Origin of the sequence: Staphylococcus sp. AS1337, assembly GCF_051408735.1 — a bacterium.
Classification (GTDB): Bacteria; Bacillota; Bacilli; order Staphylococcales; family Staphylococcaceae; genus Staphylococcus; species Staphylococcus xylosus_B.
Genome location: NZ_JBOIHZ010000001.1, coordinates 461,372 through 519,042, shown reverse-complemented (window position 1 = coordinate 519,042; position 57,671 = coordinate 461,372). Strand labels below are relative to the sequence as shown.

Below are 57,671 nucleotides of genomic sequence, written 5' to 3'. Positions count from 1 at the left end.
TACAAGACCTAATAAATTGCTGATAGCTAGTGCCATTGCATGACCACTTGCTTGCGGTGAACCTCCAAATACCTCTACTGCTGCCGCTGCTGCAATCGCAGATGCTGAACCAACTTCAGCCTGACCCCCCTATCGTACCTGCCACGCTAGCATTATTTGCAATTACCTTACTGCATAACGCCGCAGCAAATAGGAAATCAATCATTTGATCTGTAGTTAAATGATGTGATTTTTCTAACTTAAACAGAATTCCGGGTATAGTACCCGAGGAGCCAGCCGTAGGAGTCGCACAGATAATCCACATTGCCGCATTAACCTCATTAGTAGCAATCGCCCCTTTTAATGCTTCGACCATTTCGTAACCAGACAATGCATGTTCTTGCTCATTATAAGTTGCTAATTTAACAGCATCCTGCCCCGTATAACCTGTAACACTTTCCACTCCTTCACCAGTTGTACCTTTTTCTACTGCTTCTCTCATAACATCTATATTTTGTTTCATAAGTGCTCTAACTTCATCTCTTGAAATACCTTTTAATGACATTTCTTCACTAATCATAATTTCTGCAAAAGTTTTACCTTTTTCTACTGCATAATCAATGATTTCTTGCATCGAATTTAGCATACTGTCACTCCTCTAATGTATATATGAAAAGCGTAAAGCATCGTATCTTTTCCGTAATTCACCTATCGTCTCAATTGATAACTCTTTATTCAAATGCAACGCAATTAAACATTTCCCTTCATTATCTAGAAATCGATTTTTTCGAACTTTTTGTGAATGAATTCACAAATAAAGCAAATAAGTTTTGGCAATTTTGAACTTGCTTGATTATAAAGGTGTGTTGACTTAGGACCAACACAATTCTCTTTACAAATAAAAAAAGCTTTTCAATCCACCATATAACTATGATGAATTGAAAAGCTATTTTTAATTAATATACTGGTTTGAAGGGCCCCCATGTTATTCGGTGTTTACCGTCTAAAGGAATCGTATCAATTGATTTAGATACATCATCAAACCATTTTAAGAACGCGGGGTATTTATCTAACTTAGCCTCAGCGCTATCTAGTGATACATCATGTAAATACCACGCTTTACTTTCGAATTCGTATTGAACTTGCGCATAGGCAAGCCGCGTCATATTAACACTATCATACAAACAGTTTACTTGTTTCGCTATAATAGGCGCTTGTGATACTAAACTTTGAGAAATAACCTTTTTGTGATCTTCATTATCTAAGTCATTCCACATTCTCAACTGGCCATCCATTTGGAAAAACATATCAATTGTAGGTTCTTTTTCATCAAAGGAAACCAAGATGAAGATACGTTCAGCAGTGTAATCTACAGAATTAATTGCACCGACAACGAGTTTTTGTGCCACCTTTGCCCAGTATTCTTGAGCCTCTTGAGGGGTGAGCTGACTTTTCGATGAATAAACACGCTCATTCTTATCATCTTGAACTTCCGGATCCTTCGACTGTTTTTTAAAAATCTTATCGAACATGTTCAACTTCACTACCCCCTTCCAGAGAATGAATGGCACATTAAATACGCCTAGAATACTTAGGCTATTTCAAGGTGCGTTATTTTCTTATAAATCCTGATTTATTTAACTGTTCTAACATATCTAATCTTTGTTTCGAACTCATAAAGCTTGCAATTTGATTAGACCATGTTTCTGAACGTTCTCCGTTTGTGCGAGCACTATAGTAATCACTAACCGTTTGGTCATAAGCTTTTAATTGCGCTCTTTGAGATTCTACATCATTATTGTATTGGTTTTGATGGAAAACATGTTCAAATGGTAAACGAGGTTTAGGGCTGCCGTCCTCATCATCTTCTGGAATACCAAGTGCCATGCCAAATAGTGGGAATGTGTGTTCAGGCAAGTTTAATACTTCTCTTACACGTTCAATATCATTTCTTAAAGATCCTAAATAAACAATACCGTATCCCATATCTTCAGCTGTAGCAGCAATATTTTGAGCTACCAATGTGGCATCGATGGTGCCAACAAGCAATCCTTCTGCTGATTCAAATGACGTTCCCATATCATGTTTTGATTCTTGGTTAACGATGGAATGTCTATAGTAATCCATTACAAATACAAATAAATAGCCATTTTCAACCACATAAGGTTGGCCTGACACTTCTTTTAAATCTTCTTTTACTTCTGGATCGTTGATACCAATAATTGAGTATGCTTGTAAGTAACTAGAGGTTGAAGCACTTTGTCCAGCTTCTATAAGTTGTTTGATATGCGATTCTGAAATAGGTTCTTTCTTAAATTTTCTAACTGAATGATGTTTCTTCAGTAGGTTATACACGTGTTCAGACATCTTTCCACTCCTCATTTCTGTATATATATACCCATAGCATAACAAACACACATTTCCATTGCTTATATTCTGTTTACCCGATTTTCATGATAGTTAAAAGGTTTAAATGTAATTATCTTTAAATTTCTATAATATTTTACTGATTACTATAAAATTTTAAAACATCATCAATAAATATCTTCTTTAAATCGGCAATATAACATTTATATCAAGGTGTAATTTTGAAATGATAGTGTATATAGATAATTATAGATACATGTTTCTCTTTTGTTTTTAGTGGAAAACATACAGTGAAAGTTTTATTTAAGGAGGGTTTCATTTGGTTAATAAAAAACAAAAGCAATTAAATGAAGTAGAAAAAAGCAATGATGAGAAACCGATGACGACAAATAACGGTGTTAAAGTAAGTGAAGACGAAAATACTTTAACGGTTGGTGAACGCGGCCCCAGTTTATTAGAAGACTTTCATTTTAGAGAAAAAATCATGCACTTCGACCACGAACGCATACCAGAACGTATCGTGCATGCTAGAGGCTTCGGTGCACATGGTGAGTTCAAAGTATATGAAGATTTATCTAAATATACTTCAGCAGACTTTTTAACTAACCCCGATAAAACTACGCCTGTCTTTGTTAGATTTTCAACTGTACAAGGCTCTAAAGGTTCACCAGACACTGTCAGAGATGTAAGAGGCTTTGCTACTAAATTCTATACAGACGAAGGTATTTTCGACCTAGTAGGTAATGATATTCCTGTATTCTTTATTCAAGACGCTATCAAATTCCCTGACCTTATCCACGCAGTAAAACCAGAACCTCACAACGAAATACCACAAGGTGGTTCAGCCCATGATACATTTTATGATTTCTTCGCCCAAAATCCTGAATCAACACATACAACTGTATGGGCAATGAGCGACCGCGGTATCCCTAAGAATTTCAGACAAATTGAAGGATTTGGCATCCATACCTTCCGCCTAGTTAATAGCGAAGGAGAGTCATATTTTGTAAAATTTCATTGGAAACCACTACAAGGTTTAGAATCTTTAGTTTGGGATGAAGCTCAAATGTTACACGGTAAAGATGTAGACTTTCATCGTAAAGACTTATATGAATCTATTGAAAAAGGGGATTATCCAGAATGGGAATTGGGCTTACAAATTATTCGTCCCGAACAAGAATTCGAATTTGATTTTGATATTTTAGACCCAACTAAAATTTGGCCAGAAGATCAAGTGCCCGTTAAAATAGTGGGCAAAATGACATTAAATCAAAATGTAACTAATGTTTTTGACGAAACTGAACAAGCCGCCTTCCACCCTGGCCATATTGTACCCGGTATTGATTTCTCAAACGACCCATTATTACAAGGTCGTCTATTCTCATATACCGATACTCAAATCTCTAGATTAGGTGGTCCAAACTTTAATCAAATCCCAATCAACCGTCCAGTTAACGAGGTTCACAATAATCAAAGAGATGCCATGCACCAAATGAATATCAATAAAGGACAAGTGGCTTATCATAAAAATGCGCTTAATAACAACGATCCACATACAACACCTAAAGAAGAAGGTGGCTATGAACACTATCAAGAAAAAGTTGAAGGACGTAAAATCCAAAAACGTAGTGAAAGTTTCAAAGATTATTATAGTCAGGCTAAGCTATATTTAAATAGTTTAACGCAACCTGAATTTGACCATACTGTAGATGGCTTCTCTTTCGAAATAGGTATGTGTAATTCAATTATGGTAAAACAAAACGCAGTGAATCAACTGAATAAAGTTGACCGTACATTAGCAGAGCGTGTTGCTGAGAATGTTGGCGTTGAAGTGCCCGATGTAAATGAAGAAGTTAAATCAGACGCACAAGACAGTAAATTAACAATGGAAAAATTCGACATTCCATTAGCAGGTCACTCTGTAGCAGTAGTAGTAAATGGCGATATCAGTGCCGAAACATTGAAATCTTACGCCAAAACATTTACGGAGAACAAGCTTAATTATGCATTTGTCGGTCAACACCCTAAAGATATATCTGAAACGTTTGGTATTACAGAAACATTTGATACTGCCCATCCAACACTATTTGACAGCCTGATAGTACTATCAGATGATAGTGAGCTACTCCCAGCTGCTGAAGAATTTGCAGAACTTACGTATAAACACAACAAACCTATTGTTGTAAATCAGTCCGCAGCACAAGGATTAGCAAATGCTAAGTTGAATTTAGAAGCTCCTGGCGTCTTTGTTTCAGACGACCCTCAAACAATTGTGCAAGCATTCGACCGTAAAAGATATTGGAGTAGAAAATGATTAGAACATCGACTTTGCTATACCAATTGATATAGCAACGGATCAAGGTATTTTCGCATGCATCATTTGATAAGCACTCTATAATATGGGACGAGGAAGAAATCAGATTTTTACTAATTGATTTCTTCCTCGTCCTTTTCCATTATTTAATAGCTAGTTCAATATAATGCGAGCAGTCTTAAGGAGGTCTTATTTTACGAAAAGTTTATAATTACAAATTCCAAAAAAGATAAAACGTTCATAAATTTGTAATAATTCCATTTAACCCTATCAAATCAACACTAAATAAACATATAATCATTTAAAGTAGCCTTTCTTCTCATTTTCATTGTTTAGTTGAGAATAAAAAAGGCTATTTTTAATCTATAGGCAGTTTTCCAAAAAATAAATACACCTACTTCTCGGGTGTAAATTTGCACCAACAAACTCCGTCACACGCTCTATTACAAGGCAACTGTCTAATATTCATCTTAGTGAGCTTTCTTTGTTGACGAAAATAATGTGAAATGCAATAATAGTAAACGAAGATTAGAATTATTATAATTAAGAAATAATAATAATTTAACACCATAATTCTAATTAAAATTCAGTTCAAAAAATAGGAGGATGTTTTTATGTCTTTAATAAATAAAGAAGTTTTACCATTCACAGCTAACGCATATGATCCACAAAAGGATGAGTTTTTAGAAGTATCAGAAGAAATTTTAAAAGGTTCTTGGAGTGTAGTTTGTTTCTACCCAGCAGACTTCTCATTCGTTTGCCCAACTGAATTAGAAGATTTACAAGGTCAATATGACAAATTACAAGAATTAGGTGTCAATGTATATTCAGTATCAACAGATACACACTTTGTACACAAAGCTTGGCATGATCACTCAGAAGCAATTAACAAAATTCAATATACAATGATTGGTGATCCATCTCAAACAATCACTCGTAACTTTGATGTATTAGACGAAGATCTAGGTCTTGCTCAACGTGGTACTTTCATCGTTGACCCTGACGGCATCGTACAAGCAGCTGAAGTAAACGCTGACGGTATCGGCCGTGACGCAAGCACATTAGTACACAAAATCAAAGCAGCACAATATGTACGTCAACACCCAGGCGAAGTTTGCCCAGCAAAATGGGAAGAAGGTTCAGAAACATTACAACCTGGTCTTGACTTAGTAGGTAAAATCTAAGGAGGCATTGATTTAAATGCTAAATGATCAGCTTAAATCACAATTACAACAATTACTTCAATTAATGGAAGGCGATGTTGTATTAAAAGCAAGTCTTGGTGCTGATGACAAGTCTAACGAACTTAAAGAGTTATTAGACGAAGTCTCTGCAGCTTCTTCTCGCATTACTATAGAAGAAACTGACTTAAAACGCACACCAAGTTTCTCAGTAAATAGACCTGGAGAAGAAACCGGCATTACTTTTGCCGGTTTACCTATGGGTCACGAATTCAATTCACTTGTACTTGCATTATTACAAGTAAGTGGACGCGCGCCTAAAGAAGAACAAGCCGTGATAGATCAAATCAAAGCACTAGATCAACCACTACACTTTGAAACGTATATTAGTTTAACTTGTCAAAAATGCCCTGACGTTGTTCAAGCATTAAACTTAATGAGTTTATTAAATCCTAATATCACACATTCAATGATTGACGGTGCTATCTTTAGAGAAGAATCTGAAGATATCATGGCAGTACCAGCAGTTTTCTTAGATGGCGAAGAATTTGGTAATGGACGTATGACAATTCAAGATATCCTTGCAAATTTAGGTAGCCAAGCAGACCCAGCAGAGTTCAATGATAAAGATCCATATGACGTGTTAATCGTTGGTGGTGGACCTGCAAGTGGTAGTGCCGCTGTTTATACAGCTCGTAAAGGACTACGTACAGGGATTGTTGCTGATCGTATTGGCGGACAAGTTAATGATACAGCAACTATTGAAAACTTTGTCACTGTTAAAGAAACAGATGGTCCAAAATTTGCCTCTGCATTAGAAGATCATATAAAACAATATGACATTGATGTAATGACAGGTATTCGTGCTAATGACATCGAAAAAACCGATAGTGGTATCGTTGTTTCTCTTGAAAATGGCGCAAAATTAACAAGTAAAACAGTTATCATTTCAACAGGTGCACGTTGGCGCAAGCTTGAAGTACCTGGCGAAGAGGCATTAATTAACAAAGGCGTTGCATTCTGTCCACATTGTGACGGGCCTTTATTTGAAAATAAAAACGTAGCCGTAGTCGGTGGCGGTAATTCAGGTGTCGAAGCAGCAATTGATTTAGCAGGTATCGTTGAACACGTCACATTATTAGAACGTAATGCTAGCCTTAAAGCAGACAACGTTTTACAAGAACGTTTAAACAGCTTACCTAACGTAACTGTTATTAAAAATGCACAAACAACTGAAGTACTTGGTGAAAATGCTGTAACTGGTATTAAATACCAAGACAAATCTCTAGGTGAAGAACACACATTAGAACTTGAAGGTATTTTCGTCCAAATCGGACTATTACCAAATACTGAATGGCTTAATAATTATGTTGAACTAAATGAAGCTAATGAGATTATGATTGATCGTAAGAACGCTACAAGCATCCCTGGTATTTTTGCAGCTGGTGATGTTACTGATGATCGTAATAAACAAATTATTATCTCAATGGGCGCTGGTGCAAATGCTGCATTAAATGCCTTTGATTATATCATTAGACATTAACTATTCTGTCAAAGTTATTTCATAGTGAGTGGCCAACGAAATCATTATAAAAAATATGATTGTCGTGCCACCCACTTACATATCATTAAGAACGATCCCAAAGGGAGCGCAATGACGAAATTGAATTCATTAAAAAAGTTTTCGTTGTTCACAGGCAAAGATAACTAAGTTTATAAGGGATAAAAGCGTTTAGCTTAGCTAAAGCACACGTATAAATCCCATTAACTAAATATAATAATTTAGGCTGGGGCAATTAAAACTTATCCCAGCCTATTTATGCATGTATCCAGTTGTTCAAGTATCCCCTATTCGCCCTTCCCATATTTAAATATAATTTTTATCTCAAACAAATCTATTACTTATGCTTTTTTACCCATTCATCCTTACCTCTGTTCAGATTAATGCAACCAAATTTTATTACAAACAACAAGCCGCTGTATACCACCTTCAATAACATTTTAAAGTTAAAATCTAATGAATATTTTAAAATTAATTATAATAAATTTATTGTTTTCTTGTTTTGTTCAAAAGATTGTGCGTTTATCATTTAATCATTTATTCAAATCAATAGCTCTAAATGATACGCTTAAGTTATAATTTTTATAAAGCACGTTTAAACATTTACTGTATTGTTATACTCGTACGATTATTATTAAAGGAGCCATTAAAATTTATGAAAAAAAGTATATTACTATCGTTAGTGCTAGTGCTAACTGTTATACTCGCAGCATGTTCAAACGATAAACCTAAAGATGACAATAGTCATAGCGAGAGACATGCGCCTAAAAATGTGAAGAAAATCACCGAAAAAGACATCTTTAACTCAGATAAAAAAGGTGAAACTTTAAGTGAAGCTGAAACAAATAAAGCTATCAAAAAATACTTAGATGTGAACTCTGATATTATTGATAATAAGTATCTACTTCAATATAGAATAGATAAACAAATTGGTACAGATAAAAAAATTACTGATGAACAGGCTGAACGTTTATCTGATTTATCACATAATGCGGTTAAAAATGATGTAAGATTCAAGAAATTCGTAGAAGAGAATAAACTACCACAAGGTTATCAAGAAAATGTCGATCGTATTATCAAATATTTCACTGCTTTAAATACCACAATTAAAAATGCGGATGAAGATATAGAACAATTAGACTACCAACCACAGAATGAACTTAATGTTGTAGATGTATCTACTAAATACGCCGGAGATGTTAATGGAAAACAACAAGATAAAATCAAAAAATTCCTAAAAGACAAAGGCATTGAATCTGATGCTGTAGATAAATAACCTGGACGTTTCTTAATCGATTGAAATCAAAAGCATGTAATTATAGGATTATTCTATTAAATTACAATATGATTACAAGACAATTGTTCTTGATAACAAAGGCTTGAACGTCATTTTTATGTATAACACTCAATTGCCCTGACTTATTTCTGTAAAAAACCTTACTTAATTGTAAGGTTTTTTAACATAAAATCCCTTTTTTTCTCAAAGTAACATTTGTTAAGATTAATTTAAGTTAATAAACAAATGAATAGAAGCATAGCCACTCAGTAATAATTCTAAGGAGGCACACCTTTATGGTTTTAACTATTTTAATAGGTGCAATGGCTGCTATCTTCATAGCTTTTAATCTCTTTGAGAAGAAAGAAAAATATGGTGTTGTTTCATTTAAAACAATCGCCCTTAGTGTAACTTACGTTATACTTGCCGTTGTTGTCGGCAGTTTTTTAGACAATATTAATACAATATTCCAAGGATTTCATGATAGCTTAACAGCAGCTAAAAGATATTAACCTGAACCGACAAAGTCGTAGTTCAGGTTTTTTGTTTGTGTTTATTTTTCTAATTCGTATGGTACACAATTTTCAATTTTACGCTCAATCACCGTCGCTTGCGTATCATATCTTAGATAGACAAAGCAACAACGAAGCACGACCTGATGTGCAACAATTACAATAGTTTCTAAACTATTATCTACTTCATGTTCAAAAAATTGCGTTACACGTTGTAACACGTCTTCATAACTCTCCCCACCTGGCGCTTTTTGGCTAAAGCTATGACGGAACGATAAATAATCCTCATCATTAAAATAACGTGCATATTCAGGTTTTTGTTCAATTTTGTCCACCATTTCCCCTTCAAACTCACCAAGCGAGCGTTCTCTTAACGAAGATGTCACACTTGCAGGGATAGCGTTATCGAATATCGCATTATATGTCTGCCTAGTACGCAGTAAATCTGATAAATACACATGATCTATGTCCTTTTTATTAAAATAATTTTGCAGCAACTGCGCAGAACGTGTTCCCTTCTCCGTTAACGGCACATCTAATTGCCCACAAAAGTAATTTTTACCTTCTTTTTTATCATAATTTGATTGTGATTCACCGTGGCGCACTAAATATATTTTCATATGTCTTCCTCTTCTCTTTTATAATCATTGTTCCACAATTGTACCTAACAAAAATGTAATATTAAATATCTCCACTATATTTATATCTAATTTATTGTTACTATCCTATTTGAGGTGATATAAATGAACGAACAAGTTACACAAAATAATACACAAAGCGAGCGCATACTTGCATCTATTAGTTATTTCAGTATATTTTTCGCACCTATTATTGTACCTATAATTATCTGGATTTTTGCTGATAAACCAGCTTCTATACATGCAGCGAAATCACTAATTTATCATATTATAACTTACATCGGACCTATCTTTTTAATCATTAGTATTGCTATGGGTGGTATTGTGATTGATTCACAAAATACAACTGTTAGTTTAGTAGCACTCGCATTAGGTATATTAGTATCTGCCATAACTATTTGGTATACGATAAAAAATATTTACCGTGGTATTAAAGTGCTCATTTCAGACTCAACACTTTATAATCCATAATCCTATATTTAATTGCTATTGATTTAAAACCCATTTTGAATTGTACATTGTCTTATTAAGTTATAATTAAAATATGACAAAGTTCAAAACAATTTAAAATTTTGTATACTTAGACAGTAATATCTTTTATGCTTAGAGTTAAAGGAGACTGAGATTATGAGTAAAAAATTAACAATATCTTTAATTAGTATTTTAGTTATTATTGGTTTAGCTTTCACTATATTCATGATATTTTCTGGTCAAAAAGATACTTATTATGGCTATATGTCTGAAAGTACAACTGCAGAAAAAGTTGTCAGCGAAAAAGATGGCATCGTAACGAAAGATGTCAAACTTGAACATGACGATGATTTCAAACCTAAAAAAGGTGATTTTGTAAAATTAGTATCTAAAGATGACGGTAAATCATTCTACAAAAAAGAAGTAGTAAAACATGATGATATCCCACACGGATTAATGATGAAAATCCATGAAATGGATATGAATCACTAATTTTATAATAACGATTGTTTCAAACATAACAATCCTATTAAAAGGGGGTGTAACACAAGATCAAATTAACTAATTTGATTCTGTGTCACACCCCTTATCTATGCCTTTATTTCTTCTGTTTATTTCTTCGATCTTTATAATATAATAAAGTTTCGATAATAAATACGACAATCAATGAAAAACCAAATAACGGCATCAAGATACCAAGCACAATAAGTACGATAGCCAATGGGATTGACATCGGTTTTTTCACTCTTGGTGGTACCTTTACGTTACTATCTCTCATTTTTTTAATCCATGATGTTAATCCTAATCCAACTGCTGTTAGTAAAGCAATACATACAAGTAAATTAATCACTTTATTAGTTACACCAAAGAGATGGCCTTCGTGTAAAGGTATACCCCACGTAAACCATTTTCCAATAATACCATATTCTTTATACTTCACTTTACCTAAATCTTTCCCATTATATTGATCTAAATATAACGTTTGCTCGTCATATGGCGAAACATCTAACCCAGTGACACCTGTATTACTACCCTTAGAAACTGTAAAAGCTGCTGATTCATTAGATGGATAAACAATAGAATATGGTTCATCTATACCGTTCTTTTTGGCTTCAGTAGCTACTTTATCAATCGAAATTTGATTTTTAATATCTGTCCTCGGCATTTCGCCTCCGCCATGGTGAGCAGCATGTCCTTCTGAAGCAGGTTGTTTGTTTTCACGCGTTGCCCAAGGAATTTCATTCACATCTGATTTGGGAGGATTAATAGCTAATTCAGATTGTCCTAATTCTCCAGAATTGTCCATCACATTTGCAATCTTAGCTCCCATATAGCCTGACCAAGGTAAACCAGTAAGCACTAATACAAATACTGGTATTGCTATAACCACACCTAAAATACCATGCCATTTTTGGAATCTTAGTTTTTTATTTTTGTTTGATATTAGTTTCTTCTTAATAAGCATATATGTCCCTGAAAGAATCATAAAAATTGTCCAACATGCAGTTAATTCTACAAGATAATTTATAAATGTATTTTCGGTGAATAATGAACTATGTATATTTCTTACAATATTTGCGTATGTATGTTTAGCATTTTGATCAGCTACTATTTGATTATTTTGATCTAAAAATACATAACGCTGATTACCTGCCATGTCATCCAATGTAATACGATTATTATATGGTTCATCCATCATACTTACTTTACTGATATAAAATCCATCAAACTTATCTTCTACTTCATCTACAGCTTCATTCAATGTTTGATGTGTTTTGACGGAACTATCTCCGAAAAACTCTGTTTTATATATATTATTTTCTACTTCCTGAAAAAAAAGATAACCAATGCCCGAAATGGTTAATGTAATTAATAATGGCGTTATAAATAATGCAGCATAAAAATGTAATCTTTGTAACGGATTAAATATATTTTTCAAACTTCTTCCCCCTTCTCCCTTAACATTATAAATAAATAACAAAATTATTATGTAGATAATTTGTGAATATTTTATAAAAAATTGGCTTTAATTAGTTAATCTGTTTTAAAGTTAATTGCATTGTTCTAATACCTTATGTTCTGTATTATATAGACTTTCAAATCATTAAAAAAGGAACGGAATTGAAATCAAATTTTGCGATTTGACTTCAGATTTCCGCTCCTATTTTGAATGCGTATTTTTATATTTGTCAACATAACATGATGCTATTTGCATTAACTTCTAGAAAATAAGATTATTTTGATTTAATACTTAACTACTTTTACTGAATAATAAATTAAGTGATAAGCCAATCAATATTGCACCAACTGTATAGTCAAAAATTGCCTTTACAGTTCTATTAGCAAATAATAATTTAATATACTGGAAAATATAAACACAAAATATAAACCACAACAGAATAACAGTCGTAACAATTGCTGATAATATGGCAATTTGAGACGTTACTCCTTCTCCAGTAGTTAAAAATTGAGGTAAAATACTTATGTAATAAAGTAATGCTTTAGGGTTTAGTATCGTACTTAATAAACCTTGTCTATAAGAACTCAAATAACTAATTTTTTGAGCTTTCATCTGAGATGTAGAAAAGTTCATACCCTGGCGTGCGCTAATAATACTTCTGATTCCTAAATAAATCAGATAGAATGCACCTAATATTTTAATAGTCATGAAAACATAGTACATATTTGCCAAAATAAATATGATACCAAATACTGCTAATAATGAATACAGTACATGACCAGATGTAATACCTAAAGCTGCCATCGCACCATTGCCTTTTCCAGAAGTAATGGAATTTTTCATTACTACGAAAAAGTCTGGACCAGGTACAATAATAATCATCAAAGTAATTGTAATAAAAGCTGCAAGTCCTTCCATATCAAACACCCACCTTCATGCTTTATGGTATCAATTACAATGTGTGTCTGCAACATGAATAATCTCATATTTTAACCGTCTTTTTTATTGAAGATATAGTCTTAACTATGATATATTAAGGGTGTAGTTGGAAACCGACTACTAGTCTTTTATATTCATGAACATATTACTCTTAAGGCGACACTAATGTGTCGTCTATTTTTTTAATATAATGACATATGTACAAAATCACTCCTCTCATTTTCACGAATTTGTATACACATAATAACGTCCTCTTCCTCATTTCAAATCATTTTAACTTACTAATTTCAAACCTACTGTGCTTCCTAAAATCACTAAAATACATATCACTCTCTTAATATCTTTAGATTCTTTATAAAATACCATACCTACTAATGCGCCACCCACAGCACCTATGCCTGTCCATACTGCATATGCTGTACTCATAGGTAATTCAAGCATTGCTATTGATAATGCCAAAAAACTCATACTAAAGAAACCAACTAAACCTATTAATGCACGAAATTTCCCACTATTTACATATGCGTTTAAAAAAGTAATACCAATCATTTCAAAAAGACCGGCAACTACCAATAATATCCAAGCCATTATGTTTCTCCTCCTTTACTTGAAGTCACTAATTTCAGACTGATTACTCCCACTAATAACATAAATATCAAAATAACTTTAATCATGCTGAAAGGGGCACCGAAAAAGACAAAATCAAATATTGTTACACCAGTAGTCCCCAATCCTACAAAAACTGCATAAGCACTTCCCACAGGTAACCATTTTGATGCTTCAATTAATAAATAGAAACTTAGAAATATAGCAATAATTGTAAATCCCCATTCAATAACTGATGCTGCATGAGTTAAACCGATCACCCATCCAACCTCAAATATTGAAGCAATAATTATTTTTAACCAATTCATAACAAATCCTCCTTAAAAAATAAAAAAGCCCGAGAGATAGTGTTAACTACTATCTCCCAGGCTTTTATCCTTCCGTGTCACATATAGAAATGTGGCTTTCTCTCGGACCAGACCAAATCATATCATTGCGGAACCCTAGAAAGCATTTATTTAATTCAGTAAATCGTATCAAATTACATCATATTTTTCAACAATTACTTTCTAAATCCCCTAATTTAAAATTATTATAATTTATAAAGAGCTAAAGTACACGCTTACGCATATTTTCCATTTAAAAATTATGATTTTTGAACCTAAACTCTCTACATTTGACTAATTTTAATGTATAATAAGTATTAGATAATAACTATTATAATCTAGAACTAAGTTACTGACATTTATTCTCAATTAATTCACTTTGTTACTAGATACAAAAATTTATTAAAAGCGAGGGATTTTGATGCAACTTCTTAATTATAAGATGCACAATGACGAACTTATTGCCACAGTATTATCAGATAAGAAACAAATATTCAAATACACATTTGATGTTACAACACCTGAGTATGAAATCTTAGATGTTCTCGAAGAAATTAACGATTACGTAGACAATGGTCAGCATCCATTAGGCTGTTCTTTACTTAAAAACTATTCTTATGAGGACGTGAGTCACAATATTTTATAATCTAGATTACACACCCAAAAGATGAGTATAGCTGTTAATTACTAAACAATATACTCATCTTTTAATTTCTCATTAGTATATACAGCCATACCTGTTTTTAAATTCTTGAATCCTAACTTCTTGTAAAAGCCTTCATATCCTGTAGTTGCAACTAGATGAACACAAGACAGTTCTCCTAAATACTCCAATATTCTTCGGATGATTTCTTGACCGATACCTTGTTTTTGATGTGATACATCTACCATTACATCATAAATTGCTGCGTTAAAAACACCATCCGACATCGCCCTTGCAAATCCAATAACTTTCCCCTGGCATTTTGCAATAATCACATGTGTTGCCGTATTAAAAATTGTTATCACTTTTTCTTGATCATGACCTGTCCAACCGTTATCATGATAAATTCGAATAAGTTCATCTACATCTTTTATGTCTAACGCATATTCATAATCAATATCCATTTCTACACCGTCCAATCAAACCCACCGTATATTTATCTACTCTATATTATAATCTAATTTCGGAACTTTTAGTTTCTTATTTTCCTTTTCATCATCTTAACACGGCTAATTTATATTTAATAATTACTTTCGATTATTCAGTTTACTACTTTTCAAAAATATTCTTACAAAAAATGCTTTGAGCGATAAGGTTACTACTTAGTAATTGGTGGGTAAATACATAATAAAGAGATTGTAATAAATATAAATCAAGGAGGGACACATCATGTGGATAGCTTCAATTGTTCTTATTATTGTTGGTATTGTGTTACTCATTTTGAATAAACGTACTTCTAAAAAAGAAGGTGTTTCTAAAAAACAAAGTTATATTAGTATCGGAGTTGTATGTATTATCGTTGGCGCTTTTTATTTTGTAGGACAAATCATTAGAGTAATAGTGTCATAACGATTTAAATTAGTCCTGTTAAAATACTTAACATACATGCCCAAAATATAAAGAGAGCTGACCTATTAGGTTAGCTCTCTTATATTTATGTCGTAAAACAGATATTCCTTTTAGCTACTACATGTTAAATAAATCATTAAACGATTCTACCATTGTAGGGTGTGTATATATGTTTTCTTTTAATATTTTATAAGATAACTTTTGATCTATTGCTAATTTAATTAAGTTTATAATTTCTTCTGATTGTAAACCGTATAAAGATGCACCTAAAATTTCTTCGTTATCTTTATTAACCACTGCTTTAAACAATCCTCTAGTATCATTGTTTATTTTATGTCTAGGGATTGTATTAACAGGTATAGCATTTTCTATCACATTATACCCTTGTTTTTTCGCTTCTTCTCCTGTTAATCCAACACGTGCTAATGGTGGATCTATAAATACTGTGTAAGGCACAGCCCCGCGATTTTCCGTAGAACGCTGTCCTTCCCCAAACAATTGCTCTTTTACAATTCTGAAGTCATCTAATGAAATATATGTGAATTGCATGCCTCCTTTGACATCACCTAAAGCATAAACATCTGATGCAGCTGTTTGTAGATATTCATTCACTACGATTTCACCATGGTCACCAATTTTTACATCAGTGTTTTGAAGCTCTAAATCAGTATTAGGTTTACGTCCTGTTGCTATCAGTACAGCATCAGCTGCATACTCACCATTTGATGTATGCACAACTGTCCCCTTATCTGTGTCCTCAAATTTCTTAGTATCTACATTTAAGACGATATTCACATTTTTGTCTGCTAAGTCTTTTTTCACCTCAGTAACAATATCTTTATCTTCTTTTGTCATAATATCGTTACCACGTTCTAATACAGTTACTTGCGTCCCAAAATTCGCAAACATTGAGGCAAATTCTAATGCGATATAACCTCCACCAACAATTACTAGGTGACTAGGTTGAGATTTCAAATTCATAATACCTTCAGAATCATATAAATGTTGTGAAGTATCTATACCTTCAATTGGCGGAATAACAGATTTAGCCCCAGTATTAATGACGATTTGTTGTGCACTAATAGTTTCTACAACTTCGTCTTGATCATTTAATAAATTTAATTCGTGATTAGATTTAAATTTAGCAGTATAATCTAACACCTCTATATTGTCATCATCAGCTAAGTTATGATAATTCTTACTATTTAATGCATTGACAACATCTGATTTTCTTGAAAATGCTTGATCGAATGAGCCATGTTCCAATCCTTCATGGACTAACGTTTTAGAAGGAATACAACCTATATTGATACATGTACCACCGTACATCTTTTTCGATTTTTCAATAACTGCTACTTTTTGATTTTGTGCAGAAGCAAATTTTGCTAACGTTTTTCCACCCTTACCAAATCCTACAATGATTAAGTCAAACTGTTTCATGAGAATCCTCCTTTAATATGTCTTTTAATACATCTTTTATCGTAATAGTTTTATAATATGCCACTAATATGTCTTGCTCTCTTTGGTGAAATTGAGACATTGTGTGACCTATTTCCCTGGAAATTTCACAATCGCTACCTTGATTGCCAGTAAATATTCTACCTTCTGATTTTTCTTCATTGAATAATACAAATAAATCTGCAAGGTTTACATCTTTGGTTGATTGATTTGATTGGTAACCACCAAACTTACCTCGGGTGGCATGCAAATATTGCTGTTCATTTAACTTCCTAGTCACACGACGTAATTGCACTGGATTGACGCAAATACGTTCTGCTAATTCACCACTTGAATACCGTTCACCTGGGTGTTTCACCAAAAACGTTAAAAGATGCACTGCAATGTTAAACTCTAAATTCATAATCATCACCTTTTAATTGTAACTTTTATAATTACATTATAACTTTCATCGCTTTAATAGTAAAATTATTTGCTTACAATTACTATATTCCCAAATAACTTTAAATTATTAATAAAGCAGGATAAAAATCTAAAATAATTAGAATTCTACCCTGCTTCCAAATCTTTAATACATATTGTATTTTGTTGGTCTATATTAACTTTTCAGCATTATACAATTATTACAATATTGCAGCTCGAATACTTACGTTGTGTTCCAAATATGCTTTTAAACAACTAAGCATATATACCCAACCTTCTTTTTGACCTAATAATTGCTCTACATCTTGTGTATCAAAATCTTTTTCTATTGTAGTTACTACCGTACTTTCACCAATACCTTCAAATTGAATCGACACGGGATGCTCTCCCCAAATAAATTCAATACTTTTATTTTCCTCTATGCTTTTTATCTGAATATCTAATTCAGCGTTATACTCTTCATAACAGAGGATAATGTTTTTACCTTGTTCCCACCTTTCTGAACTTGAAGAAAACCAAAAAGCTCCAATTTGATCTGGATTTACAAAAGCTTCAAACACATTTTCTTTCGGTACGTTTACTTGCATTTTCGTAACAATATCCAAGTCACACCCATCCTCTCTTCAAGTGAAATACTACATTTTGTACCTCTATTATATACATTTTGAACTAATGTCACAAAGCACATACCATTACAAAATTTATGAAATTATACACTACAGATTATGCATTATAAAATTATATTTATTAAGATTGTAAATATTAAATACTCAAATGGTAATACAATTGTAAAAAACCTATCAGTCGGTATTATCCTAATTTCTGTTATAATTTCATCATCGCAAGTATAAAATTAAGGGAGATTTCTATGAAAAATATAATCCATTCTTATTTATATTATTTGATCATGTTACTTATAGTAGGTGTAATTCTAACTTCCTTATATATTTTATATGTCTGGAAAAATGATCAACCACAAAATCAAGATTACTATAAAAATTTTTCAGAACTTAAAGCCGATACAACAGAAGGACGCGATTGGCAGATTAATACAAAGACAACAAATAATAAAGATATATTGATTACTGCTATTCATGGTGGTGGAATTGAACCAGGAACCTCTGAATTAGCAAAAATCATTTCTAAAAAAGGGAATTTCAATTTATATAGTTTTGAAGGATTATTAAAATCTAATAACGCCAAACTGCATATTACTTCAACTAGTTTTGACGATCCTAAACTTAAAGATATGATTTATAGGTCTAATGAGTCTATTTCTATCCATGGAATTAGAGATAAGAAAAAAGTAGTCTATATTGGCGGAAAAGATAAAGATATGTCTAGATCCATTCGAAAAGAATTAGAAAAAGAAGGATTTAATGTAGAACAGAGTCCAAATTATGTAAATGGAGATTCTAACAACAACATCATCAATAAAAATGATACAGGGTCTGGGGTTCAATTAGAAATTTCAACAAAATATCGTAAATCTTTTTTTGATAATGGAGATTTCAATCGAAAAACGCGTGAAAACACTAATGACTACAAACAATCTATTTACGATTTTGCAGAAGCCGTTACTAAAGGTATCAAACAACAAACAAATTAGAATTAATTCCACTAGCATCCAGAAATACCTTTATTTATAAAGGCATTTCTGGATCCTTATTTTTTTAAATATTTTCTTTTTCATTTGCTTGCTTTTTAAAACAATAGGTATAAAATACTGTTTATTAAAATCAGTAAAGGAAATGACCTAATGAAAATATTAAATAAGCCTTTGTATTTTTACCTTTTACTTTTTATAACTACAACATTAATTGGCGCATTACTTTTATATTTACCTGTTACCGGTAAAAAGCCCATTGATTTTATAGATGCTTTTTTCATAGCTTCTAGTGCTTTTACAGTGACCGGACTAGTGACTGTTGATGTCTCAACACAATTCAATTGGTTAGGCGACCTGATTATTATGCTTTTAATTCAAATCGGTGGCCTTGGTATTGTGACAGTCACATTATTAACCTTTATATTAATCAATAAAAAAATTAGTATAAAAAATCGTTATCTAGCAATGACGATGTGGAATATCGATAAACCAGGGGGAATTATACGCCTGATTCTTCAATTTGTGTTATACAGTGTTGCAACAGAGATTTTAGGAGCTGTATTTATTGCCCTCTCATTTGTCCCTAAATACGGCCTTGGGCAAGGCTTATTTTTAAGTATTTTTACATCAATATCTGCATTTAACAATGCAGGTTTTGCTCTTTTCAGAGATAATTTAATGAGTACAATTAATGATCCAATTATTACGATTACTATTCCGTTACTCATCATTATGGGAGGCATCGGGCCTCTAGTGTTCTTTGATTTAATTATGTCTCAAAAATTAGTAAACTTAAAATTACATTCTAAGATTGTGCTAAGCACATCACTTATATTAATTATTTTAGGTTCTATACTATTTTTCATTTTAGAGTATCACGCTACATTAAATCATTTATCACTTCCTGAAAAAATTGGGGCTTCATTCTTCCAATCTGTCACAACACGTACTGCAGGATTTAATACTGTAGACATTGGAGAAATAACGGCACCGACTTCAATGATGATGATGCTATTAATGTTTATTGGGGGAGCGCCTATAAGTGCTGCTGGTGGTATTAAAGTAACAAGTCTAGTTTTAACTCTATTATTCATTATCAGTACACTAAGAAACGAAACGCATCCTTCCATATTTAAACGATCTCTTTCAAATCGAACTTTAAATATAGCCGTTACAATCACACTTTGCGCTACCATATTTGTCTTAAGCGTCTCTATGATTGCCAGTATGCTTAATCCACACACGCCATACACAACTGTATTATTTGAAGTTATTTCAGCTTTTGGCACTGTAGGATTAAGTATGAATTTTACAATAGATTACCATACAGCTACGAAAATCATCATAATTGCAACGATGCTGATTGGAAAAATTGGTATTCTCACTTTTGTTCAATTGTTCATTACTGAAAAGAAAACTTTATTCTATTACGCTAAAGGAAATGTACATTTATAGTTAATGCAACAAACTAAAACAGGTAATGAAACTTAGTGTTTCAAATCTAATACACTGAATAATAATTATCTATGCAAACATAAAAATGATGATTGCCAACTTAATTTAAATGGAAATCATCATTTTTATTTTTCTGAATGATTAAAATTGTAGGTATAATAACTTCTAACTATTATTATCTATTAAAATACTTAATTAGAATTCGATGATTTTGCTTTTTTCTTATCCATAATAATTGGTGCTACAATGATTAGAACACTGATAAGCAATAAAATAACTGTAATCGGAGAATGGAATAATGATAAAAACTCCCCATTGTTAATTAACAAATGTCTTCTTAATGATGTTTCCATCAACGAACCTAGTACAATTCCTAAAATTAATGAAGCAATTGAGAAATGATATATTTTCATTAAATATCCTACAACACCAAATAATAGCATAATCCAAACATTCAATAAGTCATTGTTTGTAGCATATGCACCGAGTAGAGAAAGTATAATAATAAATGTAGCTATAATACTGTAAGGTGCTTTTAATAATAATGTAAATACTTGGACGCCCGCTCTACCAGCAACCAATGTCATGATACTTGCGAATAACATAGCTAAAAATATTGAATATAAAAGTATAGGCTGATCCGCCATGAGTTGTGGCCCTGGCTGTACACCTTGAAGCACTAAAGCTGCTAATATTACTGCAGTTGTTGGACTACCTGGTATTCCAAGAATTAGTGTAGGAATCATTGAAACTCCAGCTGCTGCATTATTAGATGTTTCAGGTGCAACTACACCTTCTGTTTTCCCTTTTCCGAATTCTTCTGGATTTTTATCTGTTTTCATAGCTACTCCATAACTTACAAAAGAAGCTATTGCTCCACCTGTCCCAGGCAAAATCCCCAGCAGACTACCTATTGTCGCTGATTTTAAAGCAGTCCATTTATATACAAAAAAGTCTTTAAACTTAAACACACCTTGTGATAATTTTGAAGATGTATTTAAATTTTGTGGATTATTGTTAGTAACTTGTGAAAATACTTCACCTGATGCAAATGCGCCAATCATAATTGGAATATAGTCAATTCCATTCATCAATTCTAAAGTGTTAAATGTAAATCTATCTGTAGCTGTTAATGGATCTAAACCTATAGTTGAAATAACAATACCAATAAGCCCTGATATAATAGCTTTAACCATATTACTCGTCCCTAAAGCAGAAATGACGGTCATGCCTAAAATGGCTAACGCAAAATATTCTGAAGCATGTATCTTAAATGCAACCTCTGAAAGTATAGAAGCCAGGGAAAACATTAAAATTACTGCAAATATACCACCGAATGCAGAACTGCTAATCGCTAAACCCAAAGCTTTTTTCGACTTTCCTTGCTGAGACATAGGATGACCATCAAAAGTCGTAGCCACCGCTTCTGGCGTCCCAGGTGTATTGAAAAGTATCGCTGTAATAGACCCTCCATAAGCCGACCCAACATAAATTGTTGATAAAAATGTAATAGCCGGCAATACATCTAAGAAATAAGTAAAAGGTAGTGCTAATACAATCGCCATAGAAGATCCTATCCCTGGCAATGCCCCTAAGAATATCCCAACTAATAAACCTAACACAACTAACATAATATTGGTAGGTTCAATTATCGTTAAAAAAGAATCTTTCAATAAGTTTATATTCATTCATTACACCTCCATGTCTCAATATATAAAATTACTAATTTCAGAAAAAATACCAATCCCTTTTGGTAGTGGTATACTCAATATGTTTCCAAACAAGAACGTAAAAAGTATTGGAATACCTACAGAAAAACTAATAATTTGAATCTTACTTTTTGAGCCTAATAATAATAATAGTAAAGGTGTTAAAAATAAACATGATAAGAAAAATCCCATCTTATTTAACACTAAAATAAATATCGCTATGCCTACAGTTATGATCATTATAATGAGCGCTGGTTTAGTAAATAGCGCATTATGATTCGTTTTTTCTTTATTTTTTTTATATTTAACAATCTCTTTAATTAATGTATAAATAAGTAATGCAACTAGAATAAAAAGTATAAAAGTTGGTATACCTGATACTAATGCACCAGACATTGATGCACCTGAAAAGAATGATTTACCAAAAACTCCAGATGTCGACATACCTAAGCCAGGTGAAATAACAAAAGATATGCCCGGTTATGATTCATCCAAAGATAGAGATAACGATGAAATAATAAACGAAAAATAATCAAAAATGACACTCCACGATTTGTTGATATCAACAAATCGTGGAGTGTCGTTTCGTTTACTAATGTTCTTCTTCACTTATTTAATTTTTAATATTTGTCCTACTTTAATACTATTAGAATCCAACTTATTGTCTGATTTAATTTTGTCTACTGTTGTCTTTTGATTTTTAGCTATACTATACAAAGTATCGCCTTTCTTCACAGTGTATGTTTTCACTAAATATAATGTTTGTCCCTTGCTAATACTATCATTTTTCAAGTTATTCCATTTCTTGATATTTTCAACGCTTACATTACTTCTTTTAGAAATATTATACAAAGTATCGCCAGCGACTACTTTATGCGTATCTCCAGTTATCGTACCACTATTACTTGGCGCTTTTAATTTTAATGTTTGTCCTACTGATAATGTGTTATTGCTTAAATTATTCCATTTCTTAATGTCATCGATGGCTACACCGCTTCGTCTTGATATACTATATAATGTATCTCCTTTAGCCACTTTGTAAGTTGAGCCAGTTATTGCGTCATCATTACCGCCACCGTTTAGTGCTTTATAGTGTTTTTGAACTAAACTATAAAATTGGTCCATGTTATATCCCCATTGATTGAAATAACCTACTGGGTCTGTATGATCCGTGCCACCCCAATATTCACTAATAGCATTGTGACTAATAATTGTACCTGTACCTTGATTATTATCTGCCAATGATGGAGCCAATCCATTTTGTTTCAACATTTTAGCAGCTAAATAAGCTTGGTTATTTACAGATTTAGCAAAACCATCAAATGTATTTGACCTCGTCAACTCTATTTGATAGAAATACGGGTTTGCATTCGCGCCTGCACCCCAAGCTAAATAATTACTTGGTGCTGTTTGAATAATTTTATCACTACTTGCATAAGCATGTACAAAAGCACTCTGATAATTGTTATACATATAGTTTACTTCGCCTTCAATCGTACTATTAGGGTTAGCTGTTTCATGTATAACAACTCCTATAAATTTTCCTGATTTATAATTATATTTTGGTAAATTATTAATACGTGGATCTTGAACGATTTGCGCCGGTTTAATATTATTATTTGCAATATATGTATTTACGTCTTGATAAGATCTATTTGCAAAAGTACGCATTTCTACTGAATTAGAATTATGCTCTGCAACCTTATTATGTAATCGTAAATCTTCAGGTGTTAGTTGGTCTTTTAAAGCTTGAGGACTCATCTTTTGTGCTTTATCAAAATCGATTGGCTTGCTTGTATTCTCTTTCTTATCTTTTTCTGTCGTTTGCTTTCCATTATCTTCCTGTGCATATGCTACTGTAGTACTTAGTACTAAGCTCGTCGCTACTATTAATGATAAACTTAACCTATACTTCATTTAAAACACTCCTTTTATTATAGAACACTATTTTATCGCAACGTCTATATTAATTAATTCATCTTATTCTTATAGTTTATAATATTATCCAAATATTTACAAAAACCTTTATAATTTCGTACTATTTTTTGGATATTCTATATATTAAGTGCTTTAAATATAATAAAAATGAGTAAGATAATGAAATCACAAATAACTTTAACTTCATTATCTTACTCTCACCACATTCACTAATTATACATTTGTTTATCATTAAATTTATTGTCCTTAAACTCTACATTGGTACGTGTTGAGAATTACAACTTTGTATCCTGCTCAAAAATTATAAATCCATAATTACACTTGATAATATCGCAATTAATGCAACTATAAGTACAAACACAAGTAAAGTATCAATTTTCCTTTGGTTACGTTCTTTATATGATTTTCTAAATTCTTTTAATGCCACAAAACCTGCAATTAACACTAATAATAAACACACTAAATGTAAAACCAATGCTATTACGGCCATCTTCATCACCTCACACACTTTTATTAAATTATGATTTCACTTATTTGTTAAAAAATGCTTCATGAACAATTAATTAGAAATAGTTACTCAGTAAACTGATAAATAGAGGAATGGTCACTTGCGTAGTCTTTATAATACGCTACCCTTTTTATTGTCTCAAAAAACGCATCGTAGTATTTCATTACTTTCTAGATACATTAAGTTTTAAGGCATTAAAAAACAAACCACACGCTAAAATTAGCAAATGGTTTGTCGATTATATGGTATCTATATTTATCTGTAATAATTATATAATGTAAAACAGTCAGTTATTTTCAAAGAAATCTTTTGAATATGTTCTTAATCTACCACAATTTTCACACAAAACGTTTATCAACGTAATGGGTTCATTACCGTAAGTAGCAGATAGTAATGGTAAATAATATTGGCCATCCAATACTCTCATGTTAGGGTTATAACAATTACAAATACCTTTGTTTGTAGCCTTTGACTCAATAATGCTTATGATACGTTCTTTTTGAATATCAGTGAATTTTTGCATTGTCATAAACTTTGACTCCCAACACATAATATTGTATCCATATAATATGTTGAAAACATTAAATAAAGATTAATTTAAAAAAGGCCCTCAATTAAGAGGACCACAGGATTAAAGGAGTTGCGTTCTCCTACACGTCATAGGACGTATAAGAGATTGACCCATTTAATCACTCACGCCCTAAGACGTGCAAAATTATTATAAGTTAATTACTTGTATAAGTAAAATATAAATTATCTCGAAAACGTAAACACTTTCTTAATAATCAGAAACATAATATTTATTGAAGGAAATTCAAATACTGCTGTTAATGGTTTTCTTTAGTAAGCAAGATACTGTAAAAAACATTAAACCATGTAACCCCCTTGATCCAACCAAAAATAAACCGCCCCGAAAGGCGGTTTATCACGGATGAAGTACTGGAGATACTTCATATATATAGCGTAACATATAAAAATTAGTATTGCCACGCCTATATTGTTTAATCCATTTTTATATTAAGCTTTTAAATACAGTTACTATAGTCGTAAGATTATTTCTACAAAAAACATCTGACTTTATAATTATATAGTTTAAGTCTCTAAGTAAAAAGGTAAATAAAAGTATTATAATGGGAGTTCATCACATCTATTAACCAAAATACAGTCTACCTATGTTCTATTTTAAGACGGCTCGATAATAACATACTTTTATAATTTAAACAGTACTTACTAAAAGGAATGATTAGTATGCAATATACACAATACTTACCTGGAACATGGCACATTATAGCTTCTACATTTAAAATGTGGACTTCAGGCAAAAAAACAAATCCTTCTATCACTTATTCAATAATACAATCTCATCGACTAAGAATTCTTGATGAAGTAACATACCAAACACGAAATAAATCAAAATCCATTGTCGGTTACGATACACTGGATAACCACCAATTCACTTGGAGAGGCAAAGGTATTTTAAAACTATTTTCGAGCAAGTGGAACATTATTTATATTGATGATGAAGTGCTAATCATTAATTTTTCAGCTACTTTAGTAACACCATCTGGAATGGATATTCTTTTGTGTAATAAGCAAAATGTTGATTCATATAAAAGCCAAATACTAAATCATCCAGAAAAATTCAACTTAAACGCCAAAACTATACAGAAATTTGAATGGTTATTTTAATTTTAGACTAAAAACAATTACATATAGATTAAATTACTAATCTTTATGTCTATTAATACTAATAAAACAAAAATAACCCCGTAGGTATATGCCTACGGGGTTTTCAGATACAATATCTATTATTGTTCTTCTTTAACATATGGTAATAATGCCATATGACGAGAACGTTTAATAGCTAATGTCAACATACGTTGATATTTAGCTGAAGTACCTGTTACACGACGTGGTAAAATTTTACCGCGTTCTGAGATAAAACGTTTTAATAATTCTGTATCTTTATAGTCGATGTGTGTAATACCGTTTGCTGTGAAATAACAAACTTTTTTACGACGACGTCCGCCTCTTCTTGGTCCACCTGCCATGGTAACTGCCTCCCTTTAAGTTATTTTTTTAATTACCGTCTAATTTTAATGTTTATTAATCATTTATTATGATTCATGTGTTTTTATTTTCTATTATTAAAAGATTTATAATGCGTGTGAAACATTGTATTAAATCTTTGCGTGTGTGTGCATGTGTAATATTAATCTTATAAAATTATAGACTATTTGTCAACACGTTCAGAATAAATAAACAAGCTGATTTTGAAATAAATTAAATATCTAACTATTAAGTACTAATTTTACTTCTTCACTTATGTCTTTATAATGATTATTTATAAAGAAATGATCACCTTCAAAGAATCGATAATCTACTTTACCTTTTGTCAGGTCTGACCATTTATACAAAGTATGAGCACAAATGGAATCTTGTTTCCCTACAAATACTGATAAATTGATATCTACTTGTCTTTCCTTGGGCTTATCGCAATAATAATCGATTGCTAAAAAGTCGTTTTTCAATGCTGGTTTCACAAGTTGCCATAACTCTTCATGATTTAATACTTCTTCAGATGTACCGCCCTTTTCTCTTATAAACTGTTTGAATTCTTCATCATCCATAGCTTCTATATCATTATATTTATCCAAATAGCCAATCGGTTCACTCGCACAGAGGAACATATGCTTTGGTCGATAACCTAATTGATCCAATTTATAATAAAGTTCATATGCTAATATTGTCCCTAAACTGTAGCCTAATAGAATAAATTCTTCAGGTTTTTCATTAATAATTTGCTTAACTAAGTCATTTACCATATCATCAATGCTATCTAACGCCTCTTCGATTAACCTTTCACCACGTCCCGGTAATTCTAATGGCTTAAATTGAATATAACTTGGTAAATTATTCTTCATTGGATAATATAATGCTTTATTTCCACCTGCAAATGGTATACAAAATAATGTTGTTTTAACCATATACTCGCCCCTTAAAGTATAAATTCTGTATTAAAATTCTTTGTTATATCTAACATCTCTACTTCTAAATCATGGTTATCCACGTCTAAAATCACTGACAATGCATATTTTCCATAAAAAATATCATGAAAAAATGAACACCGTTGCATCATTTCATCTTCAGTTTCAATAAGTTGATAACGACCTTGAACTGGTGTAATAGAAAAAGAATCTAATGATTTATACATGCCCATACCAAGTAATTTTAAATAGCATTCTTTCATCGTCCACACTTCAAAAAAACGGTTAAATTGAGAAATTGTACTTTGTGCATCGGTAATGTATCGATATTCTAATAATGCAAAGTATTTTTGGGCAATATCTAAATCTATATTTTCAATTTTTTCCACATCTACGCCCACATTAGTATCACTCACAACACATACTGAACAACCATCTGTATGAGACACATTGATGTGTGTATCTTTAGGTAATTTTAATAACGGTTTACCATGTGTATTTTCGTCAAATTGAATATGCTCAAATTGCGTTCCTGTATGCGCTCGTACACAATAATACTTAAACCATTTAGAGTATTTAGGATGCCTCTTAAGATTATGATAATCAAAATCCTGCGTATTTAATACATATATCGTTATTTTCACGGTCACACTTCCACATCACTTAATCAATCAAAACAAATGAAGTAGCAAGTTGTTATTTTGCTACTTCATAGTTGTAATTAGAAATTATTTTTTGGGTGACTAATCATTTTAGATAATGTTTCATCTTCAGTAGGTTGCCACTTGAAGTTTAACTTTTCGAGTATGAAATTAGTTTTAAAGTCTAATACTTCAAAATGAGATTTGTTGAAAATATTGTTATCTAGTACACCTGTATGCAATAGGAAATCGTTGATTTGATCACTCATTACATCTTCTTTAATACAATGCATTAAGTAATCTACAAATTCATTCCACTGTACATCTTTAATATGGTAATTATTTTGATTATACACATGCATCAATTGTTTAAGTGAAAGGTGGTTATTATTATATATATGATGGATTTCGTTATTTAGTTGATTATTTTTAATCAATTGGCTACATGCTTTAGCTGCCTGATCAACAGGAGTGAATTCTAAATCATCATTTTCTAAATCTGGGAATATTTCTAGATTTCTAAATGATTTTATAATGCTATAGAAAGCATTATTTTCTTCATTCTTCTGGAATACTCCTGTACGAGAATCACATTGTAAATTACCCAATCTATAAATATTTGTTTCTACACCTTGCTCTCTACTAGCAATCAATACTTTTTCAGCTTCTATCTTAGTATCTAAGTAAACATTATTCATTACCTGACCTAAATCTAAGTCATGTTCTGAAAATGTTAACTGTGCTTTGTCGTCTACCTTACCTGAAGCAATAGAAATTGTAGACATGTGGTGAATCTCTTTAGATTGATTGTATTTTGCAAATTGAATTAGTTGTTCAATACCGCCAACGTTTGCGCCGTATGAAGCATCTGTTGTCGCAAAGTGACTAACATTCGCCGCAGCGTTCACAATCATATCAATATTTTGAGATAAAGACTCGTAAGTTTCTGATGTCATGCCTAGTTTTTCTAACTCGATATTACCTTCAATGATATGGATTCTTTCTGCATATTCAGGATCAATTTGAGATTCAAAGTAATAAATCCAGTTACGATATAATTTCGTTTCTCCATTAACCTCTTTATTACTTCTTACCATGACATAAATATTGAAGTCTGTATCTTCTAATAAATTGTTCAACATGTATATACCAAAGAATCCAGTAGCTCCTGTGAGCAATACATTTTTACCTTGTTTAACCGCTCCAGAACTAATAACTTCATAATTTTCTACACTTTCTTCTTTATATTCATTAATTTCTTGAATAAATTCACTACTGAATTGATGTCCTTGTGCAGTATCTATATTTTTAAGTGTTTCTAACTTAGTTAGAATATTTGTTTGATCTTTTGCAGCTATAGACTCACTGATACGATCAATCGTTTGTAGTTCGAAAATATCTTTAATTGAAATGTTATACGATTTTGATAATAACGATGTCAGTTTAATCGCTATGATAGAATCGCCACCAATTTCAAAGAAATTGTCATAAACACTTATGCTATCAGTATTTAATACTTCTTTCATTGCTTGAACAACATCTGCTTCGATTTCATTTCTAGGTTCAACAAACTCCTGTCTTTCAACTTCAATTTCAGGTAATGCACGCTTGTTTAACTTACCATTAGATGTAACCGGCAATTGTTCTATTTGCGTCATATAAGCTGGCACCATATAGTCTGGTACTTTGCGTGCAAGTTCAGTCTTAATATCAGCAAATGAAATTGGTTGATCAGCAACAAGGTAGGCACAAATCGCTAGTTCTTCGCCAGCCATTGGTTTAGCAATGACACCTGCATCAGAAATGTTTTCAATACGTAATAAGTGGCTAGAAATTTCACCAAGTTCAATACGATAACCACGAATTTTAACTTGTTCGTCTATACGACCTAAATATTCTATTTCTCCATCTGTTGTCCATTTTGCTAAGTCACCTGTACGGTATACTTTTCCTTCACCGAACGGATTATCAATAAACTGTTGTTGTGTTAATTCAGGGCGATTGAGGTAACCATTTGTTACAGCAACACCTGCGATACAAAGCTCTCCTGGAACGCCGATACCTGTATGTTGATTATTATTATTTAGAACATACATTTGCACATTAGCAATTGGTCGACCAATTGTTATAATATCGTACTCTTGATTTGGTGGTAACGGATTATAAGTTACCTCAATTGACGCTTCTGTCGGACCATATAAATCAATTAGCAATGTATCATTTTGCTGACCGATTATCGAATTAAAGCGGTTTGCTTGTTCAGATTTCAGTGCCTCACCTGTTGCAAGAACTATATTAATAGATGCTATTTCAGCCACTTCATTTGTTGATTTAATATAATCAACAAACACACCTAACATCGAAGGTACAAAATGAATCATAGTGATTGCATGTTGTTGAATTAATGATGTGATTTTACTTGGATTTCCTTCTTCTCCAGACGGCAGTAACACGGCTTGCGCACCTACCATAGCGAATCCGAAAATTTCCCAGACTGATACATCAAATGTATATGGTGTTTTAAACATGATGATATCTTCTTCATTAAAGTCATACTCATCAATCATCCAATTCAGACGGTTCAACACACCTTCGTAAGGAACAACCACCCCTTTAGGGTTACCTGTCGTACCTGACGTATATATTACATACATTAAATCAGATACATCTGTAGTGTGGTTTAAATTGTCCATTGATAAATTAGCAAATTCATCTTTCTTAGTTACGTCAATTACATTTCTATCAAATTCAATACTTGTATCTAATGGGCGATCTGTAATCAACAATGTTGGCTGACTATCATTCAAGATATAGTTAATACGGTCACTAGGTTGACTAGGATCCATTGGTACATAAGCACCGCCAGCTTTTAATATTCCGTATATACTTACCATCATTTCTATGCTACGATTCGTCATTAAACCTACAAGTGAATTAGCTTCTACCCCTTCTGCACGTAATTTATGGGCTAGTTGGTTTACACGTACATTAAGTTCTTTGTAAGTTAAACTTTCACCTTCAAATGTGATAGCTGTTTGATTTGGTGTATTTGCAACTTGCTTTTCAAAACGTTCAACAAATGTTTGATTATTAGGTAAATCGGCACACGTATCGTTAAATGCATCGAGAATTTGTGTTCTCTCTTCTTCTGTAGTCATATCAATGTCACTAATATTTTGGGCTGGATGTTGTACCACTTCGCTTAATATTTTCAGATAGTGATTCAACATACGTTCAACTGTTTGTGGTTCAAATAATTCTGCAGCGTATTCTAGTGACACTTTGTATGCTTCGTTATCTTCAATCATCATATTTAAATCAAACTTAGCTTTTGTGTTTGTTGCTTGTTTTTCTTTAATGTCCCAATCTTCAATTTGAAGATCTTGTGTTTCATTATTTTGTAACGTGAACAGCACATCAAAGAGTGGGTTACGTGTTAAGTCGCGTCTTTCTACAACCTCATCCACTAATTCTTCTAATGGATACTCTTGATTATCATATGCTTTCAGTGCAGTATCTCTCACTTCATCTAAAAACTGATTGAATGCTTTGTTATTTTCAGGATAAGCACGCATCGGCAACGTATTAACAAACATACCTAATAAATTATCTGTATCTTGGTGTGTACGCCCTGAGATTGGGCTACCTATAACCACATCTTCTTGTCTACTATATTTATGCAATAAAATCATAAATGAAGACAGTAGAATCATATAGTCTGTACTATTAGTTCTTTGAGCCAATTCATGTAATGCATCTCTTGTCTCTTTAGGCATTTCAGCTGATATCGTTTTACCTGTAAAGCTTTGTTGTTTAGGTCTTGAATGATCATAAGGTAGATCTAATACTGGTGCTTCCTCTTCGAATTGAGACAACCAGAATGCACGTTGATCACTTAAATCACGACTATGCATCCATTCACTATAATCTTTGTATTGTACTTTTAGCTGTTCTAAAGTTCTTTCGTGATATAGTGCGATAAATTCTTTAATAATTAGATTAATAGAGAAACCATCTGAAATAATATGATGAATATCAAAGAGTAAGATATGACGTTTGTCAGCCAATTTAACGATTTTCACTCTTAATAATGGTGAGTGTCTTAAATTAAATGGTCTTACAAAGTTATTCAATAATGTTTCATAATCATCTATATCTGTTTCTTCATAATCTACAGTTATATTTGCCTGTTCATCTATAATTTGTACGGGCTCACCATCTATCGTTTCAAAATGAGTTCTCAATACTTCGTGACGTTCCACTAAGCTTTGGAATACATCTTCAACACGTGCTACATCAACGACACCATTAATTTCTAGCATACTTGGCATATTGTAAGCCGTTTGACCTTGCACCATTTCATTCAACACATATAAGCGTTTTTGTGGAGAAGATGCCAGATAGTATGACTTCGATTCAGCTGTAGGAATATTTTGTCCATCCAAGCTACTTTCCTGGTCATTTAATACTTTTCCAAGTTGTGCAACTGTAGGACTTTCAAATATTACTTTTAATGGTAAACGTATACCAGTTTCACCTTCGATTTTATTAATCACATTGATGGCTTTTAGTGAGTGTCCTCCTACTTCAAAGAAATTATCATATATACTTACTCGTTCAATATTTAATACTTCACCAAAAATATTTGTGAGCATTTCTTCTATCTCATTTGTAGGAGCAACATAATTTTCACTTTCAACCTGGATTTCAGGCAGTTGCTTTTTATCTAATTTACCATTTGATGTTACTGGTAAAATATCTATTTGAGTCATATATGTTGGTACCATATAATCTGGTAAATTTTGATTAAGTTGTGATTTAATCTCATCAAAGTCAATACTTTCATCTGAAACCAAATAAGCACAAATTGCCAATTCTTCACCAGCCATTGGTTTAGCAACAACTGCTACGTCTGAAATCAGATTAATCTGACGTAATAAACTTTCAATTTCACCTAACTCAATACGATAACCACGAATCTTAACTTGCTCATCAATACGGCCAAGATATTCAACGTTACCTGTCGTACTCCATTTTGCCAAGTCGCCCGTACGATATAATTTACCTTCACCAAATGGATTATCAATAAATTTCTCGTCCGTCAAATCTGGTCGATTTAAGTAACCTTTCGTAACACCTACGCCACCGATACATAATTCTCCTGGAACGCCGATTCCCATTAAACTTTCATCTTCATTCATAATATAAGCCTGAATGTTTGCGATTGGACGACCAATTGGGATCTTGTCATACGTTTCACCCGGCGTACATGGATAATAAATCACTTCGATTGAAGCCTCTGTTGGACCATACAAATCAATCAATAATGAATTGTTTGGTTCGCCAATTAAAGCATTAAATTGATTTACTTGTTCTGCTTTTAATGCTTCACCACTAGCAAGTACATAGTTAACTGTAGCAATATCTTCTACTCTATTAGTTGATTTAATAAAGTCGATAAACACACCTAACATAGATGGCACAAAATGAACCATTGTAATGTTGTGATAATCAATAAGTGAAGTTATTTTTTCAGGATTACTTTCTTCACCTGAAGGTAAGAGTATTGCTTGACCACCAACCATAGTTGGTCCGAATATCTCCCAAACAGAAACATCAAACGTAAATGGTGTCTTAAATAAAATCGTATCTTCATTGTTGATGTAATATTTATCAATCATCCAATGCAGACGGTTCATTACCCCTTTATACGGTACCATAACACCTTTTGGTTTACCTGTTGTACCAGATGTATAAATAACGTACATCAAGTCTTTGACATCTGTAACCTTGGATAAATTATCTGTTGATTGTGTCTCTACTACTGAACCGTCTGTTAAGTTCAATACGGCTTTATTAAAGTCGATTGTTGCATCTAACGTTTGGTCAGTTAACAGTACGTTTGGTTGACTATCTCCTAAAATATAGTTGATACGATCACTTGGATAGTTTGGATCGATAGGAACATAAGCACCACCAGCTTTGAGAATACCGTAGATACCAATCATCATTTCTAATCGACGATTCGTCATCAAGCCGACGAGCGTATTAGGTTGAACACCTTCAATACGTAAATAGTTCGCAAGTTGGTTCGCTTTAGCATTTAACATTGCGTAAGTTAAACTTTCACCTTCATAGGTAATAGCTATTTCATTAGGTGTTTTGGCTACTTGTGCTTCAAAAATTTCCACAAAAGTTTTAGTGTTGTTGAACGGAACAGCTGTATCATTGAACTCATTAAATATTTTAGCCTCTTCTTGTTTGGTAATCATTTGAAGATCACTGATTTTTTGTTCAGGTTGTTGAACACTATGCTTCAATATTTCTAAATAATGATCTAACATACGCGCGACTGTATCCTGATTAAACAATTCTTCTGCAAACTCCAATGAAATTTTATAACCATCATCATCAAAAATCGTCATACTTAAATCAAATTTCGCGTTAGTCGTTGAAGGTTCTTTCTGTTCAATAGACCAATCTTCTATTTGAAGACTTTCTGTTTCGTTGTTTTGCAATGTGAATAGTACATCAAATAATGGATTACGTGTTAAGTCACGTGTTTCAACTATTTCATCTACAAGAGCTTCTAACGGATATTCTTGATTATCGTATGCTTTCAATGCAGTATCTTTGACTTCAGAGAGTAATTGATTAAACGTTTTACTTCTCTCTGGGTATGCACGCATAGCTAACGTATTTACAAACATACCTAGCATATTTTCTGTATCTTTGTGTGTTCTTCCTGAAATAGGACTACCGACAACAATATCTTCTTGGCGACTATACTTATGCAATAATACATTAAATGAAGCCAATAGAATCATAAAGTCCGTGCTACCTGTTGTCTGTGATAATTCTTGTATCTCTTGACGTAATTCTTCCGGTACTTCAACACTTACAGATTTTCCTGTGTAACTTTGTTGAATAGAACGCGCATGATCATAAGGTAAATCTAGAACTGGTGCATCTTCTTCAAATTGTGATAACCAGAAGGCGCGTTGATCACTTAAATCACGTGTGTGCATCCATTCACTATAATCTTTATATTGCGCAGTCAAGGTTTCTAACGCTTGTCCGTGATATAAAGCAGTAAATTCTTTAATGATAATGTTGATTGAGAAACCATCAGAAATAATATGATGCATATCGAATAGCAATACGTAACGCTGCTCGGCACATTTAACTACTTTCACTCTAAGTAATGGAGCATGCGCTAAATTGAAAGGTCTAATAAAGCGATTTAAAAGTTGTTCATAGTCTTCAGTCGATACTTCTTCATAATCAACCGTAATGTTTGCCTGTTCATCTATGATTTGAACTGGTTCACTATCTACCGTATCAAAATGTGTTCTCAATGCTTCATGACGATTCACTAAGCTTTGGAATGCACTTTGTACACGTTCAACATCTACTTCTCCACGAACTTCTAACATACTTGGCATATTATAAGCTGTTTGACCATCCATCATTTCATTTAAAACATAAAGGCGTTTTTGTGGTGAAGATGCTAAATAGTGCGCTTTCGTTTCTGCCAATGGGATAGTTTGGCTGCTTAATTCGCCAGCATGATTATCAATTGCTTTAGACAATTGTGATACTGTTGGATTTTCGAAAATAACTTTCAATGGCATACGTACAGACATCTTACTTTCAATTTCATTAATTACGCTAATCGCTCTTAATGAATGTCCGCCTATTTCAAAGAAATTATCCAAAGCACTAACGTTATCAAGATTTAATACTTCACCATACACTTCTGCAATCGTCGCTTCTGTTGCATTTCTTGGTTCCACATAGACTTTGTTTTCAAGCTTAATTTTTGGTAATCCTTTTTTATCTAATTTACCATTCGCAGTCACTGGTAAACTGTCAATTTGCATCATCAATGTAGGAATCATATAGTCAGGTAATTGTTTACCAAGCGTAGTTTTAATGGAATCAAAATCTACTACACTTTCTGAAACTACATATGCAGCAATCATTAAATCTGCATTATTTTCGTCTGATTGTGTAACTACTGCAACTTCTGAAATGTTATCAATTTGAGCAATTGAACTTTCGATTTCACCAAGTTCAATACGATAACCACGAATTTTAACTTGCTCATCAATACGTCCTATATAATCAATTTGGCCATCCTTGCTCCATTTAACCAAATCACCAGTTCGATACATTTTACCTTCACCAAATGGGTTGTCCACAAATTTGTCAGCAGTTAACTCTGGACGATTCAAGTAACCATTTGTTACAGCTATACCGCCAATACAAAGTTCTCCTGGCACACCGATACCCAATAAATTATTATCTTCATTCATGATATAGGCTTGAGAATTAGCGATAGGTTTACCAATAGGTACTTCTGTGTATGATTGACCTGCAAAGACCGGATAGTATGTTACCTCAACCGTCGTTTCCGTAGGTCCATATAAATTGTAAAGTAATGTGTGATTTCTTAAACCAACTAAATCATTAAATTGGTTAACGTGCTCTGCTTTTAATGCTTCACCACTTGTAAACACATGATTTAATGAAGCAATTTCAGACTCTTTATGACTTGTTTTGATGAAATCGATAAAGACGCTTAACATTGATGGAACAAAATGAGTCATTGTGATATCGTGTTGATCGATTACAGAAGCGATCTTCTCTGGGTTACTCTCTTCTCCTGAGCGTAGCATGATAATTTCGCCACCCATGACTGCCCAACCAAAGACTTCCCAAATAGATACGTCAAAAGTAAATGGTGTTTTAAATAATATTTTATCTTCTGTACCTAAACCGAAATAATCAACCATCCAGTTCAAGCGATTCATAACACTACTGTAAGGTACCATAACGCCCTTAGGCTTGCCTGTCGTACCTGATGTATAGATGATATACATTAAGTTTGTTTCATCTATTACAAGAGGCAGATTCTCTGTTGGTAAATTATTAAGTGCTGTGTTATTTGTTAATTTAATGATTTCATTATCAAATTTAATATCATAATCTATTTTTTCATCTGTTAGTAAGACACGCGGATTACTATCTTGCAAGATAAAATTCGTACGTTCATGTGGATGATTTGGATCTAATGGCACATAAGCACCACCAGCTTTCAAGATACCGTATATACCAATCATCATTTCTAAACGACGTTGAGACATAATACCGACTAAATCATTTGGTTTCACACCTTCGTTGCGTAATTGATATGCTACTTGGTTCGCACGTTCATTTAACGCTTGATAAGTTAAGTGTTCACCTTCAAATGTGATTGCAGTTTTATTTGGAGTTTGTTCCACTTGTTTTTCAAAGCGTTCTACAAAAGTCACAGTATTATTTAATTCTAATTCTGTATCATTGAATTGATTTAGAATTGTTTCTCTTTCAGCATCAGTGATTATTTCAATATCACTGATATTCTGTTCAGGACGACGCACTACACTAGAAATTATTTCTACAAAATGCGCTAACATGCGCTCTACTGTATCTTCACTAAACAACTCTTGTGCATATTCTAATGAGACTTTATAATCTTCGTTTTCATGAATTGTCATACTCAAATCAAATTTTGCGTTTGTATTTGAAGTTTCTTTTTTCTGTATTAACCAATCATCTATTTGTAAGCTTTGCTTGTCATTATTTTGTAATGTGAACAACACATCAAATAGAGGGTTACGTGTTAAATCACGTTTTTCTACAACTTCATCTAACAATGCTTCTAAAGGATACTCTTGGTTATCGTAAGCTTTTAAAGCTAGCTCTCTAACTTCATCTAATAATTGGCTAAATGTCTTATTTCTTTCTGGATACGAACGCATTGCTAAAGTATTAACAAACATACCTAGCATATCCTCAGTATCTCTATGTGTACGTCCTGAAATAGGACTACCTACGACAACATCCTCTTGTCTACTATATTTATGCAATAGCACCATGAATGATGACAACAGAATCATATAATCCGTACTGCCTGTTGTTTGAGACAATTGATGGATAGCCTTTTGAACGTCCTCAGGCATTTCCAAACTCACTGTTTTTCCAGTAAAGCTTTGCTGATTAGGTCTAGCGTAATCATAAGGTAAATCTAAGACAGGAGCTTCATCTTCAAATTGAGATAACCAAAATTCACGTTGGTCGTTTAAATCACGCGCTTGCATCCACTCACTATAATCTTTGTATTGTACGCTTAATGGCTCTAACGCTTGTTCATGATATAAAGCAGAGAATTCTTTCATGATAATGTTGATTGAGAAACCATCAGAAATAATATGATGCATGTCATAAAGTAGTACATAGCGTTGTTCAGCTATTTTAGCTATTTTAACTCTTAATAACGGAGCTTGACCTAAATCAAACGGTTGGACAAATTCATTTAGTATAGCAAATTCGTCTTCTGCATTAATTTCTTGGTAATCTACAACGATAGTTGCTGAGTCATTAATTACTTGAACGGGCTCACCTTTTATCGTTTCAAAATGTGTTCTTAACGCTTCGTGACGATCTACTAATTTTTGGAATACATCCTCTACACGTGATACATCAACATTACCTTGAATTTCTAACACGCTCGGCATGTTATACGCTGTTTGACCATCTACCATTTCGTTTAAAACATATAGACGTTTTTGTGGTGAAGATGCTAAGTAATACGGTTTACTTTCAGCTTGAGGGATACTTTGACTATTTCCATTATCAGTATATGTGTCAACAACTTTTGCAAGTTGTACAATAGTAGGACTTTCGAACACTAATTTCAATGGTAATCGTTTACCGACTTCACTCTCAATCTTATTAATAATACCGATTGCTTTTAACGAATGACCACCAATTTCAAAGAAGTTATCATTTGTACTTACCTTCTCAATATTTAAAACAGACTCAAAAATAGAAGCTAACATAGATTCTGTTTCAGTTTCAGGTGCTACATAAACCTTACCTTCAACTTTAATTTCTGGTAACGCACGTTTGTTTAACTTACCACTTGAAGATACTGGTAGTTCATCTATTTGAGTCATATAAGATGGAACCATATAGTCTGGTAATTTATGGTTTAATTCTGTTTTTACTGCATCAAAGTCAATAACTTGATCCGACACTATATAAACACAAATTGCTAATTCTCCATCAACCATAGGTTTCGTGATAACTGCTACATCTAAAATAGCCTTATTCTGACGTAAGACACTTTCAATTTCGCCTAATTCAATACGGTAACCACGAATTTTAACTTGTTCATCGATACGACCAGAATATGAAATATTACCGTCAGCATTCCATCGAGCTAAATCTCCTGTACGATACAGTTTGCCTTCACCAAATGGATTGTCGACAAATTTTTCTTGCGTTAATTCAGGGCGGTTTAAATAACCTTCTGTAACATTGACCCCGCCTATTACAAGCTCTCCAGAAACACCAATACCCATAACATGGTTATCTTCATCTAAAATATAAGCTTGTGTATTGGCAATTGGTTTACCGATTGGAATATTCGTATAGTGAACATCACTATATGTTTCAAAACTTGTTACATCAATCGTTGCTTCAGTAGGGCCATACAAGTTAATCAATTGTGTATTATTTTTTCCACCTATATATTCATTAAACTGGTTTACTAATTCTGGTTTAAGTGCCTCACCACTTGCTAAAACATATCTTAAGCTAGAAACTAAGTGTGCTTGCTTTGTACCTTTAATGTAATTAATAAATACATTAAACATAGATGGCACAAAGTGGACCATTGTTGCTTCAGATGTTTGTATTAGAGAAGTAATTTGTTCAGGATTACCTTCTTCTCCTGAAGGTAATAGCACAGCTTGTGCACCAACCATTGCAAAACCGAAAATTTCCCAAACTGATACATCAAAGGTAAATGGCGTCTTGAAACAAATAATATCATCGCTATCGATATGATATTTATCATAAACCCAGTTCAGTCTATTCATTACGCTTTCACCAGCAACTAAAACGCCTTTCGGACGACCAGTTGTTCCAGATGTATAGATAACATACATTAAATTAGAGACATCAGTGATATGCTCTAAATTAGTTGTCGGCAACGTTTTCAGTACCTGGTTCTTAGTGATATCAATCACTGTATTATCATAAGTAATGTCACTATCTGGTGTTCTATCAGTCAATAATACAGTTGCTTGGCTATCCTCTAAAATATAATTAATACGATCTTTAGGATAATTTGGATCCACAGGTACATATGCGCCACCCGCTTTAAGAATACCGTATATGCCGATAATCATTTCTAAGCGGCGATTTGTCATTAATGCGACTAGAGAATTTGCTGTCACGCCTTCATTACGTAGTTGATATGCTAATTGGTTCGCACGTTCATTTAATGCGTGGTAACTTAAACTTTCACCTTCATATGAAATTGCTGTTTTATCTGGTGTCTTCGCAACTTGATTTTCAAAACGCTCAACAAATGTTTGCGTGTTATTAAATGGCACCGCCGTATTATTAAAGTCATTAAATATAACGTCTCTTTCATTTTGTGTCACCATTTCAATTTCACTAATCTTAGATGTTGGTTGATCTGCTATATTTGAAAGTAATTCCATAAAGTGTGTTAACATACGCTCAATCGTATCTTGTTCAAATAGTTCTTGTGCGTATTCTAAGGCAATTTTATAACCATTATTGTCATAAACCGTCATACTCAAATCAAATTTTGCATTAGTAAACGAAGCCTCTTTTTGCTCTGTTGACCAATCATCGATTTGGAAACTTTCATTTTCATTGTTTTGTAATGTAAAGAGCACATCAAATAATGGATTACGTGTTAAATCACGTTTTTCTACAATTTCATCTACAAGTGCCTCTAACGGATATTCTTGATTATCAAAAGCTTGTAATGATGTATCTTTAACTTCTGCTAACAATTGTTCAAATGACTTGTTACGTTCTGGATTAGAACGCATTGCCAATGTATTAACAAACATACCTAGCATATTTTCTGTATCTTTGTGTGTACGACCAGAAATCGGACTACCTACAACAATATCTTCTTGTCTACTATATTTATGCAATAACACCATAAACGATGACAATAGAATCATATAATCTGTAGTACCAGTAGCTTGAGACAGTTGATTAATAGCATTTCTTGTCTTTTCTGGCATATCCATACTTACTGTTCTACCTGTAAAGCTTTGTTGATTTGGTCTAGCATAATCGTATGGTAAGTCTAGTACTGGTGCTTCTTCTTTAAATTGAGATACCCAGAATTGACGTTGTTCAGCTAAATCACGCGAACGCATCCACTCACTATAATCTTTGTATTGTACTGTTAATTCATCTAATGTACGGCCTTTATACAGTGCTGTGAATTCTTTGATGATGAGATTAATAGAGAAACCATCAGAAATAATATGATGCATATCAAATAATAAAATGTATTGTTTTTCTGCACATTTAACAACTTTAACTCTTAATAAAGGTGCGGTTGTTAAATCAAACGGTTTAACAAAATCACTCAACAACGTATCATAATCTTCCGTTTGCGTTTCTTCATAATCAATCTGAATGCTGCCTTCATCATCAATGATTTGAACTGGTTCACCATCGACAGTGTCAAAGTGTGTTCTCAATGCTTCATGACGATCTACTAGTGCTTGGAACGTATTTCTCACACGTTCTACATCAACCTCACCTCGAATTTCTAACATACTCGCCATATTGTAAGCAGTTTGTCCCTCTACCATTTCATTTAAAACGTATAAACGTTTTTGTGGTGAAGAAGTGAGATAATACGGTTTAGTTTCTGCTAAAGGAATACGGCGTTCAATCGCATCGCTCACTTCATTATCAATCACTTTTGAAAGTAGAGCAGCTGTTGGATTATCAAATATTTTTTTCAGAGGTAAACGCTTATTAGTTTTACTTTCAATTTCATTTATTACACTAATTGCTTTAAGTGAATGTCCACCAATTTCAAAGAAATTATCAAAGATACTTACGCGTTCTATATTTAATGTAGCGCTAAATATATCAACGACCATCGCTTCCATATCATTTCTAGGCGCAACATACTCCAAATTCCCTACTTTTATTTCTGGTAGAGCTTTTTTATTTAGCTTACCACTTGAAGATACAGGTAACTCCTCAACTTGCATCATATAAGTTGGTACCATATATTCAGGTAATTGTTGGCTTAATTCAGCTTTTAATGCTTCGAAATCTATTGTTTGGTCTGAAACAATATAAGTACAAATTGATAACTCATCATCAATAATAGGCTTAGCAACAACTGCAACATTTAAAATGTCATCATTCTTACGCAAGATACTCTCGATTTCACCTAATTCAATACGGTAACCACGAATTTTAACTTGCTCATCTATACGACCTAGATAAGAAATATTGCCGTCATTATTCCATTGAGCCAAATCTCCTGTACGGTATATTTTGCCCTCTCCAAATGGATTATCAACGAATTTTTCTTGTGTTAATTCAGGACGATTCAAGTAACCTCTTGTAACGTTGATACCCCCAATACACAATTCACCTGGTACGCCAATACCCATTACATTGTTATCTTCATTTAAAATATAAGCTTGCGTGTTGGCAATCGGCTTACCAATTGGCACTACGTCATATTTAACATTATGGTCAAAGTCAAAACTCGTAACATCAATTGTTGCTTCTGTTGGGCCATATAAATTTATTAATTGTGTACTATTTTTACTACCAATAAGCTCGTTAAATTGATTTACGATACTCGGTTTTAGCGCTTCTCCACTCGCTAAGACATATCTTAGACTCGAAATCATTTGTGTTTGGTTTGTCGCTTTAATAAAGTTAATAAACACGTTAAACATTGATGGCACAAAGTGGACCATTGTAGGCGTGTCATTTTGTATAACTGAGGTAATTTTTTCAGGGTTACCTTCTTCACCTGAAGGTAATAGTACTGCTTGGGCACCAATCATTCCGAATCCAAATACTTCCCATACAGATACGTCAAACGTAAATGGTGTTTTGAAGAAGACTATATCTTCATTGCCAATACCATACTTATCTATAAGCCAATTCAAACGGTTCATTAAACTTTCTCCTGAAACAAGAACCCCTTTAGGCTTACCTGTTGTCCCTGATGTATAGATGACATACATTAAATTGTTTACATCTGTAATATGCTCTAAATTGGCAGTAGGGAGTGAGGCTAATGTCTCATTATTAGAGATATCAATCACTTTATGGTCATATGAGATTGTTTCTTGCAACTCATTATCTGTCAAGAGTACTGTTGCTTGGCTATCTTCTAAAATGTAGTTAATACGGTCCGCTGGATAATTAGGGTCTATTGGAACATAAGCACCACCTGCTTTGATAATTCCATAGATAGCCACTAACATTTCTAGGCTTCTGTTAGCCATTACAGCAACAAGAGACTCTGATTCGACTCCTTCAGAACGCAAACGATATGCCATTTGATTGACCTTGGCATTGAACGCTTTATAAGTTAGACTTTCTCCTTCATATTTGATTGCTGTTTTGTTTGGAAATTTAGATACTTGTTCTTCAAATCTTTCGATAAATGATTGACTGTTATTCAATGCTAAATCCGTATTGTTAAAGTCATTTAAAATCGTTTCTCTTTCCTCACCAGAGACAATTTCAATGTCTTTAATTTTGCGTTCCGGTGCTTCAATCATGCTATTCAAGACATGTAAGATCGTCTCATGTAATTGATAAACACCTGCTTCATCCAATACATCAATTTGATAATCATAATCTATATCTAAGCCATTTTTACTGCTTCTATTACTAATGTTGACACTTAATGGCGCATTGTTTGTCCCGTTGTCTAACCATTCATCTAGGAAACCATCATTCATAAATTCAGCATCGTATTGTGCATTTTGGAAGGACACAAAGCAGTCTACTAAACCTTTTTTGTTCCCACTATTTTCAACAATATACTCGTATGGGTATTTTCTATGTTTTAATACATTAAGACTTTCTAGCTTAATCTTGTTTAAGTAAGATTTAACAGTTGCTTCTTTGTCCATTTCAACGATTATGGGTAATACTCTTGAAAATACTCCTGTGGAAGTTTTCTCTTTTCGATTATTCCTATTATGTATCAGCAATCCAACAGAATTAGTTTTAGACAATGTTTTTTTATGTTTAATTATATGCATTATTGCTGAAAAAAGGTTGCTTATACTCACATCATTTTCTTCACAGAAACGTTTAACATTTTCAGCATCTTGATCTAACAAGTTAATACTTATTCTCTTACCAACTGCACTGTCCAATGTTGTCTTCTCAAAGAGGATGTTGTCTTCGAAATTTTCTAATTTTTCTAACCAAAAATCTTTATCTTTTGTGAAACGCTTAGTTGTTTCATAATCCATTTCTGTAGAAATTGCTTCAAAATAGGCTGCACTTTCTGTCTCTTTATCTTCTTTACCCACTAATTTTTTAGATAGGTTATCTACAACAATTGTTACACCCCATGCATCACTAATTAAATGGTGTTGTAACAAGAATATTACATAATGTCCCTGAGGCGCTTTCGCTATTATCACTCTATAAAGTGGTTCATCCAAGTTAAAGATATTCATAGTAGCACTTTCTCGAACCCACTTATCATAGCCAACTTCATCTTGATAAAAATCTACAAACTCAAAATCTTGATGTTCATAGTCCACTAGATACTGCTTGTATTCTCCTTCTTCTCTAGTAACTCTTATTCTTAAAGTGTCATGTTGCTCTATGATTTTATTGAAGGCTTCATTTACTTCGTCATATCCTAAACCATTATTCATATGAACAATACCAGCAATATTATTAATGCTAGTGTTCTCATAAAATTGTTCTATTTGTAAAATTTCCTTTTGTGCGTATGATAACAATTTTTTATTCGTCAATTAAAGCTGCCCCCCTATAAATATATAGTACATAACTTATAATAATATTATTTAAAGCATTCTTCAATGATATTATATTTTTTATTTACACTACAGTTAAATAAATTCCCAATTATCAGTTGTTTAAACATTTATAAATCTTTAGTTATTTATTTTATCTTAGCATTAATTAATTACTTTAATTAATTATAATCTTACATTAAACTTTATTTATTATTAAAGTAATAATGCGCTCTTGAATTGCAATTAACTCTATTGTATTATTCTGATTTTTCAGTTATTTTAGAACGTAGGTTTTTAATTAAACTCTATTTATATCATGCTCTTACGAATTTTTCTCAGTTCAGTAAACACATAATTATAAAAACAAAAAATACACCTTCAATACTTGAAGATGTATTATAGTTATCATATTATACTTCACACATTTACACACACATATAATATAATTTCACACATTTTAATATACTTTTAAATAGTCTACACAACATTCACACAATGTTTGTAGATTAGAACGGTAAATCGTCATCACTAATATCAATAGGTCCGTTTGCATTTGCAAATGGATTATCTGATTGATTATTATTTGATGTATTGTTGTTATTATTGTTGTTGTTATTTTGATATGACGCTGTATTTTGTCCTGATTGTTGTCCGCCAAAGTTTTGGAAATTATTATTACCTTCTTGGCCATGACGTTGGTTTTGATTTTTAGGTTCAAGGAATTGAACACTATCACAAACTACTTCAGTTACAAAAATACGACGTCCTTCTTGGTTTTCATAGCTACGTGATTGAATGCGACCGTCAACGCCCGCTAAACTACCTTTGAATAAGTAGTTATTTACATTATCTGCTTGTTTTCTAAAAACAACACAATTAATGAAATCTGCTTCGCGTTCCCCTTGCGCATTTGTAAACGTACGGTTTACTGCTAGAGTAAAAGTCGCAACACTCACGCCTGAGGGTGTTGTTCTATATTCTGGATCTTTCGTTAAACGACCGACTAAAACAACTCTATTTATCATTTAAACGACCCCCATCTATTATTTTCTTGTCTTATCTTCGTCTTCACGAATTACGATATAACGGATTACATCGTCTGAAATTTTAGCTAAACGTTGGAATTCGTCAGTAGCTTCATTATCAGAAGTTTGGATACGTACGATATTGTAGTAACCTTCACTGAAATCATTGATTTCGTATGCTAAACGGCGTTTGCCCCAATCCTTAGCTTCTAAAACTTCTGATCCTTGAGAAGCCAAGATTCCGTTGAAACGTTCAACGACAGCTTTTTTAGCGTCTTCTTCAATGTTTGGACGAACGATGTACATAACTTCATATGTTCTCATTTTATAATTGCACCTCCTTGTGGTCTATGCGGCTCGTCATCATTTGTGACAAGCAAGGAATAATTTTCATTACTCACAATCAAGAATTATAGCACAAGGCTTTACTTTTTACAATGGTTATACATCTTTAGCAGTTCCTTAATTTAATATGCATGTTTCATATGAAACATTCGAAAATATTGATTTTTGCAATAGCTATTTCTCCTATTATAGATATTCGCTTACTTTATATTAAATAAATTGACACCATTTCATTTATTTAAATTTATAAATCACAATTCATTATTTTAATAAAAAATAAATGTCATTTAAGCTAAGGTTGAAAATCTACTTTAATTCTACTAGCATAACCACTATGTTCGTTTTTTATATTTTTAACCACTTTATTTTAGTGGTATTTTTTAAGTACATAAACAAAGGAGTATGTTATGGTTTCTGCAATTAAAAAAGGATTTATTACAGTATGTGTATTATTTGCATCAACAGCAACTATTAACTCTGCTTATGCAGCTGATAATACCTCAAGCCAAAAAGGAACAATGGGGTATGGATACCAGCAATATTTAAATAAACATCAAGAAAACGGTACAAATCAAGAGACATCAACCCGTTCTGATGATATTCAATCAGAAGCTGGAACTACACAAAATGGCGAACGTATTTTAGATATTTCTGAATGGCAAGGCGATTTGACTGATCAAGAAGTAAAGGACTTAAAAGCAAACTATGATTTCATTATCATTAGAGCCCAATACGGTTCAGAAAAAATAGACGAGTCCTTAGAACACAATTCTGATTTATTAGACAAACACGACTTAGATTTCGGTGTATATTCATATAGTATGTATGAAAACCCTGATGACGCACGATATGAGGCACAAACTTTATATAACCGAGCCCCAAAAGCAAGTTTTTATATAAATGATTTTGAACAAAATTCAGTTACTTCTGGCACTACCGAAGAAAGCACGGATGCTTGGTATGATGAAATGAAAGGTTTAGCTGGAAATAAAAAAGTACTATTTTATTCATACGAAAATTTCATGTTAGAACATGCTGAACAATCTGTAAAAAATTATGATGGTTACTGGATGGCTAACTACAACCCAGGTCAGCCTACTCGCGATCACGTTTTATGGCAGTATACTGATAGCTATGCTTCCCCTGAATTAAATCAAGAAGTAGATGCGAATTATACAGGACCAAATGTTAGTACTGATTGGTTCATCTCTTAACCTTTATAAACATAGTAAAGGGAATAGATCTTAAACTATTACCAATCTAATGATTAAGGCTGGGACAATTTAAATTGCCCCAGCCTGTTTTATAATATTGAGATATTTATACCTCAGTATTCCAATATATCATTTGGAGACCTATTGTTTTACACGTTAAATCTAAAGTGTACAACGTCGCCATCTTTCATAATGTATTCTTTACCTTCTAAACGCTGTTTACCAGCATCTTTGGCACCATTTTCACCGTTAAATTCAACGTAGTCGTCATAACTAGTAACCTCTGCACGAATAAAACCACGTTCAAAATCCGTATGAATGATACCCGCACATTGTGGAGCAGTCATACCTTTAATGAATGTCCATGCACGTACTTCTTGTACACCTGCTGTAAAGTAAGTAGCAAGACCAAGCAAGTCATAAGTTGTACGAATTAAACGATCGAGACCTGGTTCTTCAATACCTAAATCTTCTAAGAACATTTCTCTGTCTTCATCCTCAAGTACAGCAATTTCCTCTTCAATCTTAGCACTGATTACGATAACTTCAGAATCCTCTTTCGCTGCATATTCGCGGATAGCTTTTACTTTTTCATTATCTTCATCGCCAATTTCGTCTTCACCTACGTTAGCGATATATAACATTTCTTTAGATGTTAACAATTGAGCTTGGTTCACATATTTTTGATCTTCTTCTGTAAATTCCAAGCTTCTTACAGGATTTCCCTCTTCTAAAGCTTCTTTAATTCTTGATAAAATACGAGTTTCATTAACTGCATCTTTATCTTTTTGACGTGCCATTTTTTCTAATTTTGGTAAACGCTTATCTACAGATTCTAAATCTGCTAATACGAGTTCCATATTAATAACTTCAATATCATCAATCGGATCTACACGACCAGAAACATGTGTAACGTTATCATCATCAAAAGCACGAACAACTTGGCAAATCGCATCTACTTCACGAATATGAGATAAGAATTTATTACCTAAACCTTCCCCTTTAGAAGCACCTTTAACAATACCTGCAATATCGGTAAATTCGAATGTAGTTGGAATTGTTTTTTTCGGTTCTACCATTTCTGTTAACACGTCTAATCTACTATCTGGCACTTCAACTATGCCTACGTTAGGGTCAATTGTTGCGAATGGGTAGTTTGCTGCAAGTGCACCTGCTTTAGTAATTGCATTAAAAAGTGTTGACTTTCCTACGTTTGGTAAGCCGACAATACCTGCTGTTAAAGCCATTATTCATTCTCCTTATCGGTAGTATCTTGTTGTGATACCACAATTTTTTTTAGTTTTTTATTAAATGTTTGTCTAGGAATCATAATACTGCGCTGACAGTTTTCACATTTTATTCGGATGTCTGCACCTACACGAATGATTTTAAAACGATTCGTACCACATGCATGCTGTTTTTTCATTTCTACAATATCATTCAAACCGTAATTGGATGTCATTCTGTAACACCTCCGACCATCTTATGCATTATTTTGTTGATTTGCTTCGTATTGTACCATCATTGGTTGTGGCATTTTAATTTCTTTAAGTTTAAATAATTTCAATATTTCTTTTCTTAAAATACGTGCACCTGTAAAGCCTTCTCCAGGTATCGTCTCTGCAGAAATACGCAATACGATTTCATTATTTGTGATGGAATTTACACCAACAACCTCTGGCGTAGATATAAATAAATAGTATTTCGAGCGAATTGCCTCAAAAGAATCATTTAATTCATCTTCCACTTTATCAATATCTTCTGTTATAGAAACTGGAATTTCTACTATTGCTTCACCATTTATCACGGAGTAGTTCGTAATTTCACCAACACTACCATTAGGTAATGTAGTCAGCTCACCAGAAATAGTATTAATACGCATAGATCTTAATCCTATTGATTTAACAGTACCTTCTGCTACTGGAGCACCACTATTACTAATTTTAACATAGTCTCCTACATCAAATTGGTTTTCAAAAATAATAAAGAAGCCAGTAATAATATCTTTAACTACTGTTTGTGCACCAAAACCAACGGCTAAGCCAACAACACCGGCGCTTGCTATAATGCCTCCTACACTGATACCAAACTTACTTAAAATCGTAGTCAACACTATAAACCATACCACATATGAGACTACATTTTGCACTAATGATATTAAAGTTTTCGAACGTTTTTTATTACTATTCTTGCCTTTATTTTGAATTTTAAAGAACTGAGCAATACCTTTATTCACAAAATGTAAAATAATCCATGCAGCTACTACGTAAACTATTATCATTATTAAATTAGAGAGTAATGATTGATATGTTTCTGGCTGCAATAATGGCTCTATTATAGAATAGAGAATATTTTTCACTTGATCCAACTATATTTCCTCCTAACACAACTTCACTTCATTTTATTATAACCTTTTTAAAGGTAAAACAAATCCAACTTTCGCTCTAAATTAAAACCTTATCCACGATTTATGCTACTACTTAATTGCAGTAAAAGTTAACCTCATCTAGTTTATTAAAAATATAAACTTTAGCAAAGTATTTAAGCATAATTGTCACGTTATTTTTAACGTTTGTTGTTAAAAAATGGCAAAAGAAAAAGAACCATAATTAAAAATTATGATTCTTTAACACCCAATTAGCAATATTACTATAAACTTTCATAATAATTCAAGTGTATTTTTTATTTTTATAGAATAGCAAAAATTCAAATTACGTGATGTATAAAAATAATCGATTTTAATTAATCACATTTTTATGTGAATCGCTTAATAGCCACGAGTATAAAATTACATATAATTAATTTTTAAATAATTTTTATATATTAACATTTACGCATTGTTTTTGTACAGTTGGGGAATTTGTACCAAAAATTTATTCAATTATTATAATATTTATATGTAGGAGGTGAACTCACTTTTAGTAAACTTTGTATATTAATATGACTAACCGCTTTTACACAAGCTTTTAAACGAATTCATGTTACTTTATTTAAATAATACTTTTTTCGTCGTTGTTGGGTATTAAATGTTAAGTTACATATTATTTTCAAGCTAGTGGTTAAAGTTGAAATATTAATCCCGTAATACTTAGTTTATGTTCTACACTTTTAGAACAATGAATCTTTAACTAAGAATCTTAATTAAAGATTATGATACTTTAACACCCAATTATTTATATGATGATAGTTTTTAACGCAAACTTTACTCTTCCGGATTCCTAATTCATAACTAGTAATGTGCACATACTGTCCCTTACAACAGTATGTGCATTTTTGATGCTATTACCACATACAATATTATATTAAGTCTCGATCCCTGAAATATGCACTTAATTTACTTCTAATAACTTTTCATCATTACACATACTAATACACTTAATTTATCAATAAATTAAGTGTATTAGTTCGAAAAAATTAGTCATTGCTACTCAGTAAACTTTTTCTCTAAATCATTATATAATTTAAAAATCATTATACGTTCTCCAGTTATAGAGCTCAAATCTGTATGAAAGCTTTTAACTTCTTCCCCTAAAATTGTTAACACAATTTCATTAAGTTCTTCTATACCTGATTCTACAAGTTTAGAACGTGTTCGTTTAATCGTTAATAACCCTTCATTCGTGCCACAAACTTTATACTCTGCTTGTGTCAATACACCTTGCAAACTGACTATAATCATATCACGCAATATGTCTGTTTTAACTGAAAGAGAACCACGACCAAGGAAGTCTTTTTCCCACTGTGTAATTGCTTTACTGATTTCAGATTCATAGGTACCTTTGGTTTTTTTCATTAAATATACATCTCCTGTAGAACCAAAATTAGAAATTTATTTTAACAAAGATAACAGTACCATTTTTCAGCAATTTTCTCTATAGCTACGCTATATTGCCTAGGAAACATGAGCTATCTCAACCATATATCAAATTTATTTATTAAATGCCATAAATGTGGAGACATTAGATGTCCCCACAACCACTTAAAGGTTAGTTGTCCAATCATGCCATAAACCTTGTTCATCAACACTGGCTAATCTAACCCAACCATTAACTATTTTTTGATTAAAATCAGGATCATTATCCAATAAGTTTTTGATAAATGACTGTGGTGCTTGGATAACAATCAATAATCTTATCGGCGAATGGTACATCTTGTTATCAGACGCCATTACAGATTGCCATGGCAGTCCCGTTAATAAATCACTGGCGTTTCCTTGCATAACACCGATACCCGCCGTTACTGTTTGCGTTGCTTTACTACCACTACCATAAAAATGAGGTGCTACTGTCGACGCATAGTATTGCAGATTAATCCATTGCGCAACAAGTGCTGGACCGGCAATAATATTTGCTAATATGCTACCACCTTTATCATGTTGCCAATCATAATTATGCAAGAAGGCTCTACCTGCTAAATCACTATTTTTAGTTAATTCACGTTGGCCTATAATAAACGCTGCATTTTTCGCTAATCCCCATTCTGGTCTTATCTCGCTCCAATCATTAGCTTTACGATGAACTTGATTGACTGGGTTTGGCTTAACTATATTATTATCAGGTAACTGCGCCAATCTTTTTTCATTTGCGGCATAACTTATTTGAGGCATTGCCGCTTCTATTTTATCATAAGCTATTTGTGCTTCTTGAGATAATTCAGGTAAATATATCCACTTCAATTCATCTACTGAAGTTTGATGTTCTGCAGCTGCAAAAATAGTTTCTTCTGGGATTTCAATACCTTCCTGTAATAAACTTTCTCTGACCTCTGTCATATTACACAAATGAGCCAATACTTTAGCATTGAAACCACTGGCTGCCCCACCACATGCGCCACAATCTAATGAGGCTGCATAGGGATTATTAGCACTTTGACTACCATGACCACACATCACAACTAATGGTGCAAAGTCTTTAGTTAAATCCATTAATTTTAGTGCTTGTAATGTATAATTTACTTTTTCTGTTTTGGTGAAACCAATTGGTAATTCACCTTCAAAATGTATATGTTGATGGTTATGATGTTGATTACGATTCAATGTTAAGGTGGTATCTTGTGGTTTTTGTAACCAATTGCTATAAAACTTACGAATCATCGCTCCCGCACGTCTCGGGATAAAACTTCTCGTTAACATTTGTAGCGATAGCCAAGGTCCACTCAATTCCGGTAAAAGTAAACTAGGCAAAACGTTCTGTTTCATTTTTTTAAATGTATAAGTAACGGATTCTAATGCATGCTTCCGTTGTTGAAAAGCATTGGGCTCACGTTCATGTGTGTATTCTTGGATTTTATGCTGTGGTTGATTCATAACTGGTAATGACGGATGATTGTACTTACTTCCTAATTCAGATTTCTCAATTGGCAACCCAAAAAAACCTGCAATACCCAGAGTTTCAAACGGGCCAGCTGCTTCAATCTGTCTTCTAAAAGGCTCCGACCTTACATCAATACAGAATGCCATTTGAACTTCTACTTTTTGTGCTGTTATTTGGTGAGGTTGCTCTGGTACAATCATATCCTTTAATTGTTCATTATAGGTTTCTTCCCATGCTTCCAACCACAATTTCCGACACAATTGTTCATTAAACTCTTGCGCAAATTGCACATATTGTTCTTTTTCTTCTATACTTAACGTACGCCAAGTTTCTACCGTAAATCCACCCCACTGCAGCCATGACACAATGCTTGTTTCCAAAACACTTTCATCTTTAGCATCTGGAGGAGTTACAGGTAAATGAGGCTCTACGATTGCCCATTCCATCGCAACACGTATAGCAAGATAAGTAAATAATAAATCATGAACTTTCTTATGATGGTCATCTTGCCACATCATCATACCAGCCCAACCTGGCAATGATAATAAATGATTCTCTAAATATGTTTGAACTTCTATATCCTTAATACCTAGATTATTTAATGATGCTTTAAGTATTGATTCAACATCATTTGGCAATGATTGTAAACGTGTACGTTGTTGTTTAGTTAACGCTGGGTCATATGGAACTAATCTCTGCCAAGCATTAAAAAGTCCTTTATCTCTATTTGGCATCGTCCATCCGGATTGTGCGTCATCAATAAATAATTTGCACCATTTTATTACATGATAATCTAACGTATCGATTAATTTTTCATTTTTATCATCAAAGACGTATGTACTAATTAATGGCACTGATAAAAATTGTCCGGATGCAGTATTACTTCCCTTCAGACTTCCCGTCAAATCTTTCACGAGTTCATCTATGACGTCTTGTTCCTCTGAGTAACTCTCCAATGGCCGTAACTTTAATGCTTGTTTACCATATTGAATAGCGTGCGCTTTCGGAATAGATAACTTTGTCTCTTCTATCCATTGTTGAAAACGATGTTCTATATACTTATCGCTTATTTCACCTTGTTGCCTTGCTTCTATAATAGTTGTTCTCGCTGGATAAATATCAACTTTACGCTCTTGTTTTAACCAACTTGCTACTTCATCAAATGTTTTATCTTCTAATCCAGACCAGGGGCTTCTAGCAGCAAATACTGAAATGGGTGATAAAGGAACAATAACCTTGCTCGCAGTTTCAACTGTCATGCGAATATCATTAATGTAACTCGATTGCGCAATAGAATGTGTGTTTGATTTTCCCATTTTAGTGCCCTCCTTTGGATAAATATTTTTTTAAGTAATTAGGATGACGTTCTACTGTTTCAATTTTTGCATCACCTAAACGTACGATCCACATATAAATAATTGAAAATGCTACCGATGAACGGTGACGCGCTACCCACGTACTCATCAAACTACCAAATAATAAAATTAACGCAACAATTATGGTTGCTAACATAGGCGGCTGGGCACTATGAAATGCGATAGTATGCAAAGCATCACTAAAGAAATGGTGAACAATATAATAGACCATGCCGACTACACTAAGTACTAATAAACCCATGATACGACCAAAATTCCCTTCACCAAAGGCAACTAGTTGTGTCCAAGATACGGATAATGACCATGCTAAAATAAGACCACTAACTAAACGATAACCTTGTTCTGGAGCAGATAACCAAAAGCCAAGACCTATCATAATTGCTAAACCACGCCCTGCTAATATCCATAAGTAAGACATTCTTTCATTTGCACGACTCGGTACATTAAAATGTCGTACAGCCGAACCAGAGCGTAAAAAGAGTGTCGCTTTAAATAAACCATGTAATATTAGATGAATAATTGCAGGTATATATGCACCTAACGCACATTGAATTAACATAAATCCCATTTGCCCTATTGTTGAACCCACTAATAACCGTTTATAGTCTACATGTACTAAACTAATACCTGCACCTATAAGTACAGAGGCGCTCGCAAAGCATAATAAAACGATTGTTGCAATGTCACCGTTAAACAGTGGAGAAAAACGCGTTAGCATAATACCACCAGCATTCACAATGCCAGCATGCATGATTGCAGACACAGGCGTTGGCGCTGCGACTGATTCAATCAACCATCTTTGGAACGGCCATTGTGCTGCTGGGATCATAACCGCCAAGATTATTAACATATTAATGCCAAAACGTGTCCATGCATTGATTTGATCAAGGTTAACATCGGTAAAAATACCTGTATAATCCCACTCTCCTGTTATAATTCCTAACCATATAACAGCTAGCAATAATGCGAGCCAACTTAAGAAAAATAATTTTCCTGTAACAATTGCTGCTGCCCTTGTCACTCTCCAAGCACTCGTCAAACTAATCAGTAATGTTAGGCCAATTAATGTGAAACCCCAACTGACTACCATAATACGGAGATCGCCTGTTAACCATGCCATAGATGCAAAACTTGTCGTTAAAGTAAATAGCGTAAAGTATTTTCTATAGCTTCTATCTCCGGCCAAATAGCGTACACAATAACGTTGAATGATTAAACCAATAACTAATACAAAAAATGCCATCAACCAAGATAAAACATCTGAATACCATAAACCAAGATTGGTGTTCTTTGGTGCTGAAATTAAGCCAACGAATGCTATCAATGGCGGCAGTGCTACTAAACAAATATGTATATGAACGTACGCTAGTGATATGCGCTTATTTAAAAATATAACTCCACTTATTACTGAGATGAATATCGCGACAAATAATAGAATGATTAGTAATGATAAATTAGACGATGTAAGCATATCGCATCCTCCTCCGTTAGATATGATGACTGTAATCATAAAGTTAGATTTCTCTAAAATATAGTTGTAAGACTCATTAAAAAAAGCCGACAATATATAATAAATCTTCGTCGATTTATTACTATTATCGGCTTCATTACAACGCACTCTAATACTTTATGCAGTGATTTGTTTTGCTACCTATATATGTTGCTTTAAAATTTATAAATTATTTTACATATGTCGTATGATTTTCACTTTCTACTTCAATTTGTTTACTTTTTCAATTTGCCAATATTTCTATTAACGTCTTGCTAAAGCCCAAATAACCTAGTTTAAGCACACATCAACGACTATATTTATTTTTATTTAATATTACAAACATATACTTATTGTTCGTCATTGTCAAGAATCAGCAACTATCAATAACAAAAAAGTATTAATTCAATATAAATTTTATAAATATATATTGAATGTTTTTTACTTAAATAATGCTAAAATAATTAACAAATATGGAGGGATATAAGTTGACAAGAAAAATTGACTACAATGCTTATGGTTTTAGATTCAAAGGAGATTACCAGAATAATGTTGCTGGTTTAAGTGCAATAGGTTTTGAACTCGTACAAAGTTCAAATTATCGATGGCATGGTTTGCACAGAGGAGAACAAGATGTATACATTTTTCAATATACGACTCGTGGCTACGGTGCAATTTCTATAGGCACAAAAAATTATCAACTTTCTAAAGGTGATGCTTTTTTTGTTCGTGTACCAAGTAATCATTGTTACTATCTTCCCAATCATTCGAGTGAATGGGAATTTGTTTATTTTACAATTTATGGCGAAGAAGTTAGTAGATTATTTAATAGAATTGTATCTGCACATGGGAATATCCTCAAACTCCCTATAAATTCTGAACCTATAAAATATATTATAGAAACATTACGAAAAATAGACGCTGTGGGCATTAAACATGGATACGAATCTTCATCCTGTGCCTATACATTTATAATGAAATGCTTAGAGTATCTCGAATATGGTTTGCAGAAATCTAATAATCACCCTCTTCCTACCATAAAAGCAATTAATTTTATAGAAAATCATTATCAACAAGATATTACATTGGACGATATAGTAGCAGTTGCTGGCTTATCAAAATATCATTTTAGTCGTCAATTTCATAAAATTGTGAATGATACGCCTATTAATTTTTTAACAAAAACTAGAATTAAAAATTCATTAATTTTATTAACTAGAAGTTCTCAAAATATTGATTCTATCGCGTATGAAGTAGGTTATGCTTCTAGTAATTATTTTAGTAAAGTTTTCAAGAAAATCGTTGGTGTAACTCCCACTAATTATCGAAAAAACACTACAATCATGCCAGTTGATAAGTGGTTTATAGATTTATAAACAGCAATATATTACTCTTTTCAATATTATTTACGCTTGTTTGTCCTAAAAATAATGTCTAATCTATACATAAGCTATAGTGATACTAGAAAATTTTCGCTTTAAATTTTTAAAAATAGACGGTATTGAATGATCATTCAGTTTTTAAAGAAAACTAGGGGGCATGATTAATGGACAAAATTACATTTCTAGGCGCAGGAAGTACTGTTTTCGCCAAAAATGTACTAGGCGATTGTATGACAGC

Annotated in this window: 43 protein-coding genes, 1 pseudogene and 1 riboswitch (2 of these 45 running past the window's edge); of the genes and pseudogenes, 15 read left to right on the top strand and 29 right to left on the bottom strand. The window is 32.8% G+C overall.

Features of this window, described 5'->3' with window-relative positions; genetic code table 11:
* The 3 genes and pseudogenes from sdaAA to nfsA all read right to left on the bottom strand — a co-directional run.
* Positions 1-625, bottom strand: a pseudogene (sdaAA, locus tag ACSUE0_RS02365) (L-serine ammonia-lyase, iron-sulfur-dependent, subunit alpha) (it extends 264 nt beyond the left edge of the window).
* 310 nt (positions 626-935) lie between these two features.
* Positions 936-1,511: a hypothetical protein gene (locus ACSUE0_RS02360; RefSeq protein ID WP_436955903.1), complete on the bottom strand. Its 576-nt coding sequence runs from the start codon at positions 1,509-1,511 to the stop codon at positions 936-938.
* Between the two features lie 79 nt (positions 1,512-1,590).
* Positions 1,591-2,346 (bottom strand): oxygen-insensitive NADPH nitroreductase, encoded by a 756-nt coding sequence (gene nfsA / locus ACSUE0_RS02355; RefSeq protein ID WP_119614077.1) that lies wholly within the window; start codon positions 2,344-2,346, stop codon positions 1,591-1,593.
* Between the two features lie 319 nt (positions 2,347-2,665).
* Here nfsA and ACSUE0_RS02350 point away from each other — a divergent pair, with 319 nt between their 5' ends.
* The 5 genes from ACSUE0_RS02350 to ACSUE0_RS02330 all read left to right on the top strand — a co-directional run bounded on the left by ACSUE0_RS02350 (position 2,666) and on the right by ACSUE0_RS02330 (position 9,190).
* Positions 2,666-4,660: a catalase gene (locus tag ACSUE0_RS02350; protein ID WP_436955900.1), complete on the top strand. Its 1,995-nt coding sequence runs from the start codon at positions 2,666-2,668 to the stop codon at positions 4,658-4,660.
* A gap of 614 nt (positions 4,661-5,274) precedes the next feature.
* A complete protein-coding gene (gene ahpC, locus ACSUE0_RS02345; RefSeq protein ID WP_017723357.1) occupies positions 5,275-5,844 on the top strand; it encodes an alkyl hydroperoxide reductase subunit C in 570 nt (189 codons plus the stop codon).
* 16 nt (positions 5,845-5,860) lie between these two features.
* A complete protein-coding gene (gene ahpF, locus ACSUE0_RS02340; RefSeq protein ID WP_436955898.1) occupies positions 5,861-7,384 on the top strand; it encodes an alkyl hydroperoxide reductase subunit F in 1,524 nt (507 codons plus the stop codon).
* Between the two features lie 673 nt (positions 7,385-8,057).
* Positions 8,058-8,678, top strand: coding sequence for an NDxxF motif lipoprotein (locus ACSUE0_RS02335; protein WP_119614080.1), 621 nt, complete (start codon positions 8,058-8,060; stop codon positions 8,676-8,678).
* A gap of 296 nt (positions 8,679-8,974) precedes the next feature.
* Positions 8,975-9,190 carry a hypothetical protein gene (locus ACSUE0_RS02330; RefSeq protein WP_017723360.1) on the top strand — a complete coding sequence of 72 codons (216 nt, stop codon included), beginning with the start codon at positions 8,975-8,977 and terminating at the stop codon, positions 9,188-9,190.
* 41 nt (positions 9,191-9,231) lie between these two features.
* On the opposite strand, the gene ACSUE0_RS02325 is transcribed toward ACSUE0_RS02330, so the two are convergent.
* The gene (locus tag ACSUE0_RS02325; RefSeq protein ID WP_436955896.1) at positions 9,232-9,810 is read right to left on the bottom strand and encodes a histidine phosphatase family protein; all 579 of its coding nucleotides are present in this window, start codon (positions 9,808-9,810) and stop codon (positions 9,232-9,234) included.
* A 123-nt stretch (positions 9,811-9,933) separates the two neighbouring features.
* Between ACSUE0_RS02325 and ACSUE0_RS02320 the strand changes: the two genes are divergently transcribed.
* Together ACSUE0_RS02320 and ACSUE0_RS02315 are read left to right on the top strand one after the other, a co-directional pair.
* Positions 9,934-10,299, top strand: coding sequence for a DUF4870 domain-containing protein (locus ACSUE0_RS02320; RefSeq protein WP_119614082.1), 366 nt, complete (start codon positions 9,934-9,936; stop codon positions 10,297-10,299).
* 156 nt (positions 10,300-10,455) lie between these two features.
* The gene (locus ACSUE0_RS02315) at positions 10,456-10,791 is read left to right on the top strand and encodes a DUF4889 domain-containing protein (RefSeq protein ID WP_017723363.1); all 336 of its coding nucleotides are present in this window, start codon (positions 10,456-10,458) and stop codon (positions 10,789-10,791) included.
* 106 nt (positions 10,792-10,897) lie between these two features.
* Here ACSUE0_RS02315 and ACSUE0_RS02310 read toward each other — a convergent pair whose 3' ends face one another.
* From ACSUE0_RS02310 to ACSUE0_RS02295, 4 genes are all read right to left on the bottom strand, one after another.
* Positions 10,898-12,238 carry a PepSY-associated TM helix domain-containing protein gene (locus ACSUE0_RS02310; RefSeq protein ID WP_436955894.1) on the bottom strand — a complete coding sequence of 447 codons (1,341 nt, stop codon included), beginning with the start codon at positions 12,236-12,238 and terminating at the stop codon, positions 10,898-10,900.
* 312 nt (positions 12,239-12,550) lie between these two features.
* On the bottom strand, positions 12,551-13,177 hold the full coding sequence (locus tag ACSUE0_RS02305; protein WP_436955892.1) for a LysE family translocator: 627 nt from the start codon (positions 13,175-13,177) through the stop codon (positions 12,551-12,553).
* A gap of 294 nt (positions 13,178-13,471) precedes the next feature.
* Entirely contained in the window at positions 13,472-13,786 is a 315-nt protein-coding gene (locus ACSUE0_RS02300; RefSeq protein WP_119614085.1) for a DMT family transporter, read from the bottom strand.
* Entirely contained in the window at positions 13,786-14,112 is a 327-nt protein-coding gene (locus ACSUE0_RS02295; protein WP_119614086.1) for a DMT family transporter, read from the bottom strand. Before ACSUE0_RS02295 ends, ACSUE0_RS02300 begins: the two co-directional genes overlap by 1 nt.
* A gap of 51 nt (positions 14,113-14,163) precedes the next feature.
* A riboswitch (guanidine-I (ykkC/yxkD leader) is annotated at positions 14,164-14,262 on the bottom strand.
* Between the two features lie 289 nt (positions 14,263-14,551).
* Between ACSUE0_RS02295 and ACSUE0_RS02290 the strand changes: the two genes are divergently transcribed.
* Positions 14,552-14,776: a hypothetical protein gene (locus ACSUE0_RS02290; RefSeq protein WP_039069243.1), complete on the top strand. Its 225-nt coding sequence runs from the start codon at positions 14,552-14,554 to the stop codon at positions 14,774-14,776.
* Between the two features lie 41 nt (positions 14,777-14,817).
* Here the strand turns inward: ACSUE0_RS02290 and ACSUE0_RS02285 are convergent, their stop codons facing one another.
* Positions 14,818-15,252: a GNAT family N-acetyltransferase gene (locus tag ACSUE0_RS02285; RefSeq protein WP_259338036.1), complete on the bottom strand. Its 435-nt coding sequence runs from the start codon at positions 15,250-15,252 to the stop codon at positions 14,818-14,820.
* A gap of 250 nt (positions 15,253-15,502) precedes the next feature.
* Between ACSUE0_RS02285 and ACSUE0_RS02280 the strand changes: the two genes are divergently transcribed.
* A complete protein-coding gene (locus ACSUE0_RS02280) occupies positions 15,503-15,682 on the top strand; it encodes a hypothetical protein (protein WP_017723370.1) in 180 nt (59 codons plus the stop codon).
* 117 nt (positions 15,683-15,799) lie between these two features.
* Here ACSUE0_RS02280 and merA read toward each other — a convergent pair whose 3' ends face one another.
* The 3 genes from merA to ACSUE0_RS02265 all read right to left on the bottom strand — a co-directional run bounded on the left by merA (position 15,800) and on the right by ACSUE0_RS02265 (position 18,168).
* Positions 15,800-17,122 carry a hypothiocyanous acid reductase MerA gene (merA, locus tag ACSUE0_RS02275; protein ID WP_119613813.1) on the bottom strand — a complete coding sequence of 441 codons (1,323 nt, stop codon included), beginning with the start codon at positions 17,120-17,122 and terminating at the stop codon, positions 15,800-15,802.
* Positions 17,109-17,543, bottom strand: a complete 435-nt coding sequence (hypR, locus tag ACSUE0_RS02270; RefSeq protein ID WP_436955889.1) for a redox-sensitive transcriptional regulator HypR — start codon at positions 17,541-17,543, stop codon at positions 17,109-17,111. The genes merA and hypR overlap by 14 nt, the downstream gene beginning before the upstream one ends.
* 220 nt (positions 17,544-17,763) lie before the next feature.
* Complete coding sequence (locus tag ACSUE0_RS02265; protein ID WP_436955887.1) at positions 17,764-18,168, bottom strand: SRPBCC domain-containing protein; 405 nt, start codon at positions 18,166-18,168, stop codon at positions 17,764-17,766.
* 263 nt (positions 18,169-18,431) lie between these two features.
* Here ACSUE0_RS02265 and ACSUE0_RS02260 point away from each other — a divergent pair, with 263 nt between their 5' ends.
* Positions 18,432-19,172, top strand: coding sequence for a poly-gamma-glutamate hydrolase family protein (locus ACSUE0_RS02260; protein WP_119613816.1), 741 nt, complete (start codon positions 18,432-18,434; stop codon positions 19,170-19,172).
* A 150-nt stretch (positions 19,173-19,322) separates the two neighbouring features.
* The gene (locus ACSUE0_RS02255) at positions 19,323-20,627 is read left to right on the top strand and encodes a TrkH family potassium uptake protein (protein WP_119613817.1); all 1,305 of its coding nucleotides are present in this window, start codon (positions 19,323-19,325) and stop codon (positions 20,625-20,627) included.
* Between the two features lie 191 nt (positions 20,628-20,818).
* Here the strand turns inward: ACSUE0_RS02255 and ACSUE0_RS02250 are convergent, their stop codons facing one another.
* The 5 genes from ACSUE0_RS02250 to ACSUE0_RS02230 form a co-directional block, all read right to left on the bottom strand.
* Positions 20,819-22,315, bottom strand: a complete 1,497-nt coding sequence (locus tag ACSUE0_RS02250; RefSeq protein ID WP_436955885.1) for a tripartite tricarboxylate transporter permease — start codon at positions 22,313-22,315, stop codon at positions 20,819-20,821.
* A gap of 18 nt (positions 22,316-22,333) precedes the next feature.
* Positions 22,334-22,780: a tripartite tricarboxylate transporter TctB family protein gene (locus ACSUE0_RS02245; RefSeq protein WP_436955884.1), complete on the bottom strand. Its 447-nt coding sequence runs from the start codon at positions 22,778-22,780 to the stop codon at positions 22,334-22,336.
* 165 nt (positions 22,781-22,945) lie between these two features.
* Positions 22,946-24,253, bottom strand: a complete 1,308-nt coding sequence (locus tag ACSUE0_RS02240; RefSeq protein WP_436955882.1) for a LysM peptidoglycan-binding domain-containing protein — start codon at positions 24,251-24,253, stop codon at positions 22,946-22,948.
* 322 nt (positions 24,254-24,575) lie between these two features.
* Positions 24,576-24,764 carry a hypothetical protein gene (locus tag ACSUE0_RS02235; RefSeq protein ID WP_017723380.1) on the bottom strand — a complete coding sequence of 63 codons (189 nt, stop codon included), beginning with the start codon at positions 24,762-24,764 and terminating at the stop codon, positions 24,576-24,578.
* Positions 24,765-25,068: 304 nt separating this feature from the next.
* Positions 25,069-25,311, bottom strand: a complete 243-nt coding sequence (locus tag ACSUE0_RS02230) for a hypothetical protein (protein WP_119613820.1) — start codon at positions 25,309-25,311, stop codon at positions 25,069-25,071.
* A 719-nt stretch (positions 25,312-26,030) separates the two neighbouring features.
* Between ACSUE0_RS02230 and ACSUE0_RS02225 the strand changes: the two genes are divergently transcribed.
* Positions 26,031-26,471 (top strand): hypothetical protein, encoded by a 441-nt coding sequence (locus tag ACSUE0_RS02225; RefSeq protein ID WP_119613821.1) that lies wholly within the window; start codon positions 26,031-26,033, stop codon positions 26,469-26,471.
* Positions 26,472-26,590: 119 nt separating this feature from the next.
* Here ACSUE0_RS02225 and rpsR read toward each other — a convergent pair whose 3' ends face one another.
* The 6 genes from rpsR to rpsF form a co-directional block, all read right to left on the bottom strand.
* Positions 26,591-26,833 (bottom strand): 30S ribosomal protein S18, encoded by a 243-nt coding sequence (gene rpsR, locus ACSUE0_RS02220; RefSeq protein ID WP_002484306.1) that lies wholly within the window; start codon positions 26,831-26,833, stop codon positions 26,591-26,593.
* A gap of 240 nt (positions 26,834-27,073) precedes the next feature.
* On the bottom strand, positions 27,074-27,769 hold the full coding sequence (locus ACSUE0_RS02215) for a thioesterase II family protein (RefSeq protein ID WP_119613822.1): 696 nt from the start codon (positions 27,767-27,769) through the stop codon (positions 27,074-27,076).
* Positions 27,770-27,780: 11 nt separating this feature from the next.
* Positions 27,781-28,413: a 4'-phosphopantetheinyl transferase family protein gene (locus tag ACSUE0_RS02210; protein WP_182475148.1), complete on the bottom strand. Its 633-nt coding sequence runs from the start codon at positions 28,411-28,413 to the stop codon at positions 27,781-27,783.
* Between the two features lie 77 nt (positions 28,414-28,490).
* On the bottom strand, positions 28,491-45,287 hold the full coding sequence (locus ACSUE0_RS02205; protein ID WP_436955878.1) for a non-ribosomal peptide synthase/polyketide synthase: 16,797 nt from the start codon (positions 45,285-45,287) through the stop codon (positions 28,491-28,493).
* 509 nt (positions 45,288-45,796) lie between these two features.
* Positions 45,797-46,315, bottom strand: coding sequence for a single-stranded DNA-binding protein (gene ssb, locus ACSUE0_RS02200; protein ID WP_119613825.1), 519 nt, complete (start codon positions 46,313-46,315; stop codon positions 45,797-45,799).
* An 18-nt stretch (positions 46,316-46,333) separates the two neighbouring features.
* A complete protein-coding gene (gene rpsF, locus ACSUE0_RS02195; protein ID WP_017723387.1) occupies positions 46,334-46,639 on the bottom strand; it encodes a 30S ribosomal protein S6 in 306 nt (101 codons plus the stop codon).
* 428 nt (positions 46,640-47,067) lie between these two features.
* Here rpsF and ACSUE0_RS02190 point away from each other — a divergent pair, with 428 nt between their 5' ends.
* Positions 47,068-47,874, top strand: a complete 807-nt coding sequence (locus ACSUE0_RS02190; RefSeq protein WP_119613826.1) for a GH25 family lysozyme — start codon at positions 47,068-47,070, stop codon at positions 47,872-47,874.
* 149 nt (positions 47,875-48,023) lie between these two features.
* Here the strand turns inward: ACSUE0_RS02190 and ychF are convergent, their stop codons facing one another.
* The 6 genes from ychF to ACSUE0_RS02160 form a co-directional block, all read right to left on the bottom strand.
* Positions 48,024-49,121 (bottom strand): redox-regulated ATPase YchF, encoded by a 1,098-nt coding sequence (gene ychF, locus ACSUE0_RS02185; RefSeq protein WP_017723389.1) that lies wholly within the window; start codon positions 49,119-49,121, stop codon positions 48,024-48,026.
* Positions 49,121-49,336, bottom strand: coding sequence for a DUF951 domain-containing protein (locus ACSUE0_RS02180; RefSeq protein ID WP_017723390.1), 216 nt, complete (start codon positions 49,334-49,336; stop codon positions 49,121-49,123). The genes ychF and ACSUE0_RS02180 overlap by 1 nt, the downstream gene beginning before the upstream one ends.
* 21 nt (positions 49,337-49,357) lie before the next feature.
* Positions 49,358-50,242, bottom strand: a complete 885-nt coding sequence (locus tag ACSUE0_RS02175; RefSeq protein ID WP_119613828.1) for a mechanosensitive ion channel family protein — start codon at positions 50,240-50,242, stop codon at positions 49,358-49,360.
* A 1,056-nt stretch (positions 50,243-51,298) separates the two neighbouring features.
* Positions 51,299-51,667 (bottom strand): DUF2294 domain-containing protein, encoded by a 369-nt coding sequence (locus tag ACSUE0_RS02170; RefSeq protein ID WP_119614431.1) that lies wholly within the window; start codon positions 51,665-51,667, stop codon positions 51,299-51,301.
* Positions 51,668-51,853: 186 nt separating this feature from the next.
* Positions 51,854-54,502 (bottom strand): DUF2309 domain-containing protein, encoded by a 2,649-nt coding sequence (locus ACSUE0_RS02165; protein ID WP_436955875.1) that lies wholly within the window; start codon positions 54,500-54,502, stop codon positions 51,854-51,856.
* Position 54,503: 1 nt separating this feature from the next.
* Positions 54,504-56,033 carry an NADH dehydrogenase subunit 5 gene (locus tag ACSUE0_RS02160; protein ID WP_436955873.1) on the bottom strand — a complete coding sequence of 510 codons (1,530 nt, stop codon included), beginning with the start codon at positions 56,031-56,033 and terminating at the stop codon, positions 54,504-54,506.
* 491 nt (positions 56,034-56,524) lie between these two features.
* Between ACSUE0_RS02160 and ACSUE0_RS02155 the strand changes: the two genes are divergently transcribed.
* Both ACSUE0_RS02155 and ACSUE0_RS02150 read left to right on the top strand, forming a co-directional pair.
* Complete coding sequence (locus ACSUE0_RS02155) at positions 56,525-57,427, top strand: AraC family transcriptional regulator (RefSeq protein ID WP_436955871.1); 903 nt, start codon at positions 56,525-56,527, stop codon at positions 57,425-57,427.
* Between the two features lie 170 nt (positions 57,428-57,597).
* Positions 57,598-57,671, top strand: partial view of an alpha-glucosidase/alpha-galactosidase gene (locus ACSUE0_RS02150; protein ID WP_436955869.1) — the start only. Its footprint extends 1,225 nt past the window's final position; the window shows 74 of its 1,299 coding nt (coding positions 1-74); the start codon lies at positions 57,598-57,600; the stop codon falls past the right edge of the window.

Coding starts and splice junctions, on each gene's coding strand:
- ACSUE0_RS02360 (WP_436955903.1), bottom strand. CDS start 1,511: ATGTTCGATAAGATTTTTAAAAAACAGTCGAAGGATCCGGAAGTTCAA.
- nfsA (WP_119614077.1), bottom strand. CDS start 2,346: ATGTCTGAACACGTGTATAACCTACTGAAGAAACATCATTCAGTTAGA.
- ahpC (WP_017723357.1), top strand. CDS start 5,275: ATGTCTTTAATAAATAAAGAAGTTTTACCATTCACAGCTAACGCATAT.
- ahpF (WP_436955898.1), top strand. CDS start 5,861: ATGCTAAATGATCAGCTTAAATCACAATTACAACAATTACTTCAATTA.
- ACSUE0_RS02335 (WP_119614080.1), top strand. CDS start 8,058: ATGAAAAAAAGTATATTACTATCGTTAGTGCTAGTGCTAACTGTTATA.
- ACSUE0_RS02330 (WP_017723360.1), top strand. CDS start 8,975: ATGGTTTTAACTATTTTAATAGGTGCAATGGCTGCTATCTTCATAGCT.
- ACSUE0_RS02325 (WP_436955896.1), bottom strand. CDS start 9,810: ATGAAAATATATTTAGTGCGCCACGGTGAATCACAATCAAATTATGAT.
- ACSUE0_RS02320 (WP_119614082.1), top strand. CDS start 9,934: ATGAACGAACAAGTTACACAAAATAATACACAAAGCGAGCGCATACTT.
- ACSUE0_RS02315 (WP_017723363.1), top strand. CDS start 10,456: ATGAGTAAAAAATTAACAATATCTTTAATTAGTATTTTAGTTATTATT.
- ACSUE0_RS02305 (WP_436955892.1), bottom strand. CDS start 13,177: ATGGAAGGACTTGCAGCTTTTATTACAATTACTTTGATGATTATTATT.
- ACSUE0_RS02300 (WP_119614085.1), bottom strand. CDS start 13,786: ATGGCTTGGATATTATTGGTAGTTGCCGGTCTTTTTGAAATGATTGGT.
- ACSUE0_RS02295 (WP_119614086.1), bottom strand. CDS start 14,112: ATGAATTGGTTAAAAATAATTATTGCTTCAATATTTGAGGTTGGATGG.
- ACSUE0_RS02290 (WP_039069243.1), top strand. CDS start 14,552: ATGCAACTTCTTAATTATAAGATGCACAATGACGAACTTATTGCCACA.
- ACSUE0_RS02280 (WP_017723370.1), top strand. CDS start 15,503: ATGTGGATAGCTTCAATTGTTCTTATTATTGTTGGTATTGTGTTACTC.
- merA (WP_119613813.1), bottom strand. CDS start 17,122: ATGAAACAGTTTGACTTAATCATTGTAGGATTTGGTAAGGGTGGAAAA.
- hypR (WP_436955889.1), bottom strand. CDS start 17,543: ATGAATTTAGAGTTTAACATTGCAGTGCATCTTTTAACGTTTTTGGTG.
- ACSUE0_RS02260 (WP_119613816.1), top strand. CDS start 18,432: ATGAAAAATATAATCCATTCTTATTTATATTATTTGATCATGTTACTT.
- ACSUE0_RS02255 (WP_119613817.1), top strand. CDS start 19,323: ATGAAAATATTAAATAAGCCTTTGTATTTTTACCTTTTACTTTTTATA.
- ACSUE0_RS02250 (WP_436955885.1), bottom strand. CDS start 22,315: ATGAATATAAACTTATTGAAAGATTCTTTTTTAACGATAATTGAACCT.
- ACSUE0_RS02245 (WP_436955884.1), bottom strand. CDS start 22,780: ATGTCGACATCTGGAGTTTTTGGTAAATCATTCTTTTCAGGTGCATCA.
- ACSUE0_RS02240 (WP_436955882.1), bottom strand. CDS start 24,253: ATGAAGTATAGGTTAAGTTTATCATTAATAGTAGCGACGAGCTTAGTA.
- ACSUE0_RS02235 (WP_017723380.1), bottom strand. CDS start 24,764: ATGGCCGTAATAGCATTGGTTTTACATTTAGTGTGTTTATTATTAGTG.
- ACSUE0_RS02230 (WP_119613820.1), bottom strand. CDS start 25,311: ATGACAATGCAAAAATTCACTGATATTCAAAAAGAACGTATCATAAGC.
- ACSUE0_RS02225 (WP_119613821.1), top strand. CDS start 26,031: ATGCAATATACACAATACTTACCTGGAACATGGCACATTATAGCTTCT.
- rpsR (WP_002484306.1), bottom strand. CDS start 26,833: ATGGCAGGTGGACCAAGAAGAGGCGGACGTCGTCGTAAAAAAGTTTGT.
- ACSUE0_RS02215 (WP_119613822.1), bottom strand. CDS start 27,769: ATGGTTAAAACAACATTATTTTGTATACCATTTGCAGGTGGAAATAAA.
- ssb (WP_119613825.1), bottom strand. CDS start 46,315: ATGATAAATAGAGTTGTTTTAGTCGGTCGTTTAACGAAAGATCCAGAA.
- rpsF (WP_017723387.1), bottom strand. CDS start 46,639: ATGAGAACATATGAAGTTATGTACATCGTTCGTCCAAACATTGAAGAA.
- ACSUE0_RS02190 (WP_119613826.1), top strand. CDS start 47,068: ATGGTTTCTGCAATTAAAAAAGGATTTATTACAGTATGTGTATTATTT.
- ychF (WP_017723389.1), bottom strand. CDS start 49,121: ATGGCTTTAACAGCAGGTATTGTCGGCTTACCAAACGTAGGAAAGTCA.
- ACSUE0_RS02180 (WP_017723390.1), bottom strand. CDS start 49,336: ATGACATCCAATTACGGTTTGAATGATATTGTAGAAATGAAAAAACAG.
- ACSUE0_RS02170 (WP_119614431.1), bottom strand. CDS start 51,667: ATGAAAAAAACCAAAGGTACCTATGAATCTGAAATCAGTAAAGCAATT.
- ACSUE0_RS02165 (WP_436955875.1), bottom strand. CDS start 54,502: ATGGGAAAATCAAACACACATTCTATTGCGCAATCGAGTTACATTAAT.
- ACSUE0_RS02160 (WP_436955873.1), bottom strand. CDS start 56,033: ATGCTTACATCGTCTAATTTATCATTACTAATCATTCTATTATTTGTC.
- ACSUE0_RS02155 (WP_436955871.1), top strand. CDS start 56,525: ATGGAGGGATATAAGTTGACAAGAAAAATTGACTACAATGCTTATGGT.